Source organism: Planktothricoides sp. SR001 (assembly GCF_001276715.1).
Taxonomy (GTDB): domain Bacteria; phylum Cyanobacteriota; class Cyanobacteriia; order Cyanobacteriales; family Laspinemataceae; genus Planktothricoides; species Planktothricoides raciborskii.
In genome coordinates this window covers 1-57,671 of the sequence record NZ_LIUQ01000011.1, presented here as the reverse complement: position 1 = coordinate 57,671, position 57,671 = coordinate 1, and the positions used below count along the sequence as shown (strand labels likewise).

At 44.1% G+C, this 57,671-nt stretch carries 39 protein-coding genes and 2 pseudogenes (1 of these 41 running past the window's edge); 17 read left to right on the top strand and 24 right to left on the bottom strand.

Annotated features, from left to right (window positions below; translation table 11 throughout):
* A protein-coding gene (locus AM228_RS08840) for a B12-binding domain-containing radical SAM protein (RefSeq protein WP_082348807.1) crosses the window boundary here: on the bottom strand, positions 1–492 show its 5' portion. It extends 1,131 nt beyond the left edge of the window; the window shows 492 of its 1,623 coding nt (coding positions 1–492); the start codon lies at positions 490–492; the stop codon falls past the left edge of the window.
* Between the two features lie 348 nt (positions 493–840).
* Here AM228_RS08840 and AM228_RS08835 point away from each other — a divergent pair, with 348 nt between their 5' ends.
* The 4 genes and pseudogenes from AM228_RS08835 (at position 841) to glgA (ending at position 4,517) form a co-directional block, all read left to right on the top strand.
* Positions 841–1,041 (top strand): hypothetical protein, encoded by a 201-nt coding sequence (locus tag AM228_RS08835; RefSeq protein ID WP_054465759.1) that lies wholly within the window; start codon positions 841–843, stop codon positions 1,039–1,041.
* A 315-nt stretch (positions 1,042–1,356) separates the two neighbouring features.
* Positions 1,357–1,833: pseudogene (locus tag AM228_RS30810) on the top strand (glycoside hydrolase family 108 protein); the annotation flags it as partial.
* 105 nt (positions 1,834–1,938) lie between these two features.
* Entirely contained in the window at positions 1,939–2,967 is a 1,029-nt protein-coding gene (locus tag AM228_RS08830) for a C39 family peptidase (RefSeq protein ID WP_054465822.1), read from the top strand.
* A 128-nt stretch (positions 2,968–3,095) separates the two neighbouring features.
* On the top strand, positions 3,096–4,517 hold the full coding sequence (glgA, locus tag AM228_RS08825) for a glycogen synthase GlgA (protein WP_054465758.1): 1,422 nt from the start codon (positions 3,096–3,098) through the stop codon (positions 4,515–4,517).
* A 218-nt stretch (positions 4,518–4,735) separates the two neighbouring features.
* Here glgA and hpsL read toward each other — a convergent pair whose 3' ends face one another.
* From hpsL to AM228_RS08775, 10 genes are all read right to left on the bottom strand, one after another.
* Complete coding sequence (gene hpsL / locus AM228_RS08820) at positions 4,736–6,439, bottom strand: hormogonium polysaccharide biosynthesis protein HpsL (protein WP_054465757.1); 1,704 nt, start codon at positions 6,437–6,439, stop codon at positions 4,736–4,738.
* 259 nt (positions 6,440–6,698) lie between these two features.
* Positions 6,699–8,219, bottom strand: coding sequence for a phosphoglucosamine mutase (gene glmM / locus AM228_RS08815; protein ID WP_082348806.1), 1,521 nt, complete (start codon positions 8,217–8,219; stop codon positions 6,699–6,701).
* 334 nt (positions 8,220–8,553) lie between these two features.
* On the bottom strand, positions 8,554–9,633 hold the full coding sequence (locus tag AM228_RS08805; RefSeq protein WP_054465755.1) for a glycosyltransferase family 1 protein: 1,080 nt from the start codon (positions 9,631–9,633) through the stop codon (positions 8,554–8,556).
* Between the two features lie 47 nt (positions 9,634–9,680).
* Positions 9,681–11,012 (bottom strand): lipopolysaccharide assembly protein LapB, encoded by a 1,332-nt coding sequence (locus AM228_RS08800; RefSeq protein WP_054465754.1) that lies wholly within the window; start codon positions 11,010–11,012, stop codon positions 9,681–9,683.
* Positions 11,013–11,267: 255 nt separating this feature from the next.
* A complete protein-coding gene (locus AM228_RS08795; RefSeq protein ID WP_054465753.1) occupies positions 11,268–11,561 on the bottom strand; it encodes a hypothetical protein in 294 nt (97 codons plus the stop codon).
* A 245-nt stretch (positions 11,562–11,806) separates the two neighbouring features.
* Positions 11,807–11,938, bottom strand: a complete 132-nt coding sequence (locus AM228_RS36085; protein ID WP_255353169.1) for a hypothetical protein — start codon at positions 11,936–11,938, stop codon at positions 11,807–11,809.
* A gap of 35 nt (positions 11,939–11,973) precedes the next feature.
* The gene (gene rimM / locus AM228_RS08790; protein ID WP_054465752.1) at positions 11,974–12,579 is read right to left on the bottom strand and encodes a ribosome maturation factor RimM; all 606 of its coding nucleotides are present in this window, start codon (positions 12,577–12,579) and stop codon (positions 11,974–11,976) included.
* A 50-nt stretch (positions 12,580–12,629) separates the two neighbouring features.
* The gene (locus AM228_RS08785; RefSeq protein WP_054465751.1) at positions 12,630–13,388 is read right to left on the bottom strand and encodes a DUF4276 family protein; all 759 of its coding nucleotides are present in this window, start codon (positions 13,386–13,388) and stop codon (positions 12,630–12,632) included.
* Complete coding sequence (locus tag AM228_RS08780; protein ID WP_197285251.1) at positions 13,385–14,578, bottom strand: AAA family ATPase; 1,194 nt, start codon at positions 14,576–14,578, stop codon at positions 13,385–13,387. The genes AM228_RS08785 and AM228_RS08780 overlap by 4 nt, the downstream gene beginning before the upstream one ends.
* Before the next feature lie 76 nt (positions 14,579–14,654).
* Complete coding sequence (locus tag AM228_RS08775) at positions 14,655–15,983, bottom strand: valine--pyruvate transaminase (RefSeq protein WP_054465749.1); 1,329 nt, start codon at positions 15,981–15,983, stop codon at positions 14,655–14,657.
* A gap of 682 nt (positions 15,984–16,665) precedes the next feature.
* Between AM228_RS08775 and glgP the strand changes: the two genes are divergently transcribed.
* The 3 genes from glgP (at position 16,666) to AM228_RS08760 (ending at position 22,581) form a co-directional block, all read left to right on the top strand.
* Positions 16,666–18,864 carry an alpha-glucan family phosphorylase gene (gene glgP, locus AM228_RS08770; protein ID WP_054465748.1) on the top strand — a complete coding sequence of 733 codons (2,199 nt, stop codon included), beginning with the start codon at positions 16,666–16,668 and terminating at the stop codon, positions 18,862–18,864.
* Positions 18,865–18,996: 132 nt separating this feature from the next.
* Positions 18,997–20,508, top strand: a complete 1,512-nt coding sequence (locus AM228_RS08765; protein WP_054465747.1) for a hypothetical protein — start codon at positions 18,997–18,999, stop codon at positions 20,506–20,508.
* Between the two features lie 462 nt (positions 20,509–20,970).
* Entirely contained in the window at positions 20,971–22,581 is a 1,611-nt protein-coding gene (locus AM228_RS08760) for a family 10 glycosylhydrolase (protein WP_231636711.1), read from the top strand.
* Between the two features lie 86 nt (positions 22,582–22,667).
* Here AM228_RS08760 and AM228_RS32180 read toward each other — a convergent pair whose 3' ends face one another.
* The 4 genes and pseudogenes from AM228_RS32180 to AM228_RS08750 all read right to left on the bottom strand — a co-directional run bounded on the left by AM228_RS32180 (position 22,668) and on the right by AM228_RS08750 (position 29,738).
* Positions 22,668–26,366 carry an FHA domain-containing protein gene (locus AM228_RS32180; RefSeq protein ID WP_354636428.1) on the bottom strand — a complete coding sequence of 1,233 codons (3,699 nt, stop codon included), beginning with the start codon at positions 26,364–26,366 and terminating at the stop codon, positions 22,668–22,670.
* A gap of 25 nt (positions 26,367–26,391) precedes the next feature.
* Positions 26,392–26,580, bottom strand: a complete 189-nt coding sequence (locus AM228_RS36715) for a PT domain-containing protein (RefSeq protein ID WP_369817698.1) — start codon at positions 26,578–26,580, stop codon at positions 26,392–26,394.
* Positions 26,581–26,585: 5 nt separating this feature from the next.
* Positions 26,586–28,097: pseudogene (locus AM228_RS36710) on the bottom strand (protein kinase); the annotation flags it as partial.
* 276 nt (positions 28,098–28,373) lie between these two features.
* A complete protein-coding gene (locus tag AM228_RS08750; RefSeq protein WP_054465745.1) occupies positions 28,374–29,738 on the bottom strand; it encodes a protein kinase in 1,365 nt (454 codons plus the stop codon).
* A gap of 268 nt (positions 29,739–30,006) precedes the next feature.
* Here AM228_RS08750 and AM228_RS34115 point away from each other — a divergent pair, with 268 nt between their 5' ends.
* From AM228_RS34115 to AM228_RS08730, 5 genes are all read left to right on the top strand, one after another.
* Complete coding sequence (locus AM228_RS34115) at positions 30,007–30,306, top strand: helix-turn-helix domain-containing protein (RefSeq protein WP_054465744.1); 300 nt, start codon at positions 30,007–30,009, stop codon at positions 30,304–30,306.
* 195 nt (positions 30,307–30,501) lie between these two features.
* Positions 30,502–30,789 carry a transposase gene (locus tag AM228_RS36705; RefSeq protein ID WP_354636429.1) on the top strand — a complete coding sequence of 96 codons (288 nt, stop codon included), beginning with the start codon at positions 30,502–30,504 and terminating at the stop codon, positions 30,787–30,789.
* Positions 30,790–31,178: 389 nt separating this feature from the next.
* Positions 31,179–31,625: an SRPBCC family protein gene (locus tag AM228_RS08740; protein ID WP_054465743.1), complete on the top strand. Its 447-nt coding sequence runs from the start codon at positions 31,179–31,181 to the stop codon at positions 31,623–31,625.
* Between the two features lie 1,501 nt (positions 31,626–33,126).
* On the top strand, positions 33,127–38,544 hold the full coding sequence (locus AM228_RS08735) for a hypothetical protein (protein ID WP_054465742.1): 5,418 nt from the start codon (positions 33,127–33,129) through the stop codon (positions 38,542–38,544).
* 649 nt (positions 38,545–39,193) lie between these two features.
* Positions 39,194–39,454 (top strand): hypothetical protein, encoded by a 261-nt coding sequence (locus tag AM228_RS08730; protein WP_054465741.1) that lies wholly within the window; start codon positions 39,194–39,196, stop codon positions 39,452–39,454.
* Positions 39,455–39,600: 146 nt separating this feature from the next.
* Here AM228_RS08730 and nadB read toward each other — a convergent pair whose 3' ends face one another.
* From nadB to AM228_RS32175, 3 genes are all read right to left on the bottom strand, one after another.
* Complete coding sequence (gene nadB, locus AM228_RS08725) at positions 39,601–41,355, bottom strand: L-aspartate oxidase (protein ID WP_082348805.1); 1,755 nt, start codon at positions 41,353–41,355, stop codon at positions 39,601–39,603.
* A 146-nt stretch (positions 41,356–41,501) separates the two neighbouring features.
* On the bottom strand, positions 41,502–41,933 hold the full coding sequence (gene psbU, locus AM228_RS08720) for a photosystem II complex extrinsic protein PsbU (RefSeq protein WP_054465740.1): 432 nt from the start codon (positions 41,931–41,933) through the stop codon (positions 41,502–41,504).
* Positions 41,934–42,130: 197 nt separating this feature from the next.
* The gene (locus AM228_RS32175) at positions 42,131–42,331 is read right to left on the bottom strand and encodes a hypothetical protein (RefSeq protein WP_156331640.1); all 201 of its coding nucleotides are present in this window, start codon (positions 42,329–42,331) and stop codon (positions 42,131–42,133) included.
* Between AM228_RS32175 and AM228_RS08715 the strand changes: the two genes are divergently transcribed.
* Positions 42,330–43,079, top strand: a complete 750-nt coding sequence (locus AM228_RS08715; RefSeq protein WP_054465739.1) for a DUF561 domain-containing protein — start codon at positions 42,330–42,332, stop codon at positions 43,077–43,079. The genes AM228_RS32175 and AM228_RS08715 overlap by 2 nt on opposite strands.
* A gap of 188 nt (positions 43,080–43,267) precedes the next feature.
* Here AM228_RS08715 and AM228_RS08710 read toward each other — a convergent pair whose 3' ends face one another.
* Both AM228_RS08710 and AM228_RS08705 read right to left on the bottom strand, forming a co-directional pair.
* Positions 43,268–43,759 (bottom strand): ureidoglycolate lyase, encoded by a 492-nt coding sequence (locus AM228_RS08710; protein ID WP_054465818.1) that lies wholly within the window; start codon positions 43,757–43,759, stop codon positions 43,268–43,270.
* 54 nt (positions 43,760–43,813) lie between these two features.
* A complete protein-coding gene (locus tag AM228_RS08705; RefSeq protein WP_054465738.1) occupies positions 43,814–44,974 on the bottom strand; it encodes a histidinol-phosphate transaminase in 1,161 nt (386 codons plus the stop codon).
* Between the two features lie 247 nt (positions 44,975–45,221).
* Between AM228_RS08705 and AM228_RS08700 the strand changes: the two genes are divergently transcribed.
* Positions 45,222–46,325, top strand: coding sequence for an inositol-3-phosphate synthase (locus tag AM228_RS08700; protein ID WP_054465737.1), 1,104 nt, complete (start codon positions 45,222–45,224; stop codon positions 46,323–46,325).
* Positions 46,326–46,906: 581 nt separating this feature from the next.
* Here the strand turns inward: AM228_RS08700 and AM228_RS08695 are convergent.
* The 3 genes from AM228_RS08695 to AM228_RS08685 form a co-directional block, all read right to left on the bottom strand.
* Positions 46,907–47,128, bottom strand: coding sequence for a DUF6887 family protein (locus AM228_RS08695; RefSeq protein WP_054465736.1), 222 nt, complete (start codon positions 47,126–47,128; stop codon positions 46,907–46,909).
* A 156-nt stretch (positions 47,129–47,284) separates the two neighbouring features.
* Positions 47,285–48,751, bottom strand: coding sequence for an ABC transporter ATP-binding protein/permease (locus AM228_RS08690; RefSeq protein ID WP_054465735.1), 1,467 nt, complete (start codon positions 48,749–48,751; stop codon positions 47,285–47,287).
* A 36-nt stretch (positions 48,752–48,787) separates the two neighbouring features.
* Positions 48,788–49,111 (bottom strand): hypothetical protein, encoded by a 324-nt coding sequence (locus AM228_RS08685; RefSeq protein WP_054465734.1) that lies wholly within the window; start codon positions 49,109–49,111, stop codon positions 48,788–48,790.
* A gap of 919 nt (positions 49,112–50,030) precedes the next feature.
* On the opposite strand from AM228_RS08685, the gene AM228_RS08675 reads away from it, so the two are divergent.
* The 3 genes from AM228_RS08675 to AM228_RS08665 all read left to right on the top strand — a co-directional run bounded on the left by AM228_RS08675 (position 50,031) and on the right by AM228_RS08665 (position 56,259).
* Positions 50,031–51,404: an NB-ARC domain-containing protein gene (locus AM228_RS08675; protein ID WP_054465732.1), complete on the top strand. Its 1,374-nt coding sequence runs from the start codon at positions 50,031–50,033 to the stop codon at positions 51,402–51,404.
* A 477-nt stretch (positions 51,405–51,881) separates the two neighbouring features.
* Positions 51,882–55,367 (top strand): S8 family serine peptidase, encoded by a 3,486-nt coding sequence (locus AM228_RS08670; protein ID WP_054465731.1) that lies wholly within the window; start codon positions 51,882–51,884, stop codon positions 55,365–55,367.
* 253 nt (positions 55,368–55,620) lie between these two features.
* Positions 55,621–56,259: a MarC family protein gene (locus tag AM228_RS08665; RefSeq protein WP_156331639.1), complete on the top strand. Its 639-nt coding sequence runs from the start codon at positions 55,621–55,623 to the stop codon at positions 56,257–56,259.
* Positions 56,260–57,250: 991 nt separating this feature from the next.
* Here the strand turns inward: AM228_RS08665 and AM228_RS34110 are convergent.
* Positions 57,251–57,671, bottom strand: a 421-nt coding sequence (locus AM228_RS34110) for a hypothetical protein (RefSeq protein ID WP_369817696.1), incomplete at its 5' end; no start/stop codon positions are given.

The window sequence follows — 57,671 nt, the reverse complement described above, 5'->3', positions numbered from 1 at the left end:
TTCTCGTTTCAGCAAATCGAAACGAGGTGGAGGGCTTTGGCTTATATCAGGTTTTTCTGAAGCCCGAAAAATTCCTTGTTCTTGACCGGAATTAATGGCATCAAGGAATTGGGAAATGGTAATCTCTCCTTCATCTAAAATCAAATAATTCGCACCTGCTGCCAGTGCCGGATCGGGAATTGAAGTAGGATAAGGCCCACCCACAGCAACCTTTTTGCCTAGTTGCACTGCTTTTTTTATTTGAGCGAGAAAATCGTCTTTTTGGGCTAACATTGCGGAAAGAATCACTAAATCACACCATTCCCAGTCTTGATCGGTTTCGGATTGAACATTGCGATCGCAAAACCGGATTTCCCAGTCTTGGGGTAATAAAGCGGCAACAGTAATAATACCTAACGGGGGAACTGATGCTTTGAGTCCTACCATTTTCATAAAGGCATGATAAGACCAAAAAGTTTTAGGAAAAAGAGGATAAAGCAATAAAGCTTTCATACAAAATTGATTTTAATAAAAAACTGAATAGTTTATTTTAGCAATCCATTTTATGTTTGCCCACATTTATTATAAAACTTTATATTTATTTTATTTTTATTAAAATAAAACACCATAAAATGCAAAGTTTTTGCCATAAGACTTGTTTATTCTTGATCCCAAACTATATATATAAATCAAAAATGTATTTGTAAATTAATTTTGATAAAAAAAACCAAATAAAAAATTTTTTGTTTTAATTACATTATTTATTGTTATTTAATATATTAAAAACATTAAAAAATTTAATATATTAAATCAATAATGATTTTAGGCTTAAATAATCTCACCTCACCATGAGAATAAACAATGACATTTGGTAGAAAAAATATTTGTTTACCTTGTTTCAAAGAATTAATAGGATACTTATTGTTTGATGATTTTGTGGCGTTTGATGCAGGTAATCTCAGGCTAAATCTAATAAAAATATTTTTTTTCCCCTGGATATATATTTTAAAAACGTTGATTTATGGCGATGACAATAAAAAAATAATTTTACGACGGAATTAATCAATCAAAATCCTCTGAACTTCTTTCATATCCAGGGGAATATCTCTAACTCATTTTAAAATAAGCCAACCGAAAACTTAAACATTCTTTAAGAATGTTTAAGTTTTTATAACGGTCAGATCGGATCGCTAACCCCGAAAAAGTTTTTTGGCAATCCTCAATAGCATCTCTGCTGCTTCCTGTGTGCATATACAGACCACAGGATAAAAAAGAAAAGCATAAAGGATTCTCTGGGAAAATCGGCAGGGGCGATCGTTATCGAGCCACTAAAGCGATATATTTAACAAAGGAGACGATCGGGTTCATCTTCAAACCATGACACAAAAAGATCCGTTTTATTTGGCGCTGGCGTTTACCCTAAAATGGGAAGGCGGTGAAGGACATTCCCAGGATCTAGCTGGGGTGGTGAATCGAGGCATTAGTCAAGATACTTACGATACTTATCGCCAAGGGAAAGGCTTATCTTTAAAATCCGTGAGTGAGATTACTGAGGCGGAAGTTGAACAAGTTTATCGAGAATTATTTTGGCAACTTTGCCACGCAGAGTTAATGTGTCTGCCGTTGGCGATCGCCCACTTCGATACCGCCGTTAATTTTAGTGTTCGGGGTAGCATAGAATTTTTGCAAGAAACCCTCGGTGTGGCAATCAATGGTAATTTTGGGTCAACGACCCAAAAGGCATTGGCTGCCCAAAATAATCTGGCAACGGCCAAGCGCTATTGTGAAAATCGGATAGCTTATCGCTACCAGCGGGTTGAGAAAAGTCCCTCGCAGCAAATATTTCTGGAAGGATGGCTGAAAAGAGATCGCGACCTATTGGAGTATATTAGTCAGCAGGAAAATTCTCAACACGATAGTTCAAATCTGAAAAATTCCCAAGAAAACAAGGAAAAATCTATGAAACTAGAAGATTTTTTAGGCACCCAGAGAAAATATGATGTGAAGGCGATCGCAGCCGATAGTGAACTCAGTAAACAGATTCAAACTCGCCTCATTGACTTAGGCTTACTAGCTCCTCCCGCAGACGGAATGTTTGGCCCAGTTTCCACCGGATCTCTAAAGCGGTTTCAAGAACTGATGAACTGTGGGGAACCGAACTTTTTAGGAGCGAAAACAGCCAAAGCACTGCTCGAAGCCACTCGCGATAGCTTGGCTGCGGATGCCCCAACCCTGTACACCACCAGAGCGACTGTCTTTAAAGCCCGACCGATTCAATCCACGCAATTATCCGATGCGGAAAAAGAAGCAATTTCTGATGGCAGATCCTTTAAACTGAATAACTATGAAGTCGAGCGCGATCACATCAGAATCACCCTGCGAAATGACTCTTTTAAAGGCTCAAAAGTTTGGTACGTTTTTGGCGCCCACGCGGAAATTTTTGAAGGGAATAAACGAGTTTATCCGCCCCTCAAACCCCAAACCGTCAAACTGAATGTTCCTTACAAATCCCAACTAGATAACTATTATAATCCCACCGGGTCTTGTAATGTGACTTCCTTGGCCATGTGTATGGAGTATGTGGGCATTCCTCGGCGAGATAATATCGGCCAATATGAGGATGAACTGTATGAATACGCCTTAAATAAGGGCTACAGCCGTCACGACCCCTACGATTTAGCGCGGATTGTGCGGGATTATGGCGGCAAGGATAATTTTAAAGACAATGCCACCATTGAAGAAGTCAAAGACTGGTTAGCCGCCGGAAATCCAGTGGTGACTCATGGCTACTTTACTTCTTTTGGTCACATTGTTGCCCTGGTTGGCTATACTCCTTCCGGCTTCTATGTTCACGACCCCTACGGAGAATGGTTCCCCACGGGCTATCGCACCGACCTACCGGGCAACTATCTCCTCTACTCCTACAATTTAATTCGCAACGTTTGTATGCCTGATGGCAGCTTCTGGGTTCACTTTATTTCTAAGTAAGCAAACTAAGTCAGCAAACTAAGTCAGCAAAAAGAATTTTGGGCGATCGCACTGAAATCTGATTCATCAGCGATCCCCAACGAGTATGATTACCCTAGCTAACCATTTCAGGGAAAGCAAAAACCCAGATGCGAATATTATTTGTAGCCGCAGAAGCGGCACCCCTGGCCAAAGTTGGTGGGATGGGTGATGTTGTCGGCGCCCTCCCAAAATACCTCCGACGCATGGGCCATGATGTCCGAGTATTCATGCCCTACTACGGATTTATGCCCGATAAAGTGGAAGTCCCCAAAGATCCGATTTGGTGGGGATATGCCATGTTTGAAAACTTCGCGGTTTATGAAACCGTGTTTCCGGGAACCGATGTACCACTCTATTTGTTTGGTCATCCCAGTTTCTGGCCTCGGCGGATTTACTCCGGCGAAGACGAAGACTGGCGGTTCACCCTATTTGCCAATGGTGCCGCTGAATTTGCCTGGAACTATTGGAAACCGGACATCATCCATTGCCACGACTGGCACACCGGCATGATTCCCGTTTGGATGAACCAGTCCCCGGATATCACCACGGTTTTCACTATTCATAACTTGGCCTATCAAGGGCCGTGGCGCTGGTACTTAGAGAAAATTACCTGGTGTCCTTGGTATATGCAAGGCCATAACACTATGGCTGCGGCGGTGCAGTTTGCCGATCGCGTCAACACCGTGTCTCCCACCTACGCCGCACAAATCCGTACCCCTGAATATGGGGAACAAATTGAAGGATTGCTCTCTTTTATCAGTGAGAAAAGCTGGGGCATTCTCAATGGAATTGATACGGAAAGTTACGATCCAGCCACGGATGTGAGTCTGAAACAGACTTTCACTGCCGAAACCATTGAGAAACGTCAAGCCAATAAGGTGGCCTTGCAAGAAGAAGTCGGTCTAGAAGTAAACAAGGGTGCCTTTTTAATTGGCATGGTGACTCGCTTGGTCGAACAGAAAGGGATTGATTTGGCTTTACAAATCCTCGATCGCTTTATGGCCTATACCGACGCCCAATTCGTCTTACTAGGTACGGGCGATCGCTACTATGAAACCGCGATGTGGCAACTCGCCACCCGTTATCCCGGTCGCATGGCCACCTACTTGCTATATAACGACAACCTAGCGCGGCGCATTTATGGCGGGGCCGACGCCTTCTTAATGCCCAGTCGATTTGAACCTTGCGGCATCAGCCAAATGCTGGCCATGCGCTACGGCTGCGTCCCCATCGTGCGTCGGACTGGCGGTTTAGTGGATACGGTTTCGTTCAATATCCCTGGGGATTCCACCAGTGAAGGATCTGGGACGGGTTTCTGCTTCGATCGCTATGAACCCTTAGACCTATTCACCTGTATGGTGCGAGCCTACGAAGGTTTCCGTTACAAAGACGAGTGGCAAAAACTCCAACAACGGGGAATGCGTGAAGACTTTAGTTGGACAAAATCCGCCAAAGAATATGTGCGGATGTACAACTCCATCTATGGCATCACCGAAGAACCACCAGATCCAGAACCCCCGACCACCTAGCAATTAACAATTGACAATTAACAATGAAAAGAGAAAAGAGATGCATAGAAAAGAGAAAAGAGATGCATAGAAAAGAGATGCATAGAAAAGAGATGCATAGAGACTCTATCCTCTATCCTCTATCCTCTATCCTCTCTCCTCTATCCTCTATCCTCTCTCCTATATCCTCTATCCTCTCTCCTCTATCCTCTCTTCTTCTTTGGGGTAATTGTCAATATTTAAATCGGTTCCACATATAAATGTTGCATTTTTCGCTGTCGTTTTTTCACTTCTTCGGGAGTTAATTCGGCAGCGAGTTTTTTCTCTTCTTCCTGGCGTTCAATGTCCGGTAATTTCAAAATCACCCCCGCGAGAAACCAATAATAAACCGCCACTGGATCCACATCCAAAGGGTAGTAATAAGTATTCACCGTAATAAACAAAATAAAGACCCAAAAACTCGCCCCATAACCGCGTAAATGTTTATCTTTCACCGAACGGTAAGCCTTGAAGGTAATAAAAGTCAAATGTAACGCCGTTGCCAGGAAAGCAAACATCCCTGGATAACCCAGTTCATAGAGTAACTTGGGATAAAATGTTTCGATTAATTGGGCATCCCCAAATACCCGCGTAGAATTGGTAGCCTTGCCCACCCCTTTACCCAAAATACTCCCTTTCAGAAACTTATGACTTTCATGGAATTGATTAACAATAAATTCTTGGGGCGGAGAAGCTTGCCAGCGACTGACAAAACTATTCACTCTCTCTTCAACAATTGCGGGATTTGATGCTGCCCCAATCACGAGAACTAATGCCAAACCTACGGCAATGGGAACAAATCGTTTAAAGTTGGCAACTTGTCCGGTTAGCAGTAAGAGAATTACCGTTAAAGCGGGCACCAAAGCTAAGGCAATTCTTTGTCCAGAAATTACCGCATTGACAAAGACTAATGCCATAGAAAATAAACCAACAATTCGCCAAAATCTGGAGGTTTCATTAAAGGCTGGGGCAAAACTAAACACCGCATTGCTAATTAAGAACCAAGCCCATTGCCAGGGAGCAACAAAGGTGCCCGGTAAACGCACCATTCCCACTTCGGGACTAAAAACTAAAGACCCTCCCACCAGACATTTGGCATCTAAAGTGGCTTTAAACAAGTCATCTCCCACTAAGCCCCTGGTGCCCCCACATTTTCCTGAATATAGTAAAAAATATTGCAGCAGACCCAAGCCACAACAAATAATCGCCAGAACTGCGTGTAGCCGACCACAGAATAGTAAATCTTTTTTATGCCGAATTAGGTAATAGGCACAGGGAATTAATGGCACATATCCGATTAATACTTTTAACCCAAGAATTCCTTGTAAAAAGGGTTTATAAGGCCCCGAATAATTCGGTGGAGGTGGGGTCATTTGTAAAGAACCGTTGACAAATAATAAAGTGAGTAAGGTGACTCCGAGTAAAATACTGAAGCTGGGCATCCATTCTTTGGCGATCATCAGGGGTAACTTTTTTTTGTTGCAGATCAGTGCCAGAGCGATCGCTGCTGGAATAAAAAACCCATCTTTCGCCAATTGAAATATCGGACTACCTCCACCGATCCAGTAAGTAATTGTGCCGGAAAAGGGCATATAAATCATAAATGCCCATAACCCTTGTCGGGGATATTTATAGCAAAGACCTAAGACCGCAATGCCACCCCCTCCAGCAATGGCAAGTTTCGCTCCGGCAGCGAAAAATAGCCCAATGCCAACCAGCAACCCTATGGCTCCATAAGTAGCGATCGCGGATATGGCTTCTTTAAGATATTTTTGGGCTTTTTTCTTTTGGATAGTCAGTTCTTTTTTGCTCAGAATTGGAGTACCAACTTGTGCCAATTCTTCGCTTGCCGATTTATTCTTTTTTTTAGATTTTTTTTGAGATTTTTTTGCAGATTTTACCATCAGAGGCAATTCTTTAATTTATTCAGAAATGGCCATCGCTTGGGGGATCTTTAGGGAGCGGGGGAGAAGTGAAAAGTCGTAGGGGCTTTCTGGCCATATAGCCTGACGGCATGGGCTTCGCAAGGACGCCCGTACAAAAGAAATATCACTATTCACTATTCACTATTCACTATTCACTCTCTCCTCTGCCCCTCCGCCCCTCCGCCCCTCCGCCCCTCCGCACCCGCCCCTTCGCCGACGGCGAGCCCCCGCTTCTTCCTTATGCCGCTAAGTAGGTCTGCACTACTTGCACCAGATGTTCTGTCCAATATTCGGCCATTTCCTCGGTGGCGGCTTCTACCATGACGCGGATCAGGGGTTCCGTACCGGAAGCGCGGACTAATACCCGACCCCGATCGCCCATTGCTTTTTCTGCTTCGGCGATCGCTTCTTGGACTGGGGCGCATTCTTGCCAAGTGAGACGGCGATCGCGGTCTTCCACCCGGACATTGCGTAACAATTGGGGATAGGTTTGGAAACTCTCATCCCGTAATTCCGCCAAAGACCGGCCACTTTCTTTCACCAAAATGGCAATCTGTAATGCAGTCATCAAACCATCGCCGGTAATACTGTAGTCAGGGCAAATAATATGGCCGGACTGCTCGCCGCCCAACTTAGCACCCGATCGCTGCATTTCCGCATGGACATATTGATCGCCCACGTTCGTGCGAACCAGCTTACCACCAAGTTTTTCCCAAGCTCGCTCAAACCCTAAGTTCGACATCACTGTGGCGACAATGGTATCACCGGGAAGTTTGCCCATTTCCCGGAGTTTTTTACCCCACAGGTAGAGAATGTAGTCGCCATCGATGGGGCGCCCCTGATTATCCACGGCCAGGGAGCGATCGGCATCCCCATCAAAGGCAAAACCCATATCGGCACCATAGTCTTTCACCGCCGTTTCTAACTGTCGCAAATGGGTAGAACCACAATTCACATTAATGCGATCGCCATCGGGCCGATCATGTAAGGCAATTACCAGGGCTCCCATCGCCTCAAACACAGCCGGGGCCAATTGAGACGCGGCACCCCAAGCTAAATCCAAAACAATCCGCAATCCAAGTAACGGCTGTAACTCGTCACTATGTCCGAGAGAACGCTGCAACGACGCAACATAATCCTCAACCAATTCTGGGCGATAGTAATGATGTCCCCAATCATGGTTTAAGGCAGATAAATGGGACTGACCTCTGATTCCCGCTTCAATTTGGGCTTGAACAGCCCCGGAAAGCTTTGTCCCATCCAAACCAAAAAACTTAATCCCATTATCCCCTGGTGGATTATGGCTGGCAGAAATCATCACCCCGCCGATCGCCTTAGAAATACTGGTCAGATAAGCCACACAAGGAGTCGGACATAAGCCCAAATTCCAAACATCCAGTCCAGCAGAAGTCAAACCGGCAGATAGGGCCATTGCCAACATATCGCTAGAATTTCTCGAATCTTGGCCTAAAATAATCGGCCTAGGGGAGTTTTGGTTGACTGTTGACAAAGACTTCAACACTTGCCCAGCCCAAAATCCCGCGTGCAAGGCTAATTCTGCCGTGAGAAAATCGCCAACTTTACCACGAATGCCATCAGTGCCAAATAGAGGACTGTTCGGTAAATCCAGTGCTTTCCCTCTCTGGAGAACCTCATGGAGTTCCAAGGGGGTAGCGATCGCCTCACTTATTGGCGGCACTAACGATAAATTCGCGGTTGCATCTCTAGAACCTTGATTCCAAATTTTTGATGTCACCATAATTTTTTCCACTCCACACAAACACACACAATGTGGAGAATAACATTTTCATCTCCGCTTCTACATAATCCATCGGTAAATTGCCGATCCGGAAAAGCGAAGTCATAAACCTGAGAACTGGCAACTTCCGAGCAACACCCTGGATCTTTCAGAAAAAATCGGGTTTCTCCAGTCTGATTTAAATTTAAATACCCTAATTTTGACTTATTCAACGCTTCTAGAGTTGCCAATTTGCCAATTTGGACAGAGAAATCGGGTTTCTGGGAAATGCCGATCTAAGTCTAGGGGTCAACAACCGTTAACCCCTACATGAAATAATTCCGGTTTTTTCCATCTATATATATTGCTGCAAAACCTTGGCGGTTGCTGCCCCAGTTTTTGCCCAACTAAATTCAGTCGCCCGATTTAAACTAAGTTCTCGTAACTGACTACGCAATTTTGTATCTGTTGCCACAAGATTCATCGCCTCCGTGATTTCTGCCGTATGGTCAGGATTTATTAACAAACCAGCATTGCCCACCACTTCCGGTAAGGAAGAAAGATTAGACGCGATCGCCGGAGTCCCACAAGCCATTGCTTCCAGAATTGGCAGACCAAAGCCTTCCCAAAGACTGGGAAACACTAGGGCGATCGCCTGATTAATTAATATAGGCAATTGGGCAAAAGGCACATATTCTAAAAATTTCACTTGCTGAGTTAAACCCAACTCTTTTACCTGTGCTTTTAGCTGGGGAGTATAGCGATGATCTGGTGTTCCTGCTAACCATAATTCATAATCATAACGATATGGCAAATTAGCAAAAGCTTGGATTAAACGATGCAGATTTTTATACGGATCGCAACGACCAATATAAAGGAAATAATTTTTAGTTTGTAAATCCAGAAACCGAAAATGTTCCGCATCATACCCCAAAGAAATCGGGGTAATTTTTTCTGGAGAAATCTGGCAATATTTAATAATATCTTTGGCGGTGGCTTGGGAATTACAAACAATATGCACTGCTTGCTGGAGTACCAACGGAATATAATAACGGTGGTAATAGGTGAGGGGCGATCGCCAATTGGGAAACCTCAAGGGAATAAAATCATGCACCATCACCACCCACCGACAATGGGAAAATAACGGCGCTTCTGTGACCGGGGAAAATAATAAACTGGCGTTTAAATTTTGGTAAATTTTTGGTAAATTTAATTGAGTCCAGAGAATCCGGGATAAATGTCCTTTTTTGCCATAATCAGGGGTTAAATTATGCGGCACTTGATAGCAGTCATAGCCCCGAATTGTTTGGGATACTAACAAAGTAGGATTTAACTCCCTTAAATAGGGAATAATATTTTTGGCATAAGTGGTAATTCCCGTGGCTTTGGGAATCATAAAAGATAAATTTATCAATAACTTCTGATTTTTAATCATCACTCATTTTGAACGCATAAGAACATTGATTTTCCCAATTAAAACCATTACCTTGACTGAGTGATATTGCTCCGCAACCCTGTCGCGATCGCACATTTTACTAATGGGAAAAAATAACTCTCAATATCATAATCAATCGCCTCATTTTCCGTACTAGCGGCGATATTTTCAAATAATTCTAGAGATTGACGATATTCTTTTCTCTCGGCTAATGCTTGGGCGATCGCCATCAAAGCACTACTTTTAGTATCTGCGGAAGCAATCCCATTGGCCAAATCCAAAGCTTTGGCAAAATCCCCCATCGCGGCATAGCCACTCACCATAGAAATCAAAGCCCGATTTTGCCAATATTCATTTTCGATAGAATTGGTTAAAGTAGTAATGGGATTAATTTGGCCGGTTTTGGCGTATTCCGCAATAATTCCTGGCAACAACCAATCATTGCCCAACAAAGTCTTAGTTAACTCTGCCGCTTGGTCAAATTGCCCTGCCCGAATATACAGCATCACAACTTCTGCTAAGGCGGCGATTTTATTAGTTTCATCGGTAATCCGATTAATATTCTCGACAATGGGCGGAAGTTGATCTACTGTAACTTTTTTGGCAATATCAGTCAATGCCTGAGCTTTATAATAGTCATCTTGAATACTTTGAGCAACTTGTAAAGCTTTGCTCAATTGCTGGGCTTTTGCCCATGCCGTCGCCATTCCCGCTAAAGCCATTGCTTTGCTATTTTCATCCTGAATTTCGGCCACAAGCTGCATCGCTTCCTGTTCTTTTCCTGCTGCCGCATATTCAATAGCAATTTCGGCCAAAGCCATTGGTTGAATCGATTCTGCATCCAGAGTTTTGGCAAAGGCGATCGCCTCAGAAAACATAAGATTTGCCGCTGAATTATTCCCGGAGATCGCATAATACTGGCCAATTCTGGCTAACCCTTTCGCCCGATAAGTTTCATATTCTTTAATAGTTGCCACAAGCTGTTTAGCTTGTTCATAGTTTCCCCCAGCAGCAAGCTGACCCGCGAGTTCTACCAACGTCTGATTTTTCTGTAAATAATCGCCCATTTTTTCCGTCAGAGTGATCGCCTGGGCAAAATCCCCGACCTTGGCATATTCCAGAGCAATTTCTGCCCATTGTGCCGATTGGAAATTCTCCAATTCTACGGTACTACTGGTAATCGATGGATGAATCCCTTTTGGCCCCACCTGGACATAACAAGACAGGGGAATTCCTCTAATTTGGGTGCTGATTTCCGTAGCGGGTGGCCTAGTTTCGGTTTTGGTTTCTTGGCGATCGCTGCACCCACCGACTTGCCCCGTTGCCAAAAGAATTGACATAGAACCCATCATTAGTTTTGAAGAGAAAAATGCTTTCATTTTTATAGGCTCTCAATTGATTATTTTTTGCCGCTTGGTTAGCTCTGACTCGCTGATTATAACACGGGGGAAAAAATTTATAAATATTTTCTAAATTATTTAGAAATAATATTATTGCCCGATAAATCACGAATCAATTAAGCACCCAGGTCAGGTAGGGAGTTAGGTAAATTCAGAAATAGGCTATTGCCAGCGCGATCGGCACATCCCTTCTATCCCATCCTGAGAAGTTTGGGGTATTGGTCTAATCTTTCTTCACAAAACCATCACCAGATCGCCGGGATGATTTCTGTTAGATTCATAATCAGTTAATTCAGCTTTTTTGCCAAAAGCCGACTCTAAAGGTAAAACTTTTAATCCCTCTAATTTGATGCCATTATAGGTGACACCTTGTAACGGATGCCAGCGATAAAAGGGAGCAGTTCCCTCCTCATATTCAATTTTCGTTATTACTAGATAACTAACCGTTAAAATTTCTGGAACTAACAGCACGGGGATTTCTTCTCCCGCTGGAGCGATGAGTTTGTGGGTAGGCTGAAAACTTTTCATGGTCAAAACCGAGGTAAAAGTGAACCATTCAGAAAAAAGCCTTTTACGCTTATCTTAATCAGTATGAAGTCTTGCTTGCCTTTCTTGTGCGATCGCCCGCACAGAATTCCTGTGATTTAACAATGCTTATTTGGTGATTTCTATCACCGAATATCCGATGATTAAACCAGTTTGTAAATTATTGTAAATTATTAAAATAATCTTAAATTATGTTAGACAAATTAACGGCTTTTGCGTTCAGGATTCTACCGAAAAAAAGATCCGCCCGTAGCCCAGAGAAACGGGGTTTCTTGACTAAAATCATGCAGCAACGCCGCAAATTTTAGCCAGAAACCCGGTTTCTGTATTCCTAAACTAGCCCCCCTACACCACTGCATAAAACATGATTTTTGCCAATAATTTGCCACTAATCTTAATAATTATTTACATCCAGCAAACCGGGGGGTGGGGTAATCTCAATTCGCCCCAATTCGAGGTCTACCACGGGGACAATTTCCATCACAAAAGGAATCAATAACTGAGGTTTTTTGGGCTTTTTTGCCTTTTGCTTTTTGCCCGACCCCAAATCATCCTCGCTCAAATTAGCGGATAGGGATTTTGACTCAGCCGCCACCACCAAAACATCGTGACCGGCAGAAATCATATCCACCACCGTCCCCACGAGTTCGCCTGTTTCCTGAAGGAAAACGGGTAAATTAATCAAATCACGGACATGATATTCACCTTCTTCTAAAAGGGGGCGATCGCTTTCCGGCACCAGCAGCAGACTACCGCGCAATGCCTCCGCCTCTTCCACCGTCTCCACCCCAGCCAACTGCACTATATATAAGCTTTTATTAGACAGATAGCGACCGTCCAACAACTCAACGGGCTGAGGTTCCCTGTCACCAGGAGACAATAGCCACCGTTGCCCCGGTTCCAGAAAGCGATCGGGAAAATCCGTACTCGGATAAACGCGCATTTCCCCCCGCAGTCCTTGGGGGGCGACAATTTTACCAATTTCAATCCATTCAGACATCGATTCAGACATACACAAAAAACCAGGGATTATTGTGGATTTAATATTTTTTAACTGTTTTCTAATTGCGATCGGGTGATTTCGCTCAATTTTCCATTGAGAAACTGATATTCATTGGTCGATGGTTCACCCAAGCACTTCAAACACCAGGCAAATAGCGTCCTCAAAGATGCACAGGTGTCAGGGTTGGACAAAACTTTTTCTACATCAAGCTTCTGTAAAATTTTACCCCCATCTTTTTTTTCGTCAAAACCCCGATCCCGATCTAGTTGTTTTAAATCACCCTTGGGGTGGCGGATAGTTTCCACATCTCCCCGATAATCCTCCAAAGCTGTTCCTAATACCGCATTAATTGCCTGAGCATCAGCAAAATAGTAAGCTTCCAGCATATTCACCAAAAAATGCACCGAAGCACGATATTTTTGGTCTGGTGGCAATATATCCAGGGCATTCCGGTATCGATCGAAAACCGCTTGTGCTTGAGACTTGCGACTATGTTCTAGGTCGTCCACCACGATCGCATAGGTGTTTGATTGATTCAGATATTGCTTCGCAGGCCATGTAATTTCCTTTTCATCTTTGCTGGGGATTTTTTTGTCTTGAACTCCCGTAACTGTTAGCTTTTGCTTCCGATCCGTTCTCGGATCTAGCTGTGGTATTCGCCGGATAACTTCAAAATAACAACTACCTAGATCCATCAACGTTTTGAATAACTTTGGCAAGTAGATTTCTTCCGTTTCTCCAGTAAAGATTAATCCGAACTTAACATAGCGATAAGGTTGAGCGGGGGTGGTTGATTGACTGGTCATTTCCGGGACTCCTGAAACCGAGGCTTACTTTGAGCAGCAACCATTTCAGCCATATACAGTGAACCCGTATCATAATCTGCGAGCAAATCTTGAATATCTTCTATTTCATTGACCCGTTTTATGATTGTCCGACCCAATTCGTCAACCTCCGCAGTTAAGATATTCTCTGCTTCAAATTGACTAATGAGGACGGGGGAATGTGTGGCAATAAAAACCTGCTTATTCCACTGTTCAGTAGCCAACTTTACGGCTTTAGCAAAAACCGCTAATGCCCAGGGATGCAGAGATATTTCTGGCTCATCAAATAAAATTATAGTGCGGTTGTCACCTTCGGAAAATAAAGCAGTAAGATTCAGTAGCATCTGAATATGACCATCAGAAACTCCTGATGCAAATATTGGCTGACGACGTTTTTTTTCTACAAAGTTTCCATAAACAGATCGCGGCCCAGTTTGCTTAATAAACATTCCATTAAATGATGGAAAACTTTCTTTCATAAACTGGAGAATTGTATTGTAGCGCTCGTCAATTTCCCGGAGATCGTGTAAGTTTCTCAACACCGACCACAAGTTATCTCCCCGCTCTTGTAATCTTTCTCCATAATCTGATTCAGAACCGAATCTTTTAATTTTATATAAGGAAGCTGATCGGGAATGATAAAAACGCACTTTGCGAAGCAAGTTATCTACATCAGCGGCAGCCGGATCGCTTTCTTCAAACGCTACATAACTTGTTAAAGCGAGTTTTTCCGGTTTTTTTAAAATTTTTGAAACTAATTTACCACTACTAAATTGATAAAATTCAGCCTGGTTACTGCCGATGTCTCTATTAATTAACCAGAGATTTTTTTCTTTAGAATATAGTTTTTCTCCCACAAAAGGTTCGATTCTACCTGCAGAATACCCAAATAACACTTGATACTTACTGGATTCTGTCTCGATCGCGATTGCAATATTCTCGTAATTTTCGGACCCATCCCAGAGCAAACCAATCCCATGATCTCTATCGGCAGAAGCTAAATCCACCCCTCGGATGGCACAGTCGCGGATAAACCAGATTGTATCCAATAAACTAGATTTTCCTGAGCCATTTGGTCTAAAAAAAAGATTCAGACAATTGGTTTTAATCCGCAGGTTGACCAGGGAGCGAAAATTATTAATTTCAATACAATCTAATTGATTAGACATCATCAATATTTTTTTACTGCCAACAAATGAGAGGTAATTTTGTAGTGATTTATCGGGTGGGCAATGCCCACCCTACCTTTTAACTAACCAATACCTTTTGATGAACTTCTGCCGCAACTTTGGCTAATCGCTGCATCCCGGTGGTGAGTTCTTCATCGGTGGCGGTTAAACTAATCCGAATACATTGTTGAGTATGGGGCCAATCTTCGCGCAAACCAGGGAAGAATGAACTACCAGGCACCACAATCACGCCGACTTTTTTCAGTTCTTGATAGAATTCCCAATCGGTCATGGGTAACTCTGGCAACCATAACCAGGAAAAGATCGCCCCTTCTCCACGGTGGAGACACCAAGGCAAATCTTTAGGCATGGCTTGATCTAGGGTATTTTCGACGACGGTGAATTTTTGCTGGTAATGAGGGCGAATTACGGTTTCGGCAATATCCGCTAGTGTACCAGAGGCGATCGCCCGAGCCGCGATCGCCTGACCGTAGCGGGGGGAGTGAATACACATATTCGTCTGGAAACATTCCAGCACTTGAATCATCTCCGGATCGCCGATCGCAATCCCAATCCGTTCTCCCGGTAATCCCGCCTTAGATAAACTAATACAGTGGATGATATTCTCACCCATAATTGGGGTCATATCGGTAAAATTCAAAGCTGGGTATGGGGGAGCATAAGCAGAATCCACCAACACCGGCACATTATATGGCGCTGCCAGGGCTGCAATTTTTTCCACTTCCTCCTGAGTCAGCACATTTCCCGTGGGATTACAAGGACGGGAAAAAATCACGCAGCCGGTATTTTCATCAATCGCAAGCTGACTAAAATCGGGACGGTACTTAAACCGATTGGCTTTTTCATCAATATCCAAAGTGGGTTTATAGGCGATCAAAGCCTCTGGCACCAACGTCACCCCGCCATATCCCGTATAGTCAGGACTCAAGGGCAGGACAATTTTTTTCAGTTGACTGCCATCAGCGGTATAGCCCCCAAACGCATTCGCCGCATAAAAATAAATCGACTGACTGCCCGGAGTAATTAAAATATTGTTGTTGGACAGGTTCAACCCATAGCGGCGGTTAAAATCATCCCGGACGGCTTCGATAAACGGCTGATATCCTTGGCTGGCGCCGTAGCGACAAACCACCTCCCCATATTCCGAAGCCACTGCGGTCTTGGGGTCTCCCCAAGTAGAGCAAGTGGCGTGACTAGCCAACAAATCGGCAGTACAATCGCGCCATAGTTGCTCAACTTCCGGCAAAATCACCGGGTTGCCAGCGCTGAGATTAATAAATTCCTGCCCCTTCCCAGCACGGAGCGTTTCTACGATATCTTTCATGATTGCCCGCACTCCAGTTAAGTGGGACATTTGGGCGCCAATTTTACTCAGGGCAGGATTCATAGGACTTAAAGATATAAAGGACAAAAGAAGTTTATTTTTGTATTGTAACTACGGGACTCAGAACGGTTCAAGCCTCGACCCGATCGGGGGTTTCAGGGAGCAGCCCATAAAAGTCAACCAGAAAAACATGGTTCTCTTTTCCACCTCCGGGTCTTTATCGAGTGCCTGACTCGGTTAATTTTCTATTATATTTTAAGGAATACAGTAGATTAAGAATTTTTAACTTTTTTATTTAAACTGTATGTTGTGGGGCTGAAGTTTCCGGTTAGCGCCGAGAAAAGCTGCCATTAAAAGGTGCGATTAATGGGATTCGCCCCTAAGCGCGATCGCTTCACCCGCCCCTTGACTGCACCATCAGTTTGACCACAATCCTTGTGTTAAGATATTAGGCCGAACTTAAAGGGTCTTCAGTCTATTTCCACCAATCATATAGATGCCAAAATCTCTATGTCAGGATTTTTAAATATTTAAACCGGGTAATTAACCATTAAATTCACATAATTTCAACAAAAAATCTTTTCTTGATTAAAATGCCCTAAAAATTAGATATAAGGATTCACTTTCACCGCCTCACCTAGCACAAAAGACGATATAATCTGGTCTACAACAGGGCAAAAATCTGCCAAAAAACGCAACAATAAATTTCCTGAAACTCAGGATTGCTAATCAAGGTGATGAATCCATGAAAGCTGTCGAAAAACTCAAAGCAAAGTTACCAATTACCCTCAAACCTTTAGCGGAAATTGCCTATAACTATTGGTGGAGTTGGACTCCAGAGCGCATTTCCCTATTTCGGAACATCGATCCAGAAACATGGCAAAAGTGTAATCATAATCCGGTTGCCTTGTTACGATTTGCTGACCAAGTGCGCTTGAGTCAGCTTGCCAACGATCCGATTTATATCAAACGAGTCACGTCCGTCTTCAAGCAATTTCAGCGTTACATGAGTGAGGCGGATACCTGGGCATCTCGCGTGGCTCCGCAAATTTCACCCACCAGTCCCGTGGCTTACTTTTGCGCGGAATTTGGCATCCATGAATCCCTGCCCATTTATTCTGGAGGCTTGGGCATATTAGCCGGAGACCATCTAAAATCCGCCTCGGATTTAGGGGTGCCCCTGGTAGCGGTGGGTTTGATGTATCGCCAGGGCTATTTCCGGCAACGCATCAACCGTCATGGCTGGCAAGAAGATTATTATGTGGATAACAATTTTGAACTTATGCCTCTGGAGTTGATGGTCAACTCACAAGGACACCCCATAACCGTTGAAGTGGAAATTCGTCAACGTCTTGTGAAAATTCAAATTTGGCGAGCCCAGGTGGGACGAGTCAATCTCTATTTATTAGATACTGACCGCGAAGATAATGATTTGGTTGACCGTTGGCTGACCGGCCATTTGTATGGTGGGAATGCAGAAACCCGCATTGCTCAAGAATTTATCCTGGGAATTGGGGGTTTCCAAGCTTTAAAAGCTGTGGGAATTGAGCCTGCTATTTGTCATTTGAATGAAGGCCATGCGGCGTTTTGCACTTTGGAAGCAGCGCGGCAAGAAATGCTGAAAACGGGTAAGTCTTTCTATGAAGTGGAAGCGACGGTGCGCGATCGCTGTGTGTTTACCACCCATACCCCAGTTCCTGCTGGCCATGATGTGTTTTCTCGTGACCTAATTGAGTCCTATTTTTCCCGTTATTGGACAAAATTAGGTTTATCGGAAGATCAGTTTATGGCCTTGGGCGCCCGTCGCCTGGACGATCCCTGGGAACCTTTCGGCATGACGGTGCTGGCATTGCGGATGTGTCGTACTGCCAATGGCGTCTCAGCCCTGCATGGGGAGGTTTCTCGGAAAATGTGGCATATTCTCTATCCCCAGGGTTCCGTGGATCAGGTGCCTATTGGCCATATTACCAATGGGGTTCATGCTCGCACTTGGACGGCGCCTCTGCTAGATGACCTTTATACAGAATACCTGGGTCAAGACTGGTCAAGTAAAATTGCCGATCCGCAAATGTGGGCGAATGTGGAGCAAATTCCCGATCAAGAACTCTGGTGGCGGCACCTGATGCTGAAAGATTACTTGATTGCCCATACGCGGGCTAAACTCAAGCAAGCCCGCAAAGAACGGGGTGAAGATCAGTTTTGGATTGAAGCCATAGACCGAATGCTCGATCCAAATGTGTTGACCATTGGTTTTGCCCGTCGATTTAGTACCTATAAGCGCGGTTATCTGTTGCTACGAGATATCGAGCGATCGCTGGCAATTTTGGGCAACCCCGATCGCCCAGTGCAGCTAATCTTTGCCGGGAAAGCCCATCCCGCTGATGAAGAAGGCAAGCGGATTTTGCAACGGTTGTTTGATTGGTCTCGCAACCACGAACAATTGCGCGATCGCGTGGTGATTATCCCCGATTACGATATGTACACCGCCCGGAAATTGGTGCAAGGGGTGGATGTGTGGCTGAATACGCCCCGTCGTCCCCTGGAAGCATCGGGCACCAGCGGCCAAAAAGTCTGCTTCAACGGGGGGATTAACTGTAGCGTCCTCGATGGTTGGTGGTGTGAAGGCTACCAAGCAGGCCCCGATGGCAAGGGAATTAATGGGTGGGCGATCGGGGAAGATGCCCATACCACCGACCAAGAACTCCAGGATAAAATCGACTCCGAAGCCCTCTACAAGTTATTAGAAGAGGAAATTGTCCCGTTGTACTATGACCGAGATGCCAACGGCATTCCTCATGGCTGGATTCAGATGATGAAAGCCTCCATCAAAACCAACGGCCCATTATTTAACACCGATCGCATGATTGCCGATTATGTGGCTAAAGTCTATGCACCGGGTATCGCAACTAATGTAGAGTCAATTCGAGCCAGCGTTTTGGCATAGTCTATCTGTAAGGGCGGCGATCAAGAAGAGAGAATAGAGGAGAGAGAATAGAGAATAGAGAATAGAGAATTCTCTTTCCTCTCTCCTCTTTCCTGGTTTTATGTAAGAGTGTTGAGGTGGGATATAGTTGATATGATTATGAGTGGCGATCGCATATATGCTCCTAGTTTATATTTTTATGGGTTTGAGTTAAAAAATGAGGGCAAGCCCGTAGAAACACAGCAGATTTATCAACATGGTGAAAAATTGTTAAACCAAAGCCACTGCGGTGCGCCGTCGGGTTCCGTAGGCGCCAGAGCAAGTGGCGTATTAAAATCACCGCCAGAAACGCCCCAGAATACGTCAGAAACAACACAGGAAAACCCAAATATGCTGAGGTTTTTCTATGAGATGACTCCCCAAAAGAGTCAGTCTCGCTTTGCTCACAAGATTAAAATCCGGGAAAAAGACTATCCGGTCTGGGGATATGCTAACTATCAAGAAATCGATCAAAGTTATGGGTTGTGGTTTAATCTGCATATTCCTGAACGGGAAGCAGGTTCGGGAAAGTTACTAGAAGTGCCCATAGAAATTTTCCGGGAATTCAGCCAAAACTATCCGTTAATTATTGACCGGAAACATGAGAATAATACTGAGGATAATACTGAGGGTAATTTAGAGAATTTTATCGGCCAAACTTTGTTGGTTACGAGTTTATTGACTCCCGAACAAAAGTTGCAAGCCAAAACTGACCAGAAATATTTAAAATCCTTGAGCGATCTCGTTTTAAGTGAGCTTTTGACTGCCATTGAAATCAAACCGTCATTTAAAGGGGAAGGTAGACTGCTAGGTTCTCCAGTTTTTGAATATGGTCTCACTGCTAATGTCACCACGATTCCCCATATCTTAATTTGGTTTTTAGTCGAGAGGCAAATCGAACAAGTTTATCAAAAATGTCAAAGAGAATTTTTTCAGTTATTTTTTTATAGCCATCAGATCGTAGCAGTGGCTGTCGAAAGCGAAAAAAAGCATGATTTAATTGCTGAAGCTTATCATAATATTCATAATCAGATTTCACAAATGGAAAGGATTGGCTTTGACAAAAATGGATGCTCAAATCAGGTTTTAGAGTGTTTGTGGAATCAATTCGGCAACTTTCCCCAATTGGCTTTAGGCTATGCCGAATTATTAAGAGATTTAGAAACTTTACAGGAAGCGATCGCCTTCAGCCGCGATCGATATCAACAAACGTTGCAGCGGATCGAGTCATTAGGAATTAAAGATGAATCATCGGTGAAATTTTTGTCCCGATTTATCCAAAAAGATGCTGAAATTTGTCAAAAAAAGCTCCAAAGTCATGTCAACAAGTTTAAACCCGGACAATTCTTGTTAGAGCAAACTATTTCCTCTATGCGGGGCTTAATAGAATTAGCTCAATTGCAACGACGAAGGCGTTTAGAAACTCAACTGCAAGCCTTAGCCGCTGGGTTAGGAATGGCAGGAATCATCGCTGCCAGTCTTCTCTATATCATCGTCCCGGATCGAGCTTTAATTATACCATTAATCAATCTATCCGTCCATCCATTTTTCGCCAGCGTTATCTTGAGTCTGGCAATGGGTTTTGGGACTTTTTCGAGCGTTTATAAATATTTAAGTAAACCTTAAAAACCCTTAGAAACAGAATAGTTTCACTAACTCGCGCAAACCTCTGGGGATATGGAGATTTACTAAGTAAATCTGATGCAGTAAATTAGAGTAAGTTCTAGAAACTTATAGAAACTTATAGTAAGTTATAGAAACGGTTATAGAAGATATCGATATCTGCGGATTTTTTGGTGCTGAAAAAATTTAGCAACCAAGGAAACGCCCCAAAACTGACCTAAAATAAATTCAGAACTAAAAAATAAAAAAAACTTATTGCTGTTCTGATAATTTAAAAAGCTGTTCATATGATTTAAAAATTTGAATCCCGGATCGTAAACATATCGCTTGAATCGCGGTATGCTAAAAATGCCCTTTAAGGTGTTTTGCTTTTGGTGAACCTAAAGCAGAAAAAATAGTCAAGTTAAACGCTTATTTTTTTCCTGCTAAGTTTTCCAGAGCAGGGAAGAAGTAAATTATCTCTCTATGTCCTCCTCTAACACCACTCACTATATGTCTGATTGTTTCATGTTGTTCCCACGATCGCTAACGGGAAAATCAACCAAAAAACCCCCCGCGAGTTCACGGCCTTTTCCCGGGCTGAAAATAGCTTCCTCCCTGGGCCTGGCGTTCTTAACTGCCATCATCACCACCGCCCTACCCTCGCAGCAAGCCCAAGGGGTAATGCGTCCCACCTGCCAACTGTCCGCAGACGAAGTGGCAAAGAAAAATGACCTGCGGCAGGCAGCAGTTGCCGGGGACAGCCAAGCCCAGCAGGAATATGATGCCCTCTTACAAACACAAGCAGAACGGCTGAACACTTGTCGTAATCAGAACTGGCCGAAAAATCAAGCAATTTGGTTGCGGTTATATCCCTGTGATGCCAGACCCGGAAACCTCGACGCTCTTTTGGATCGAATCGTCAATAAAGGATATAACCAGGTATATGTAGAAACCTTCTATGATGGTCAAGTCTTGCTGCCCGTATCTGACAATCCTACTCCTTGGCCTTCGGCGATTAGAACTCCTGGATTAGAAAACCTAGACCTCCTGGCAGAAGTGATTAAAAAAGGCCGCCAGCGGGGACTGAAAGTTTACGCTTGGCACTTCACTATGAATTTTGGCCACACTTATGCCCAAGACCCTATGCGACAGTCTGCCCTAGCTATGAATGGTCAGGGTCAACACACCATGAATATCAGCCAGGAATTAGGACTTCATAGTCAGGCAGAGTCTCAGGAGAGTCATGTCTTTATCGATCCTTATAGCCCCCAAGCTAGGCAGGATTACGCCTTAATGATTTCAGAAGTTCTCGATCGCCAGCCCGATGGAATGTTGTTTGACTATGTGCGTTACTTGCGAGGTGTCGGATCCGCGTCCGTGGTCAGCAATGTACAGCAACTTTGGATTTATTCTCAAGCTTCCCGAGAAACTCTTTATCAAAGGGCATTGAATCAGAAAGGCAGGGAGTTGATTCGCCGGTTTGTTGCTAATGGTACGGTGACAACCCAGGATATTGCTGATGTTAACCAGTTGTATTCCGGTGAAGGCGAACCCTTGTGGCAAGGGCGTTCGGTCGTTGCCACCAAAACCGTGGCTACCCCAGAACAGCTTCAATCCCAGTTGCAATGGGAATTGTGGTATCTGAGTGTAGCCCATGCGGTGCAGGGAATTTTGGATTTTGTAGCTTTAGCGATCGAGCCGATAGAGGCGCAAGGTTTACCTGCCGGGGCGGTGTTTTTCCCAGGAGGAAATCGCCCTGTGGGAGAGCGGGGTTATGATTCTCGGTTGCAGCCGTGGGATAGATTTCCTGCCAGTATGGAGTTCCATCCGATGGCTTATGCTAATTGTGGGAAAACTCAATGTATTGTGGATGAAATCCAGCGCGTGGTGTCGATGGCGTCCCCGCAAACGAGAATTATTCCCGCTTTAGCGGGAGACTGGGGTAAGTCGATTAAGGATCGTCCCAGTTTAGAGGCGCAAATGGATGATATCTATCGTCGATTGGGTAATCGAATTGATTCGGTCAGCCATTTTGCTTATGCGTGGCAGGAGCCTGAGTCCGAGCGCGATCGCAAGTTTTGTAATTCTAATTAACTGGTTACAGCTTAATGTAGGGGCGAAGCATTCCCGCCGATAATTTATGGTTAGAAGCGTAAATTTTTTACGGGAATGCTTCGCCCCTACGGATATACTGATTCTAAAGCCTGTTTAAATGCCGCCGCCTTTTTAAAATAAATATGCCCTCGATCGCCTAAAGCCAAATCCACCAACTCTGCCAAAGCCTTGGGGATACCTGGGTGGCGATCGCCAATTGGCACTGGTTCTGTTTGTAGCACCGTCAACCAAGGATTTTCGCCAACAAAATTGCGAACAAAACGACCAGTCAGCATAAAATATAAGCAAGCTGCTGCTGTCCACACATCCAACTCAGCCTGTACGCATCTAAAATCAATAGCTTGTTGACGGCAAATAAAAATCGGTTGACGAGGTTTAATTCCCGTCATAGTTAAACCCCCCAAACCTGCCAAATCAAACGCCTTATCTAAAGCATAATCACTCAGCTTAACTCGGATTTTTACTTCTTGGGGCGTATTAGGCTTTACACCAGATAATACACCAGATAATACACCAGATAATACACCAGATAAAAAGATGTTTGCTGGTTTCAAAGTTCCATGAAACAAACCCTTACCATCACTCAAAACGTTCGCTTGTTTTCCAAATGGCACATCCAGATGATGAGCATAATCCAGACCGTCCAGCACTTGAAAAATAATTTCTAGGGATTTTTCTACTGATAAACATTTTCCTTGTTGCTGCATCAGTTTAATTACATTTTCCCCAGGGCAATGTTCAAGGATTAGGAAAAACTGTCCGCCCCAATAGCCGTAGTCAATGAGTTGGATTATGTTGGGGTGACGCAACTTTTTCAGGTTTTCTAAGTCCCGCAGGAAGGAGGCGATTTTTTCCCATTGATTCCCGGACTGCTTCCCGGACTGAGGTTGCAGCACTTTCAAAGCCATAATTTGCCCGGTTTCATTGTGACGAATTGAGTGTACTTGACTGGTGCGTCCCCGACCCAAAACATCCAAAATAGTATAGCCTTCAATTGTCGGTAATATTGGTAATCCCGATGAATTATTGGCCGAATCGTTGGGCAAATTAAAGAATAAATTGCCTTTTATTGATGAATTTAAATTCAAAAAATTTTGATCAATATTCTCTTTTGACGGTTTACTATTAATCAAAACTGCGAAAGATGTGTAACCAAGTTTAAAGCGATCGCCATCATTCAGTTTCATTTCATACTTGATATTTCCTGCGACAGTATCTTTGATATCTTTACCCAGAATTTGGCCATTCACAAAAGTGCCATTTTTGCTATTTAAATCGCGAATTCTAATAGAAAAAGGTGGGTTAACATCTAACAAACAGTGATAGCGAGAGACTGTTTGATGACTGGAGTCGTTGGGAAGAAGCGGAATACAGCCTTGACCCCGACCAATTACGCAAGTAGTGCGACTATTAAAATGAAACTTTTGTCCTTTCAATGGACCTGATTCGATTACTAAAGTAATCGCGTCAGGGTAGGTGGGGTGCGGGGAAGCGGGGGTGCCGGGGATCCGGGGATCCGGGGATCCGGGGAGCAAAAGCCCCTCATCCGACGGCGGGCCGATCATCCGACCGCGGGTCCCTCTGCCGACGGCGGGTTCCTCTGCTCCTCTGCCGATGGCGGGCTCCTCTTTTGACACACTTTCTGGGGCGTAATAAGTTAGCTGAGTTCCTTCATATTCTAACTCCGAGTAGGAAATTTCAGCGATAAAGGGAGATAACCACTGCCAATTAGCGGCCATTGCTTCTAATTGAGTTTTCAACCCTTCTGGTTCTAACCAACCGTAACCACTCCACGAGAGAATGCGGAGTAGTTGTTGAAAATCTGCCTCTGTCCAGGTGGGTATTTCCTCTGAGGAATTTTCCTCACTATTTTCCCCTACCTCGGTTCCTGGGATATGGGTTCCTGGGATATGGGTTCCTGGGGTGTGTAAAGTTAGAAACACTTCTAGGTAGGGGCGGGCGGCTTCATCCCAAGGTGCTGGGTCGCGGTTTTCTAGTTCCCAGTCCAGCGACCAAAGTTTTAGGGTCATAGCGCTGCTACAGAGAGCATAACGGCCGTCTGCACTTAAAGAAACACTTAGGGGGGAAACACTTAGGGAAACGTCGCCCCCAGAACTGGGTATTCTCATAAAGGTATGCAGACATTGACGATTAGCTACTTGCCAAACTTTTACGGTTTGGTCTTGACTGGCAGAGAGGGCGTAGCGACCTTCTTGGGTTAGGCAAACAGAAGTTACTTCAGCGGTGTGTCCTATGAGGGTTTGCAGGCACTTTGACTGATGGAGGTGCCACAGTCTGAGGGTTTTATCGGTGCTGCCGGTGAGAGCGATCGCACCGTCGGCGCTGATTTGCAGGGAAGTAATGCTGCCTTGATGACCTTTAAAAGTCCGCAGACATTTTTGCTGACGTAAATCCCAAACCTTGAGGGTTGTATCGGCGCTGCCAGAGAGGAGGTAGCGACCGTCAGGACTGGGATATATGCAGTTAACTGCTCCGTAGTGACCTTTGAGGGTATAGAGACATTTGCCCGTGGCGATATCCCAAAGTTTGATAGTGCGATCGCTACTTCCAGAGATAACATAGAGTCCATCGGCACTAAAGCTTACGGAATTAACTGCATCCTGGTGGCCGGTTAGGGTACAAAGACATTTGCCCGTGGCCACTTCCCAGAGTTTCACGGTTTTATCCGCACTACCAGAGAGGGCGGTGGAGTTATCTGAACTTAAGCTTAAGCTTCGCACTTGGTCTTTGTGACCGACGAATTCCCGATCGCCTCCGACCGCCCTACTCGGTGCTTCGTCGGTAGATTCGCCGCTACAGCAACGCTCATCAACGCTGAACATTCCCACAAAAGACTTATCTAAACTTCCAGCAAAAAGGGCGATGCGACCGTCAGCACTCAGAACAGCGGGGCCAATAGTACTACTGTGTTCTGCCAGGGTAATTTCTTCAGCAGCGGCAACAAATGATTTTTTCGGCAAGTGGAAAATCCTGTATTTTTTAGACTGTCTAGGGATGCTCTTGTGCTCTTGTGTTCTTGTGTTCTTGTGCTCTTGTGCTCTTGTGCTCTTGTGTGGGGGAGCGGGGGAGCCGCCATCGAGCGGAGGAGCCGCCAATCGAGCCGGGGAGCCGCCATCGAGCAAAAGCCCCTCATCCCCTCTGCCTCTTATCCCCTCATCCCCTCTACCCCGGTGTGGGGTGCAGAGGAGCTTTGTCGCGATCGCGGGAGTTTGGGGGGGGCGAATATACCAGAGTTTCAGGGTATGATCCATGCTGCCTGAGAGGGCTATTTGCCCGTCAGGACTCAAGCACAGGGAAGTAATAGCGCCATTGTCACCTTCAAAGGTGCGTAAACAACGTCCGTTTTCCAGATGCCAGAGTTTCAAGGTATGGTCGGAACTGGCGGACAAAGCGTAGTTGCCATCAGGGGTTAGGCAGACCGAAGTAACTTCATCCCCGTGACCGAACATGGTTTGTAGGCAATCCCCGGTAGAAAGTTGCCAGAGTTTTAGGGTGCGATCGCGGCTGCCGGACAGAGCATAGTCACCATTATTGCTGAAGCATACGGAGGTGACTTCTCGCTGATGACCGTGGAGAGTTTGCCGACAAATTCCCGTATCAACCTCCCAGAGTTTAATGGTTTTATCCAGACTGCCAGAGAGGGCATAAGAGGGGGCATGGGAGGGGGCATTGCTATTTAAGGCTAAAGCAAGGACATCTCCTTTGTGACCAACAAAACTACGCAGACATTCGCCGGTTGACATATGCCATAAACTAAAGCGATCGCCACTACTGGAGAGGGCGAAAACCCCGTTGGCACTGAGAGCTATGGTAAAGATTTCCTGTTGGCCTTCCTGTTGGCCTTCCTGTTGGCCTTCCTGTTGGCCTTCCTGTTGGCCTTCCTGTTGGCCTTCCTGTTCGCCAAAGTGCGGGTTGTGAGGAAAAATCCTCAGTGAGTTGCCGGAAATAACATCCCAAAGTCTCATGGTGCGATCCCAACTGGCAGAGAGAGCATACTTGCCATCAGCGCTAACGCAGACGCATTTAACTTCCTGGGTGTGACCGACGAAAGTGTGCAGACATTCGCCGGTGGCTACGGACCAAAGCTTAAAAGTGTGGCGATCGCTAGTGGACAGAAAGAAGCGACCATCGCCGGTAAAACAGACGGACGAAATCAAATTGGTGTGGTTAGGAATCTGGCGAATTAGTCCCATCAGCCCTTCGCCCCCGTAGCCCCGCGAGGAAGATGGGGGGGATGGGGAGGGTGGGGAGGATGGGGGGGATGGGGAGGATGGGGAGGAAAAAGGCTGCGGTAGAGGTTCACCTGAAGTAGTCGCTCCTACGCCTGCCCCTACGCCGCGTTCTAAATTAACCAGATTCAACAAATCATCTACCTGTTGACTATCATAGAAATCCCGGAGAGCTTCCAGCTTACTTATCAAAGTCACGTCATCAATTCGAGCGGTGCGCCAGAGAAACAAGCCCTGATTGTAGACCGACTCTAAATGAGCGGGGTTAATTTCCAGAGCCTTATCCCACAGTTGGAGAGCGCGAGGGAAAAAGCCCAAGTCTAGGGAACACAATGCTTTATTGTTGAGAGATGCCAGATAGTAGGTGGGATTTCGTTCCTTAGCCCAACTGACAAAATTATATGTACAGGTATGTTTACAGGGATAGGCAACCCCAGTAGAGAGCAGATAGATTTTTTCTAACTCTGAGGAAATTTCCTCAGAGGTGGGGCGATCGGTGGGGTTCTTGCGGAAACAGCGGCGCAACAACCAGCATAGTTCACTGGGCATTTGCGGACTGGGCATCTCACCGGGCGTTTGCGAACTGGGCATTTGGTCGGTGTTCCTACCAGACGAACCTGGGGAAAATGGGGAAAATTCCCCAGACTCCTGATAAGACTTCAAAGCTTGGGCAGCGGCGGATCCCGCAGACCAGGTGCGTTTTCCTTGGAACATTTCCAGAACCAACAGCCCCCAACTCCAACAATCCACAGTTGGGGTTAAAGACAAAGACTTGACTTGTTCTGGGGAAAAATAGGGATCGAAACAGAAATTATTGGATGGATCGCTTTGGGCAGAGGCACCGAGTCCCCAGAAAGTAACAAAGTCATTTAGTTTAACCAAACCATCAGGGCACAGGAGGAGATTTGCTGGACGAACCCCTTGATGAATTACGCCACTCCGGTGGATATAAGCCAGCGCCCAAGCGGATTTTATTGCTATGTCTAAAATTCTGGCCAAAACCGCGTTACTGGTTCCTTGGTACAACCTACCAGACCGAATTTCATCATCTAGGGTATTGCCAGTGACAAACTCGGTGAAGATGGCGAAACGGCTTTCACCGGCGAGTTCAAGATTTTTTGGGGGCAAGGAGCGCCCATAGAAGCAATTGACTAATAGCGGATGCCATGCCAAATCTGCCCAAGCTTTAACCCGGTCGGCGATGGAGCGATCGCCAAGGAAGACTTTCGGTTTAGGAACGCTCATTATCAGTTGGACATCCCAGCCCAGGTGCCTCACGTGATAACGCGTTCCCATACCAGGAGACTCAGGAGACTCAGGAGACTCAGAAGATTGGGTCTGCACTGCCAGAACTTCATATAGTCCCAGGAGAACATCGCCTACTTGCCAAGAATTAGAAAACTGTATTTCCATAGACCTATCAGACCTATCACTATAGCGGACGTAAGCATTACCAACCCACTACAACTTTTTACAAACAATCAACCTACCAATCAACCAGCCAATCAACCAGCCACCAGACTAACGATGAGCTTTTAGCAAAGCGTTTTTCAAATCAACCGCAGACTTAAGCTGAATTTCTGGGTTATCTACCAATGCCCAGTCAATAACTTTTGCCAGAGGTCTGGGGATATCGGGGCAACGTTTGGCGATCGCCACTGCCTCCGTAGTTAATACGGTCAAAAATGGATCTCTATTATGAGTAAAATCCCTAGGATAAGTGCCTGTAATCATGTAATAAAGACAAGCGGCGGCGGCCCAAACATCCACTGATCGTTCAGCATACTTAAAATTGAGAACTTGCTGCCGAGGCATAAAAAATGGCATTGACCCTTTAGTTCCCGTAAGACTTTGGCCGCTAAACCCAGCCAAGTCAAAAGACCGATCTAATCCAAAAACTCCCAGTTTGGCAAAACATATACCTCCTATATCAGTCAAGAAAAACTCACTTGGTTTTAAATTCCCGTGGACTAAACCAGCACTATGCCCATAGCTCAATCCCTCCAAAACCTGTAAAACAATGGCCACCGCTTCGTTCGGGGGTAATTTACCGCCTCGTTGAGCCATCAGTTCCTCAACATTGCCGCCGTTACAGAACTCTTCAACTAGGAAAAATAGCCCGTTGGCAAAACAGAAGTTTTTCAGTCGGACGAGGTTGGGATGCCTCAATAATTTGCTTTTTTCCATTTCTGCCAAAAACCAGTTTTGGGCTGATTCCTTGACTGCCACTTGTGGCACCATGATTTTCAGCGCTGATTTTTCTCCGGTGTTGGTGCGACGAATTAAGTGTACTTCCCCATATTTGTTACTGCTTGCTTTGCCCAAAGTTGTTTGAATTGCGTAACCTTGGCAGCACGAAGGGCGATCGCTCCCGGTTTGGCTGAGTAGTTGCTCCACAGTATCTCTGAGATTTATTGCTCGAAGAGGGGCACAGGAGCGGTTGTGTTCTGGTGCGGGGAAATTTCCCCCAGACAAGAGAGGAGATAGGCCGCCATCGGGAAGAGGAGCAGATGGGCCGCCATCGGCTTCTACGCTGACTCGGAAAACTGTGTTGCCTATTTTGATTTTATCCCCGTCGGTTAAGTCGTATTCGGGGAAGTTGAGCTTTGCTCCTTGTTGAGCAGTTTGATGGGGTTGCCGTTGGCCAATTTTTGCCCCGTTGACGAAGGTGCCGTTTTTGCTGCCAAAATCTCTGATTCGGATGGCGGGTGGGTTGATGTCCAGCAGGCAGTGATACCGAGAAATTGCCCGGTTGCTTCTGCGATCGGGGATTCTTGGGTGGCACTCCTGGGCTCGGCCAATAATACAAGTGGCGCGAGAATCAAACTCAAATATCTCTCCTTGGAGTTGACCTTGACTAATGGTCAGAATGACTTTTGCGTGCATGGGATTGTCGATTATGAGTAATAGAAGCCTCAGATGCTTCCCGATTAACGACGCAAGTCTATGCTAATTTTTTCTTAGCCGTGACAAAAAATAGGGGTTAACTACAGAAGCCGAAAACTTACCCAATCTTACCCAATCTTACCCAAAATTCCTCAAATCGTCATAAATTTCCAGAGGAAAGACCTGCGATTGTTAGATTCAAATTGTCAATCTGGTCATTAGTGGTGGTAAGATTGGATCTGGTTAGGCGCGTGGGAATTATGACTCCATGTTATTAGGGTTTAAAACACAACTTAAAATCAATCAAACCCAACGGCAACAACTTGCTCGCCATGCGGGAGTGGCACGTCATGCCTACAATTGGGGTCACGGTTTATGTTTAGGTATTTTATCACATAATACTCATTGTAGCCCAGAAGAAAAAATTAAATTTTCTACAGCCATTGACTTACATAAATGGTTAAATAAATTAGTCAAGCCAGAAAGTCCCTGGTACTATGAAGTTTCCAAATGTGCGCCTCAGTACGCTTATTTGTCATCTCACCCAACGGTGGCAAGATTGCTTTAAAAAAAAGAAAGCACGACCAAAATTTAAGAAAAAAGGTAGACAGGACAGCTTTACATTGGATGGGACAATTAAAATCTTATCATCAAATAAACTGAAAGTACCAGTTATCGGCTGTCTAAAAACTTATGAAAGACTCCCGGTCGTTCCCGACCCCAAAAATGAAGGAGAGAGAAGAGAGGAGAGAGGAGAGAGAATATTTTTCATGGTTCACCTCTTTACTCTTTACTCTTTCATGGTTCACCTCTTTCATGGTTCACCTCTTTCCTCTTTTCTCTAGATGTTCCCGTTGCCCCCACAGATAAAATAGTAGATGTAGTTGGGATAGATTTGGGGATAAAAGCCCTGGCTAACCTATCAACCGGAGCCTGTAGAAAGCAATCGAAGAAACTGGCAAAACTCCAAAGAAAAGTTAGTCGAAAAGTATCGGGGTCAGCCAATCGCCATGTAGGGGTTCACAGAAAAAGCCAAAGAGAAAGCCAATAGACAAGAAGGCAAAATTCTCAAAAGCCGAGTGGCGCTTTTAAGGGGAATTGGGGGATCGATCCCTTATTTTGCACTCTTGTCTAATGTGATTTGTATTTATTCGGTTTAAACCCGAAAAAATGATCCAGGATCAAAATCAAGTCAAAATCAAGTCAAAATCAAGTCAAAATCAAGTCAAAATCAAATTATCAAGGTATTGAGCCGATTCCCTAGATGAATTTCCCCCATTCCTTTACCCCATTCTCTTCAGATATCTGGAGAGCCAACGATTTCGCTATTCAGAAAAGGGAAATCAAGCCGATCGCCTCAAATATTTTCCATTAACCCCAATACCTGAATTAATGATATAATTGCTAAAATTCAGAAATTTTCTATATTGTTTGATTGTCATGAAAAATTGGCTAGAACACAGCGTTTTTGTGGAAGTAGACATCCCCATAGACTTTGTTTGGAGTCTTTGGTCTGATTTAGAACAAATGCCTCGGTGGATGAAGTGGATTGAATCCGTGGAGATTCTAGAAGACGACCCTGATTTATCTAAATGGAAACTCGCATCTGGGGGATTTGAATTTAGTTGGCTTTCTCGGATTTTAAAATTAGTCCCAAATCAGATTATTCAATGGGAATCCATTGATGGACTGCCTAACCAAGGGGCTGTTCGTTTTTATGACCGCCACAATAAAAGCATTGTGAAACTGACCATCTCCTATAAAATTCCCGGATTTTTGGGCGAAATTATGGATAACCTGTTTTTAGGCCGAGTGGTGGAATCAACCATTCAAGCGGATCTCGACCGATTTCGTGATTATGCACTCAAAGCTTACGCCGAAAATTAAGCCCTGTGATAATGGAATCAAGATTAGATGACTGATTGGGCAAAAAAGCCTTCCAAACATTCCCGGATTTAGATATCCCCCATAGAGACGGAATCTTTCAACCACCAACGTTGCAGATTCCGTCTCTTTATTCTTGTTTCTATCACCAAGCGTTCCAGAGAGTCCCTTGCCCAGGGCGAAAATATTGCTGATTAAGAGTTAGATATTAAATAATTAGATATTAAGGCAGTAAGCTGTCGGGGATTGCTTCTGTCGATCGCCATTAATCGCGATCGCGCGTTGCTCAGACGAGGGAATCGAGCCTGGGATCCAGGATGTATTGATTGGGGTAAATTTTTCTCAGAGATCGTCAAAGGCGATCGCCATCAGAAGCGATCGCATATCCGTAGAATCACTGACATACATAAAAATTGGCTAAGGATTTCTCAATTCTGAAGTGAAGATTTAACAGGTCAGCCTAGGTCTGATAATCCAATACTGCTAAGACATCAGAGCCTAGTTTACAAAACTACACAATTGAAATGCTCTGAAAAAAAACTCCACCAGAATATTTTAGGGAACCTATCAATGACCTTTCCCGTCTTGGAGGGAGTAGGTTCACTAGAGTGGTGCCGATCAAATTAGTGAGCCTCCCATCAGAATAGATCGAGGCAAAGCAGATAAAAGGTAGAAAAATGAAGATGGATACTGGTAGCTTTGAAAAAATTAATCACCCTGGCATCCTTCACTCATTAATTCTGGATCAAATCTCCGGTTTAATTGAGATTTTCAGGGGAGTTAATCTGGTGGGTAAAAATTCATTGATTATTTCTATTTAATTAATAAAATACATAATGATTAATGATTCACGAGCCATGTCTTTGGTGCAAAATCTGTGGCTTTAGGTTTTTTTGTTGATTTTTTATGCAAAAAATATAAAGTTACTAAAATTAATTTATAAAATATATGATTAAGAATTAAATTTCTAGCTTAATTATATCAATTTTTTTAGTGCTTTTTTTATAAAAAATATTGAATTTTCTGCTGAATGTTTCTTAATTACAAAAAAATACATCTATGTTCACGGCTCTGAATAAAAGCTATTAAAATTTAATAGCTTTTAATTTAATATTTTTGAAGTTTTTATAAAGCTTAAGCTTTATAAAAACTTCAAAAAAACATCTAGACAGTTAGAAAAAAATAAGCTACAGTAGAAAAAATAAGCTACATAAATTATAGGATAGAAATAAAATTTATGCGTTGTCTTGGGCAGAAACAATAGGAAAATCACCGAACACCCAAAAAACGACTGCATTAGATAGACCATATATCAAGAATATTCAGGGTAGCACTTATACAATCCGCAAAAAAACATGAAATTGCGATCGCCTAATCAGTCGATGCCTAAGACAAGGAAGGATGGCAAATGTATATTTTCTGAACAATCCCCAAGAAAATTTTCCTCAGAAAATTACCACAAACATAAGACCAGAGTTTAATTCAGGAAAACCGGAGAATTATTATGGACGACCAAAATCAAAACAATCAATTTGTCACCATCGATCTCATTGACGTGACCAATGGAAATGGCACAACCGCTCAAGTGAAACTTGAACAAGTCGAAGCTGGGGTTCAAGTCAGCCTTGATAAGATAAATCCCATCGGCGATATCCGGGGAGTTTTCTTTAATGTTGCTGACAATGCTGCATTAGAAGGAATGACCGTCACGGGAGACAATGTAACCAGTTCTTCTTTTGCCGCTGATAGTGTTAATGATTTGGGTGGTGGTGTGAATGTTAATCCCGATCTATTTGATGGTGGGGTAGAAATTGGTACAGAAGGAATCGTTACTGATGACATCCAATCCACGACTTTTACTCTATCTAATGCAGCGGGTGATTTAACAGTCGATCAGTTTTTGAGTCAGGACTTCGGATTACGTCTAACCAGTGTTGGGGAAAATCGCTCCGCCAGCAGTAAATTAGCAGGAACCGCCCCAGCAACAACGGAAGCGACTGAAGAAGTAACCGAAGAAACAACGGCGGAAACCACTGCGGAAACCACTGATGATGTAACCGCAGAAGCGACGGCGGAAGTAACGGAAGACGCGACAGAAGCGGAAATTATTTCTGCCGAAATCGCTGAGGTAGAAGATTCCGGTATTTTTGATGAGGATGTTTATCTTGAAGAAAATCCAGATGTAGCTCAAGCGGTGGCAGCCGGTGAAACTACTGCGATTGAACATTTTGTCAAATATGGCAAGTATGAATTCCGTCAATTCAGCCGCATTTTTAGTGTTGAGGCTTACTTAGAACAAAATGCTGATGTGAAGGCAGCGGTAGAAGCGGGTGAAACTAATGCGATCGCGCACTACCTCCAATATGGTCAATTTGAAAAGCGTGAATTTAGCTATATTTTCAAGAGCAGCTACTACCTAGAACAAAATGCAGATGTAGCCGAGGCGGTTGAAAGCGGTGTCACCAGCGCCCTGGAACACTTTAAAAAATACGGCATGAAAGAGGGTCGGAAGTTTAATCCCTTGATTAATACTGAAGAATATCTGAGCTTGAATGCTGATGTGAAGGCAGCAGTAGAAGCCGGTGAAACCAGCGCGATCGAGCATTTGTTTAAGTATGGTTGCAAGGAAAAACGCAAGTTTAGTCGTGCTTTTGATGTCCAAGAATATCTCAGCCTGAACCCTGATGTGGCTGAAGCTGTAGAAGCTGGTCTGACCACAGCATTTGAGCATATGTTTAATTATGGGTTCACAGAGCTACGCAAGATCAGCAAGTTTTTGGATCTGGGCTTCTTTGCTCAAGCGAATAGCAGTTTACTGCAAAGTGTTTTCAATGTGACTGAAGTTGCTCAAATTGATGCGACTGCACTGGTTTCTTATGCGATCGACCAGTCCTTTGCCCAAGGGTTACAAACTTCGGAATCTTTCAACCTCAGCAGTGCGATCGCCAGTCTTTCTGGTTTCAGCAGCCAACAAATTAGCAGCTTGTTTGATGTCAGCAGTGCCACTGAAGTTAGCTTTGGTTCCCTGGTTGAATTCTTTAGCAATCTGTTTACCTCTCTGGAAACTAGCTTCACCAGCCAACAGATTAGCAGCTTCTTTGGTGTAGCTACAGTCAGCGAAATCAGCTTTGAATCTCTGTTAGAATTTGTCAGCACCAGTTTTAGCACTCTAATCAGCAGTTCTTCTAGCACATCCATCTCATTGGAGTCATTGTTAGAGTTCATATCCTCGAGCGAAGGTCAAGAAGCGATCGGCGGTGCAATGGACGATGATGCCGATAATGCCAATAATGCTGATAATGCTGATAATGCCAATGGTGATGCGGAGCTAGTGCTAAATATTCCCCTGCCTTCTGACAGTCAGCCGATCACCCCAGTATCTCCGGAAGAACCGGGCGATCAACCGGACGATCAACCGGACGATCAACCGGACGATCAACCGGGCGATCAACCGAGCGAAGAACCGGGCGATGATGCTTCCCCAATCCCAGCACCCACGGCGTTTCTTGATGTTCAATACATTATCAAGAACAACCAAGACAAGTTGGCAGAACAGTTCCCAGAGTTTGACTTCGCGAACCTGACCCAAGAGCAAGTAGACGCTATCTTGAAATTTGCCCAAGACACACGGTTGAACACTTCCGCTTTTGTGAATGTGTCTTACTTCTCAACGGTGATTCAGACCAAAGTCACCAGCAAACTGATTGCCCAAGGCTTGACTGAAACAGAAATTGCCGGACTCAGCCAGGAAGAGTTGATCAAGAAAGGTATTGAACTCGGTTTCAGTCCGACCCCATTGATTAAATTAGGATGGCTGAAGTCAGCGAACGGCAAGAAGCTGGAAGCATTGGGCATTAAGATCGAGAATAACCTCGAACTGTTCGAGTTTATTACCTCTAAGGAAGGTTTAGAACTAGGTCTGAATTTGTCGCCATTCTTTAACCCTGGTTTTGCCAAGAAAATTCACAAGGATAAGATTCGGGAAAAATTCGATATTGCCGACGGGGAAGAAGGCGTTGCTCAACTCGAAGAGGCACAAGTTCTCGACAAAATCTTTAGCAATGGTGGCATCGTTATCGACATCCGCTTCTATAAGGAAGTTCACATAGAAGCACTGAAAGCATTTGCGGCAGATTTAGGGGTTGCAGTTGATGACCTGACCGATGAGCAAATTACTGATTTTGCTCTGAATGAAGGGAAGGAACAAGGACTCGCACTGTGTCCGTTTAAGTTCGATGTTCTAAGTGAGACTTACAGCGATAAACTCAAGGAATTCTTTGGGGTCGAAGATGTCGAAACCCTGACTGAGTATGAACTAAAACAGTTTATCTTTCGGCCTGCTGTAGAAATGGGAATCGATCTTACCCAAGTGGTCGATGTCCAATTCTATAAGACTAAATTTACGGCGGCGCTGACTCAATATGTTGGGGCAAGTTTTACCGATCAAGATGTGATCAATTTTGTGTTCGGTAATGGCGCTCCTTATGTTGATGAGGAGTATTACAAGGCTCAATATGGCGAAGAAGTCACCGCTGATGGTTTGCTGGTGAAAGACCTGGAAGGTGAAGAATTGAAAGCCTATATCTTCACGGAAGGTTTGGAGGCTGGTTTGACGAAACTTTCAGCATTTGATATTGCTAAGTACAGCACAGATCATCAGGACAAATTACTCGCTTTCTTTGGTGTCACCGATGTGGCAGAACTCAGCCAAGGTCAAGTCCGTGAGTTCATGGTCAAGGAAGGCTGGAAGTTTGGCATTAATCTGTCTGATTATGTTTCTGCGGAAGATATCGAACTCTATCGCACAGAAAATGCAGCCCTGCTGAAAGAGTTGTATGGGGTGGAAGATGTCAGTACCCTCAGCGCTGAGTTGGTTCTGGATGCCGAGTTTGGCGGGTTGACTGATGGACTAGATGCTGACTTCTGCTTGAGTGGCTTGGTGACTAAGCTGGGTGAAGCGGCTGTACTGTCAGCCTTTGGGGTAGATTCGATCGCCAAAGTCTCCTATAAGCAATTGGTTGAGTATCTGTACTCCCAACCAACTTTGGAAGGCGTTGAAATCTCACCATTCAAGGTGAGTGAATATGTCAAGGCTAATGGTCAAGCGATCGCCGATGCTTTAGGTATTGATCTCAAGGAAGTGGCAGAACTCAAGCCTGATGAGATTGTTGAGTTTATGCTCGGTGAAGGGGCCGCACTTGGTATCAGTCTTGAAGGGTTCGTGGCAAGTGCTTACTTTGAAACCACCTACGCGGCGGCGATCGCGGCTTCCGGTAAGGATGTTCAGACCTGGTTAGCGGAAGATTACAAGACCATTGATGCTGGCTTCGTCGGCTATCAGTTTGAAAACTTGACCGCTGAGGAGCAAACCACCATCTTAGATGCTTTAGGTATCACTTTGGCTGAAGGCGCTACTTTAAGCACTAAACAACTGATTGATATTGCCTACAGTGCTGAATTCAAGGAAGTCTTAGGGGCTGAAGAAGTCAAACTGTCTGCGATCGACATTGCTGGCTATGTTGAAGCCAACAAGCAAGCACTGATTGACTACTTTGCGGCACCGGGTATCAAGATTAAGAGTGGTTCTCAGAAGTTTAAGAGCGGTTCTCTCAAGTTCGGTAAGAGCGGTTCCCTCAAACCCAAGAGTGGCGACCTGAAGTTTGGCGGCGACCCTGGTGACTTTGGCGATCGCTCGATGAAGCTCAAAGCCAAGTCTCTGAAAGTTCAGAAGAGTGGCAACCTTAAACCCGATCAAATCGCTCCGGTTGATACTTTCGATGTCACCAAGCTGACCGATAAGCAAGTGATCGAGTTCATGTTCGATAAGGGTGTGGAACTCGGAATCAACCCCATAGAATTCGTGGAAGTTGATTACCTGAAGGCAGAATTCGCAGTTAAAATCGCCGAACGTTATGGCATTGATGTGACTGCGGTGGCTGAACTCCCTGATGCCATAGTGGTTGATGCGATCTATGGCGGTCTGTCTAATGACATTGACTATGAGTTTGTCCGGGCTGAGTACGGCGCTGATTTAACCAGTAAGTTTGGGGTGGCGATCGAGCAAGTCACCGACTTACAAGTTCTGCAATATGTCTATGAAGTCGGCGTTGCCAGCGAAGTCAATCCTAGCGGCATCAAGATTACTCCGGTTGATGTGGAAGGCTTTGTTAAGGCTAATGGTGAGGCGATCGCCCAAGAACTCGGCTTGAAACTGGAAGAGTTACCCACCTTCAGTTATGAGGATGTCTTTGGCTTCATCTTCAAGCAAGGTGCTGACCTCGGTCTGAACCTCAAAGGTTTCGTCAACTTCGATTACTTCAAGGCCGAATTCACTCAAAATATTGTCTTCAACTATCGCGAAGAGAATGTCTTCAACATCGGTGCAGACAAAGTTTATGAATTCATAAACTCTCCCGAAGGGCAAGGTTTGTCCGCATCACCCCTGTACGATCCAGCATGGTATCGTGAAACCTACCTAGTCGATCTGAATGTCGATCTCAATGGTGATGGTGCTATTGATGAGGCAGAAGCTGAAATAGTCCTGGATCTCAATGGCGATGGTCAAATCGATGATGTAGAACTCAAAGACTTTGCCACGGGTCAAGGTTTAGACAAAGGTCTGGAAACTTCTAAGCACTATGACTTTGACAAGGACTTCGCCGAAGGTGCGGTTGCTCAAGATAAGCTCTTGGCTTATGCAGGCGTCCAGTCGATGGAGGATGTCACCTTCAGTCAGAAGTTAGAATATCTCACCAGCCAAGGTCTGATCGATGGTTATGTGTTCAGTGGCTTGCAAGCGATCAAGGATAAGCCAGAAAACCAAGATCCGCTGTTGAACAAGACTGGTGCTGCTTCTCTGGATGAAATTACTCCGGTAGATTTGTACCAAGCGGCTACTGAGTTGCAACTGTTCTCGGTCTAACGAGATTGTCTAACTGACTTTCTAGCTGTGTAACGATTTGTTGATGACACCAAAGGGCTGCAATCTTTTCCTAGGGGCAGCCCTTTGGTAAGCAAAACAGTTAAATTTTGATCTCTCCAATTGTGATTTCTCCAACCCCCCGAAACATCCGGGGAGTTTTTTTATGTCAATGGCCGCAAATTTGTAGCACTTACGCAAGTGGCGATCGATCTCAAGTTCAGCCTTAGTAGAGATAAATTAGGTTGGGTTTCCCCACAACCGGGTTAATTATAATAACTACGCTGATTTTTGCGGGCGCACCCGGAGTAAGGAAACATGGGTGACTGCACCGATCTTTCTAGTAACTTGGCTAGAATCGATCCGTATTTCACTTGCCGCTGACTTGGCTATAATTTGACTTGGCGATCGCTTACCATAAGCAATTATTACCAGGATTGATTGATCTGACGATGCAAAGTTAGCCAAAATATAGTCAAGCGATCGCCACCAGAGTAATCATACTCCGTAAATCTACGGACATTATTGCGTAATATTACGCATATTCGTTAGTTATACTGGACAACTCGGTGGATTTACTGATATACTAGAGGTAGATCGAGTCACCAAGTATAGCTAATTTTCTTGGAAAACGATCAAAGGGGGTTATAAAATGGGTGCTATTTTAAAGCTTACAGCTACAGCATATTTGCTAATTGGGCTAGGAATTGATGCCTCACTTATTTCATTACGTTCATCAGAGACTCAAGACAGAGCATCTGGCAAATCTTATGATCGGCCAACTTTTGTGCAAATAATTATGCCTCAAATTGTGGCACAGGATCCACCTCCACCAGATAAACCTCACCCGGATGGGGGAAGTGAAGGAGCAGGTGGACGCTGTGTAGTAGAAATATTTGATTTAGCTGTTTAATCAGACTGCCGTCGATCCCGTGAAGCGAAGCTATCGCACTTAGGGGCGAATCGCCACCATTAACCACCAACATTAGCCGTTAACCCTAGTAACCCCTGAGTCTATGGGACAAATTGTCGTGGGCTGATAAATCAGCCATTGGTGATTTATGCGCTACCGGAGTCTGAGTTAGAAACCAGGGCAGACTTCCACCAAGTGTTTCTTTTTACCATTGTGTGAACTTGCCAATTAGGATCCGTGTGCGGAAAATCGCTCCGATAATGCCCCCCTCTACTTTCGGTTCTAAAAGCAGCACTGGTAAGTATTAAATAGGCGACATCTAAGAGATTGCGGGTTTCCGCCCATTGACGTAATTGCCCATCGGCATCCGCGAGAGATAGGCTAATGGGCAGGCTGGGTTCAAGGTCGATCAGATATTGGGTAATGGGTAAAGCGGCAAATTCAGTTTGCCACGCGGTGACTTGGGCGATCGCCTCAGCTAAACCCGCTTGTCCCCGACATATCCCGGCACTTTGCCACACCACGCGAGGTAAATCCTGCCGGATCTGTTGGATTTTGGCTTGTTGACTCGGCCAAGTTTCCCAAACCGAGATGTTCGGGGAACTGTTCGGGGCAGTATTGGTTAACGATTCATTGGGCGGGGAACTGGGTTGAAGATGACCGAGTTGTGCGCCAAATACAATACATTCGAGCAGAGAATTACTGGCTAAACGATTCGCCCCTTGAACTCCGGTGCTGCTGGTTTCCCCCACGGCATATAAACCGGGGATAGAAGTGGCACACATTAAATCGGTGACAATTCCCCCCATCCAATAATGGGCTGCTGGTGCGACGGGGATCGGTTCATTAAATAGGTCAATGCCCCACTTTTGACAAACTCGAATAATGTTGGGAAAACGATAACGAATTTTCTCTACGGGAATTGGGCGTAGATCCAACCAAACATGGCCGGTGACTGGATCTGACCCCCGATGTTGCAAGTGGCTAAATATGGCTCGACTGACGATATCTCTGGGAGCTAGTTCTCCCGATGGGTGGTAGTCAAACACAAATCGACGCCCTTGATCGTCTACCAAGTGCGCCCCTTCTCCCCGGACGGCTTCACTGATCAGGAAGCGGGGGGCACCGGGTTTGGTTAAAGCGGTAGGGTGAAATTGAAAAAATTCTAAGTCTCTTAAAATTGCCCCGGATCGCCAAGCGATCGCTACTCCATCTCCCGTACTCACCGAGGGATTGGTGGTTTGAGCGAAAACTTGACCTCCTCCTCCAGTAGCCAAGACTACGGCACCGGATCTCACCCAGTAAATTTTCCCTTGATAAACTAAGCAGACTCCCTGACATTGAGGCGTCGTGGCCGAATTCTGCGGACTGTCGGGGGGCGAATTTTCTTTGAGCCAAAGACTAATCGCCAGGGCGGGAGAAAAGATTTTAATATTCGGTCGTTTGAGTACCTGCTCGGTTAAGGTACTGACCACGGCTCGCCCAGTGGTGTCGGAGGCATGGAGCACCCGGCGGCGCGAATGGGCTGCTTCTAAGGTCAACGCCAAGTCGTTTTCTTTCCGGTCAAAGCCAACCCCAAGTTTGATTAAAGATTCGACACATTCTTTGCCATGTTCGGCGAGAAATTTGACCGCTGGAAGCTCACAGAGTCCGGCGCCCGCTTTGAGGGTGTCCAGAATATGCAGTTGAGGTGAGTCGTCAGAGGCGATCGCCGCAGCCATTCCCCCCTGAGCCCAATCACTGGCAGAAATTGTTAGCTGATCTTTGGTAATTAAGCCCACTTGTAACGATTCTGGTAGGCACAATGCCGCATAAAGACCGGCGGCTCCAGCACCCACCACCAGGACATCAAAATAGTCCAGAGAGTCTTTAGCAGAAGAGAGTAAGTCTGATGGATTCACCAATGAAAAATCGCCCCTTGTCGGTTGCTTGGTTTGATCTAGAATTATGGATCTATTTAACCTTACTCGGCAAAGGGCGATTTTATTCAAAGTCTAACTTTTTAGTGATGTGGCGACAGGAAATTCTGGCCAATCAAAGCGCAATTTTACTTATAGTAGCCTTTGTTAATGCGATCGTCGCCTTCGATCAACTCTGGCAGTGGTTCGGTGGCGGTGAATTTGTCTAGATTCTCTTGTAAACGAGCTTTTTGCGTTTCGGAGAGTCCAGGAATGTTTAACACATCCTCAACCTTTTCATACGGGGCATTTTTGATAATTTTACTGGCCAGATTCGGATAGAACCCTTGTAACTCGCGAAATGAACGAATATTGGTGTTATTTAAATCGATTTTGTTGCCGATTTCGTAAAATTTGTCTTCCAGGGGATTGCGAAGCTTGACTTCGGCGAATAGGAAGGGCGCATTTTGGGCGAACTGGGTTAAATTAGCCGCTAATGCACTCTGGGCAGAACCCATCCATCCCAACAGACTTAGGCTAAATACACATACAACCGCCAATGAGCGCAGCAATCGTCTCATAAATTACTCCCAATCTGACTCATAAACATTATTGGAAATTATTGCAGAATTCTGGCAATTTAATATCTCTGACTAGCAGATCAATGCCCTTACACCAAGAAAACCCCCTAGGTTTGGTGACGAGAAAGTACCAAACCGGGGGGCAATGATATTTAACAATAATCAGGCATCGAACACAATAGCTTGGCGGTGAGTCGCTACTTTGAAGGCGGCAGGAGCGATCGCTCCCTAGGATGAGTGCCTTGCGGAGAATCCGTGGTAAGGGCGGTGGATGGTTGGTGTCCGCCCTTTTGGGTGAATTGTAAAGATTGATGAATGATTTTGATTCCCAGGCTGACTGGCTTCGATCGCCGGTCAATGTCAAAATGAGGATGATCATTTTCGCAGGGTAGAACCATGACGATTCAACCAAAACTACAGAGAGCATTCCAAGAAGGCCGCGCTCTTAAAATTATTGCCGGACTGACCAACTTCGATCCGACCAGCGTCGCCAAAGTGGTTCGGGCTGCCGATCGCGGTGGGGCTACTTTTCTGGATATTGCCGCTGACCCAGAATTGGTCAAATTAGCCAAAAGCTTAACCAACCTGCCTATCTGCGTTTCTGCGGTAGAAGCCGCCAAGTTTGTCCCGGCAGTCGCTGCCGGTGCGGATTTAATTGAAATCGGTAATTTTGATGCGTTTTATGCCCAAGGCATCCGGTTTGAAGCGGCAGAAGTGCTGCAACTGACCCGCGAAACTCGCGCCCTGTTGCCGGAAATTACCTTATCTGTCACCGTTCCGCACATTCTGGAACTGGATCGACAAGTAGAATTGGCCGAAGCATTGGTCAAAGCTGGGGCGGATATTATCCAAACCGAAGGCGGCACCAGCAGCCAGCCCGCTCACCCCGGCACTCTGGGCTTGATTGAAAAAGCTGCCCCCACTTTGGCAGCAGCGGCGGAAATTTCTCGCGCCGTATCCGTGCCCGTGTTATGTGCCTCCGGCATTTCTAGCGTCACGGCCCCAATGGCGATCGCTGCGGGCGCCGCTGGTGTCGGTGTTGGTTCTGCTGTCAACCGTCTGGAAAGCGAAATCGAAATGATCGCTGTGGTGCGTAGTTTGGTTGAAGCCTTGGCTACGGTCAGCCGTTCTCAAGTTGCGGTGTAGGATCAAATTCGCTGAAAAATGTGGATTCCCGCATTCGCGGGAATGACTTAAAAATGTAGGGTGGGCAAGATTTGCCCACCCTACGAAACCGTAAATTAATGTACTGAAAAATGTGGATTCCCGCATTCGCGGGAATGACATATGGCGAGTAAAATGGGCAAAAATTTGCTCACCCGAGGAAACAATTTCTAAACAATTTCAAACTCTAAACCGTCGGATTTACGGAAATTATATGTGAAGTGATCCACCACATTAGTATCACTCAATTCTAGATTATAAAAATCCACAAATTCATGCTCAAAATAGGGGCCAGCGTGCCAAGTTCCTACTTCTAATTTAATAAAACAATTACCGGGAATCCGAAACGCTTTCATCTGTTCCCGGTTGGGGACTGCACTCTGACTGGGTGGGGCAACAACCATAAACCAGTCTTTTCCTTCCAGAGAACCTAAACATTGAGTGCATTGCCCGTGACGGGTAATCTGATGAAATTTTCGCCCTATTTGATTCAGGCGCATAATATAAAATCGGGGAATGCCATTTTTCAGGTTTAATTGAGCATCTTCCGCATCAAACATTTTGCCATGACCCTGGGGAAAAATTACTTGACCGTAAGGGTTAAAGTTTTCCTTTGTAATCAATTGCGCGGGTATTTTTTGTAACAAAATTGATGGATTCATAGCCAGTAAAATTAAGGTTCGGGTGGGATAAAAGCCCACCCAAAAAAGCGATGTTTACAGGTTTAAGCCTTGCAACCGTTCTAAGGTGCGCTGATTTTCCTCTGGGGTGCCGATGGTAATTCTTAAACCACCTCCGGTATGGCGAATCAAAGTCCCCTGGGCTTTGAGTTGTTGGGCAATTTGACTCAAAGCTGGATCCATTTGAGCGGGGCTGGTGTTTTTTAGGCGCACATAAATAAAGTTCGCGCCACTGGGCCAAACTTGCAGTTGGGGAATTTTGACCAAGGCATTATATAGGCGATCGCGTTCCTGAATAATTTCGGGAATAGCTTGAAGTAAAGTTTGGCGGTGAAGTAGGGCGGTTTGGGCCGCTGCTTGGGTGAACCCAGGCAAGTTATAAGGCAAACGGACTTTTTCCAGGATGGCAATTAGTTCGGGATGGGCGATCGCATATCCCACCCGATGACTCGCTAAACGAAACGCTTTGGAAAACGTCCGCAAAATCACCCAGTTGGGATGTTGGGGCAATTTTCCCACCAAAGTGGTTTGGCTAAATTCAAAATAAGCCTCGTCAATCACCACCATAATTTCTGGGGGCAACGTTCCGATCCAGTTTAATTCTGCTTCGCTGAGGGGGTTCGCGGTTGGGGAGTTGGGATGCACCAGAAACACCGCCCGGATTGGGGGATTTTCCGTGGAGGCGATCGCGGAGCGTTGCGGATGCAATATCGCTTCCTGGGCAGCAGTGAGGTCAATTTCAAAAGTTGTTTCAGACCGTCCCACCTCTACCACGGGAATTCCCAGGGTTTTGGCGATAATGGCATACATGGAAAAAGTGGGATTCGCCACCAAAATTGCCCCCGACCCCCCCAAACAAGTGGCAATCAGCAGGGAACGAATCAGTTCATCAGACCCATTGCCCACGGAAATATTCAACCCTTGGACTGGGGACTCTGGAGAAGCTTCATTCACATAAGCGGCGATCGCCTCTTTTAGGGCAATATGTCCCCCGTCGGGATAGCGATTATTCTCAATTTCTTTTTGGTAAACCCAAGCCAACTTTTCTTTTAAATCCCCTGGCAAGTCGTAGGGACATTCATTCGTATCCAGGCGATCGATCGCCATCACCGGGCGATCTGTCTCCGGTTCGCATCCCCCAGGATGAGGAGTATAGGCAGTAAACTGGGCCAGGTCTGACCGAATAAAACTTAGCATGAATCATTCTCTCTGCTTCAAAGCAGCACACTAATATATATCAGTATCCGTTTCTTTAACAACTTCTCGCAACCGGGCGAATAATTTCTGATTATTAATTAGAAATCAACCAAGCCATTGTACGATGCAATCACCCATCACCCTAGGAATATTTACTACGTTTATCTTTATAATGATTGCTGTGGTTATGCTAGGATGAACCCTGACCATTTCGACCCCAAAATTGCATCTAAAATAGGAAGTTGCTGTGGAAAAAATTAAATTAGCAGTGGTAGGCGTTGGTAACTGTGCCAGTTCTCTAATTCAAGGAATTGAATATTACAAAGGAAAAAATCCTGAAGAAGCCATTGGATTAATGAACTGGGAAATCGGCGGCTACAAACCATCAGATATTGAAGTCGTAGCAGCCTTTGATATTGATAAACGCAAAGTTGGCCTAGAAGTTTCTGAAGCCATCTTTGCCCCACCCAATTGTACCATAGTTTTTTGCGATTCACTACCTAAAACTGGTGTAAAAGTCAGTATGGGTAAAGTCCTGGATGGTTTCTCAGATCACATGAAAAACTATGATGAACCATACACCTTTGTTCTCAGTGATGTTCCCGAACCATCTAAAGAAGATGTAGTCAAAATCTTAAAAGAATCTGGCACAACAATTCTGATAAATTATCTTCCCGTGGGTTCGGAAGAAGCCACTTGTTTCTATGCGGAATGTGCCGTAGATGCGGGCGTAGCTTTCATTAACTGTATTCCGGTATTTATTGCCAGTAATCCTTTATGGGCGGAAAAATTTAAACAGAAAAATATCCCGATTATTGGAGATGATATTAAAGCACAAGTTGGCGCCACCATCACCCATAGAACTCTCACTGATTTATTTAAAAAGAGAGGGGTGAAAATTGAACGAACTTATCAAATAAATACTGGCGGCAACACCGATTTTATGAATATGCTAAATCGCAGTCGTCTTTCTTCCAAAAAAGAATCGAAAACCGAAGCGGTGCAATCGGTTATGGGGGAAAGACTCGAAGATGAAAATATTCATATTGGCCCTAGTGATTATGTGCCTTGGCAGAAAGATAATAAAGTGGCCTTTATTCGGATGGAAGGCAAACTTTTCGGAGATGTGCCGATGAATTTAGAACTGCGGTTATCTGTCGAAGATTCTCCTAATTCTGCCGGGGTTTCCATTGATGCCATTCGCTGCTGTCAATTAGCCCTGAATAACCAAAAAGGGGGAGTTTTATATTCTCCCTCAGCCTATTTTATGAAGCATCCCCCGCAACAGTTCACTGATGATGAAGCCTATCGCATGACGAACGAATTCATTGCCGGTCAGCGTCAAGAATAGAGACTTTTGTTTGACTTTTTTGTTATTTGTTGTTTGTTATTTGTTATTTGATGGATTATTTCGGGGCTGCCCCTAAACCACGAATAACGAATAACAAATTTTTTTATACTTCCTGGGAGTAAATATACGCCGTAGGGTGCGTTAATGCAATTTTCTCCGCGAGTAAACCACATATAGCAGTCCTATAGAAATCGTAATATTTTTGTAGGGGCAATCCGATGGCGGTGGTTGCCCCGGCGCGTTTAGGGGTAAGCTCACGCTTGCCAAACCTGTTACCCCGACAATTCCACAACTGATATAGGACTGCTATATATCTGTAGGGGCGAAGCATTCCGGCAGATAAATTATTACTTAAAATATTAACCTACCTGCCGGAATGCTTCGCCCGCTCGTGGTTTAGTAATCTGAAAACCCCTGTAAAATATTGTAGGGGCGAAGCATTTCGGCAGTGTAGGGGCGAATGGCCATTCGCCCCTACAATATTTTAAGTAATAAGCTATCTACCGGAATGCTTCGCCCCTACGGAATGCTTCGCCCCTACGGAATGCTTCGCCCTACTTAGGAATGTAAACCACCGAATTTTAAGCTTGTTTCTTTTTATTTTCGATTTCTTGAATGCGTTGTTTAATTGCTTCCTCAGAAATTTTAATGGTTTCTTCGGTTAAAGGTGCGGGATACCAAGTAGCTTCTGAGTCAGGACTGCGACGATCATATAATACTCGCAAAGGTTCCATATCTTCTCGATGGGCCAAGGCATAAGCTCTTAACTCAGCATTAGTCATTGCTTCAAAGTTCGGTCTCATTTAAAAACCTCCATTGCCCGTTAGCATATACAACAATTTGCAGTTCTTCACTAGAAAAAAAGGTTAAGGGCGATCGAGATAATCTTTGTCGATGATTTTCTCATTCGCCTAACCCAATTAACTCAAGGAAAAATTAGGAAACTTTAACGGAAACTCCTATTCAGTCACACTATCACGTTGATACGCCCAAACAGCAAGAGTAATAAAAATACCGCTCGCCCACAATAGCCAACTCAAATGCAATAAAAGATACGTCTTACCGTCTATGGGAAAATCCGCTGACAAAAATATAAGTTTTTGAGCGTGATAAACAGGTGATAAAACCGTAGCTTTTTCCAAAAATAAATTAGGAATTTCAATTGTTCTTGAGAGTAATAAAATAACAAAAAATGCCAAACCATTAACATTATTAACCGATTTTGGATTAACCAAATAGCCAACTGTTAGACTAAATCCAAGCAGGGGAATAGCCACTATGATAAAAGCAACAAATAAAGCTATCCAATGAAGGGGATCAAAGCTAAAGCCAAGTGTTAAAGATCCAACAATTAAGGTAAGTAATACGACTCCGACGGAAATCAACAAAGAAACAACTATTTTGGCAGCAATATAAATCTCTGAAGAAAGTGGAGTAGATCGGAGCAACTTTAGCCAGCCTTCTGCTCGTTCTGTTGAAATTTGACCTGGCAGTGCTTGTAATGCGAATGCAATCATATATACGAAGGATAATCCAAGAAGAATATTCTTAGCCTCATCGCCTTCTTTTTTTAACGCAATGCTAACAATAATAGCCAAAATAGGCACAACAATTCCTAGCAAATAAAGTGGGGTGCGATAAATTTGCAATATCTCAGACCAAAGCTGTGCAAAAAAAGCATTGTTTGAAGATGTTGGCTGGTCAGCATCTAGATTTAAGTTGGACACAGGACTTACTGGCACGTTGGACTCTTCAATTTCAATTTGAGAGCCTTCTAAATCTTCAGAGAATTTTTTCAGTGTTATATAGCGGGTGGCTAGGCTATTTAGTTGCTCCCAGTCTGATTGGTTATTTGTCACCATTAAAATAGTGATACTTTGCTCTTTGCACCGATAAATTTGCTGCCAAAATTCCTTATATCCATCTTCATCTAGATTTCGAGTTGGTTCATCTAAAATCAGAAGTTGAGGATTGCCAATTAAGGCTAAAGCAAATAATAGCCTTTGCTTCTGCCCCCCAGAAAGAGATATGGCTTTACTGTTCTGTTTATCGGTCAGAGAAACGCGATCGAGCGCTTCTTTGGTAGAAATTGGATTAGAATAGTAACCGCGAAATAGATCGAGCAGTTCTAGAACGCTGAGATGCTTAGGAAACTGGGTTTCCTGTAAAACTACACCTACGCGGTTTTTTGATTCAGGATTTTTGGATTCGATACCCATTAATTCAACTTGGCCACTGGTGGGTTTAATTAAACCCAGAATCAGATTGAGAATTGTGGTTTTACCGGATCCATTATCGCCTCGTAAAACCACAAAATCTCCGGGCTTCACCGTGAAGTTAATATTTTTCAGAATCGTTTTTCCTGTAGAGAAAAAGGATTTCTCAAAGGTCTTAGATACATTTTTGAGTTCAATTAAATTTTCCATGAAGAAGATAGTGCTAATAAAGGGCGAAATCTATGGTCAATGAATGAATTGAAAAATCAAAAAACTGATCGCGCCTAATCCCAGTGCAGGGAGAATAGACATTCCAAATACACCGGCCATCAGGAGAACAGTTAACCCAGCGGCTGTAACAGGAACTAATTCAGCAAAAGGAGTAGTGGCGTGAGGGTTGCTAGAACAAATACTTAGGAGGCACAAAAAGTTATCTCCCTTGACAGCTATGGTAATCGCTAATATCCACAGAGCAATAACTCCTCCTATGGCCAAAATAAATTTAGGAGTCAAAAACCCATATTTTTCTGGGGAGGTTTCTTTTTGAGGTTCAGATTGAGGTTCAGACATAATACTTAAGAATTCCGGAGAAACAACAGGGGATAGAATAGATGATTTAGCCAGATAAAAAATATATTTCTGGCAGCCAATCAAAAAATCAAATGGCAATGGCAATGGATAGTCTAGCTAAGACAACGACTATGATAAATCGTTGCAATTCATGTCACCCCAGTTTATATCTATTTTAAACCAGGAAAATGCCTAGCTTGGTCGCCAAGGAAATGCCAAACTTGGTTGAAGCTTTTTTTCCCTTTGGATATCAAGGAATCATCGGTTTTAGGGTCTTTGTTTGGTTGACTCAATTGAATCATGGGTTCAGGTGAGGGTTGGACTTTCAAGGTTTGGTAAATTAATAGACCAGAACCGAACCAGAATAAAATTATCAACAAAATAGACCAAAAGCTGTTTAATTTTTTGTTGACGGTTGGATTTTGAGAGATTTTTTCGGATTCCATCGGTAATAAGTCAGTAAAAGTTAGTGAGGAAGAGAAAATATAGCGTTTACCTTGGTAGTGCTATAGAGTATTATTTATGGATTGCCGCCTGCGCGGGAATGACAGATGTTGTTTTGTCCCTCATGTGGGTGAGATTGTCTAATAACAATTGCGAATTGATGCGAGGTGATCGGCGCACTGCTGTGATATCGCTGGGATTGGTGCGTTACGGCGGATTTGAAAGCTTATCGGATGTACATAAAATCGATCGCCCGCCTAACACACCCTACCGATCGCGATTGCCCCTTTAGACTCAATCGGTAAAAATTGTATATTTCGATGATAAATCCCTTGGTTTCGAGACTGATAGCCGAAAAATAACTGATTTTCTGGCAATTTTTGTAAAGAAATATTAAGCAAAAACCAGAAAAAACCAGATTTTATTGCCGCAAAGTAAGCTATAATGCTTAAAACCCTTACCCTGCCTCAAGTCTATGACTATTACGGAAGTGTTACAATTTGTCGATCGCCTGGTCGAGAAAGAAACAGGAACACACCTAGACGATCTGCAAAAAGAGGTTATTCAAGGGATTTGGCAGGGAAAAACTTATAAAGAAATTTCTGAAAATATTGCTAATGGTTATAATGAAAACTATATTGGAGATACTAGCCGCAAGTTATTTAAAATATTGTCTAAACAGGTGGGTGAAGATGTTAATAAATCTAATTTTTGTTGGACGATAGAAAGAGTTATCAATTCTCCTCAGTTTGTTGTACTATTTAATGGAAATATTAACTATTGTCCCTATCGCGATCGCGCAGATCCGGAGGATGCGATCGCCTCTCCAGAAACAACCAATCCAACTAATAAATATCAGAACGTAAAATATCAGGATTTAACCTTAGCCCCAAAAATTAGACAATTCTGCGATCGCACCTCGGAACTAAGCACCCCATCCCAGGAGTTGTGCGATCGCCCCACGGCGTTAATTTCAGTATTAGGTATTGCGGGAATTGGCAAAACCACCCTAGTTAAACGGTTTGTTGACCTTAACTTAGAAAAATTCGATCTAATTGTCTGGAAAAGCCTAAAACTTTGCCCATCTTTCAACACCATCATCGCGGAAATTTTAACCGGGATTAATCCTGACAGCGATCGCCATGAAAACCAATTAACTCAACTGTTCAATCTTTTGCGTCAGCAAAGATGTTTAATCATCCTGGATGACCTGCAAGAAATCTTTATCCCTGGACAATTTGCCGGACAATATCAACCAAAACATAACGACTATAAAACCTTTTTCACCATGCTGACCCAAATGGAACATCAAAGCAGCGTGATTTTGCTTTCTCAAGAACAATGTCCCGAAATGATCTGCTTAGATGAAGAATTCTACCCGGTAAAATGCTTAGAATTACAGGGTTTAGCAACTCCAGATATTTTGCAAAATTTGGGCTTAAGCGATCGCCAAAGCTGGGGGCAACTCATAGAATTATATGAAGGTCATCCGGTTTACCTCAAAGAAATTGCCCGGACAATCAAAAAAGTTTTCTTGGGCAAAGTCTCTGATTTCTTAACAGAAGATACCCCGATTATTACAGAAGGAATGAAATCTCAATTTCGGGAATTATTCCACCGCTTATCCCCAGTAGAACAACAAATTGCTTTAGAATTGAGCAAAGCGGAAATATCCATGTCCAGAGAACAGTTAAAAACCGCTTTATCATTGTCCTCAACGGAATTAATTAATGGATTAGACTCTTTACAGCGGCGCTATCTTGTCTCCCCCAAAGCAACCCCAACCATCTCGTTTAATTTATCGCCAATATTTCGAGCTTATTTGCAAATTTATGATAATAATCGATAAATTAATGGGTGGTGGGGAATATCCAAAAAAATATCGTGGCTGGTGTTGGGTTTCGTTCCTCAACCCAACCTACGACTTAACAGCTTCTCTTTGTGTCCTCTGTGTCTCTGTGGTTTTTTTCCCTCTTATTCCCCTCTTTTTATAAGGGTGGTTAGGGGGGCAAACTTATGTTGGGTTTCGTTCCCTATCCCCCACCGCCAATATATATAAGAAATGTTACGTTTTGTATATTTTAATTTAATTTTTGATGAAATAGGGAACAGGACAATCCGACTCAACGACAAAATAACGACAAAATATTTTGTCCCAACTTTCCCAAGTCGTCAAAATCCTCCTTTGCTCATTTTCCGTCAGGTCAATTTGGTGGCGATCGCCTCTACAAAATCAACCTTGTCTTAATTCACGGATATTACTCTCTTCAAAACAACCAGATTCTACCATAAAATCCATCTCACTTTTTACCCCAGGGTATATTTTATGTCCATTGACATTAACCAACTATTTGATGCCAGATACTATGCATTAATGAACCCAGATTTAGCGGCAGCGGGAATTAACACTGACGATAAATTATATCGGCATTTTAGAAATAATGGGTTAGCAGAAGGTCGCCCTTTTTCTCCATTTATCGATATCCAGGTTTATCGGGCGGAAAATCCCGACTTAGAAAAGAATGGTCTATACTCTAATGAACAACTTTATCGCCATTTAGAAACCTATGGGATCAAAGAAGGTCGCAAATTTTCTCGACTGATCGATCTGAATTTATATCTGAGCGAAAATCCCGATGTTAACCAAGCTTTTGGGGGCGATCGCGAATTAGCCTTTGAGCATTTACGCAACCTAGGCATCCGCGAAGGTCGTAAATTTTCGCAATTAATGGATTTAGATTATTACTTAGCCCTAAACCCCGATGTAGCGGCGGCATATAATAACGATAAACTCGGTGCTTTTAATCATTGGATTTTTGCCGGACGGGGGGAAGGAAGGCAATATTTTCCTAATAATTTGGGCATATTAACCGGGGCGGATAATATTAACCCGGTTAATTTAGTCAAAACCGATGTAGTTGGCCCCAGCGATCGCGACGATTATTATCAATTTTCTCTCAATGATTTGAGCGATATTAGTATCAAAGTAGCCGGTTTGTCCCAAAAAGCCAATTTAACCCTCATTAAAGATGACAATCAGAATAATTTTCCCGATGATAAGCAGCAGTTATTGCCGATAGTTGCGAAAGATGAAGCAATTGAGGCGATCGACTTATTTGGAGTTTCTCCCGGTAACTATTTTATTCAAGTTTCCGGCAGTGAAGGAGACACTAATTATGATTTAAACATCTATGCAGAAACATCAGAACTATTGCGGAAACCCAGTGGCGCGGGGAACAGTCCGGGGACGGCATTAAATTTGGGATTATTAATAGAATCTCAAGTAGTTCGGGATGTGGTTAATCCAGGGCGATCGCAGAACTTTTATCAATTTCAAACTAATCGCCAGAGTGATGTATATATTACCCTAGAAGGGGTGAATACAGACATCCGCTTACAATTAGTCAGAGATACCAATGGCAATGGACTGCTTGACCCCGATGAAGTCGTAGAAACTATTGCCAACTATAAAGAACCTGTAGATATAGATCGCAATGGAGAAATTGATTTATCGGAATTTTTTGCCTGGTTAGATGGCACCAATCAAGAGGTGCCTTATCCTGATGCAATTATTGCCCAAAATTTACTCCCAGGCAACTACTTTGTCCAAGTGGGTCAAGTCGGTGAACCCACAGGTTACACCCTCAAAATCGATGGGATTCCTGCCCCCGTCCCCGCAGAAGGTGCGACTAATGAAAATCCCGTTTCTTGGGGCAATTTAGGTACTCTCAACAAAAAAGCTAAACCCGTAGTAACTGACTTTGTAGGCTATGGCAACCCTTATGATTTCTATGCTTTTTTCCTAGAAAAAAGTAGTGAAGTAAGTTTACGTTTACAAGGTATTAATAACAAAGCAGATTTAATTTTAATTCACGATATCAATGAAGATGGAGGATTTTCGGGTCGAGAAATCATTAAGTTTCCCTCCGCAGAAGATGGGGCAGACTATACTTTAAATCGCCTCTTGGGACGGGGGACTTATTATGTCGGAGTTGCCAAGGCAAAAGGCGAAACTGCCTATACTTTGAGTGCGGAAGTTATTTCTGAGAATTTGCCCCCAGATGGGGCGGGAAATTTTATCGGTCAAGCGGCTGATTTAGGGGTAGTCAATGGGGTACAAACCCGCCGAGATTTTGTTAGTGCTGAAGACCCGGATGATTTCTATCGTTTCCAAGTCAATGATTTTAGTCAATTGACTCTATTTTTGGATGAACAAACCGCTAATAGCCAAGTTTATTTAATCCAAGATGTGAATGGCAATGGCTTGGTTGATGGGGATGAAGTGATTGTCGGTTCTGAATCCCAAGGGGCTTATCGTGAATATATTAATCGTACCCTAACTCCCGGCACTTATTTTATCCGCGTAGCTCACGCAATGGGGCCAGGTTCCTATTATTTATGGATGGAAAATAACCCAATTACTCCTCCTGCCCAAACCGCCGGAAATAGTTTAGCTACCGCCAAAGATTTGGGAGTATTGAATGGCTGGCAACAGGAAGCAGGATTGGTGACTGGCAATAATGAAGGGGGCGATCGCAATCATCTGTACCGATTTAACCTGGAATCAGCCAGTGATGTGACTATTTTGCTTGATGAAATGTCAGCAAATGCGGATATCCGGTTGGTTCAAGACCGCAACAATAATGGCCAAATTGAACCAGAGGAAATTATCGCGATCGCTGCTGCAACTGGAGCAAGTCCAGAACAAATTAGCCAAAGTAATTTAGCCCCAGGAACTTATTATGTTTGGGTATCTCAAACCCAGGGAAATACGGCCTATCAACTCAACTTAATTCCTAACAATTATAACCGGGATACGGGTCATGGATTAGTCGATGCAGCGGCAGCAGTTGCTCAAGCCATTGGTTCAGAATCGTTTCCCGAAGTTGCGCCCTTGGGTGGGACGGACTGGGGCTTAGATGCGATCGGTGCCCCCAAAGTTTGGCAGCAAGGATATACCGGGAAAGGAGTAGTTGTCGCGGTGATTGATAGTGGTGTTGACTACACTCATCCTGATATCGATGATAATCTTTGGTTTAACGAATCTGAAATTCCCGGAAATGGCATTGATGATGATAATAATGGCTTTATTGATGATTGGCGCGGCTGGGATTTTCTGGATAATGATAACGATCCCAAAGATACAGATCCCGTCGGCGGTCATGGCACTCATGTAGCGGGAATTATTGCCGGGGAAAATAACTCTTTTGGCGTGACTGGAGTTGCCCCCGATGCCAAAATTATGGCCATCCGATCGCTGGGTATTTTCCGAGGCGAAGAAGACCCGATTACTGGTGGGATTCGTTATGCTGTTGATAATGGCGCTGACGTAATTAATCTTAGCTTGGGTTCTCAGGGAGAAAATCCCGAAATTTCCGCAGCGGTGCGCTATGCCAATGAAAACGGTGTAGTAGTAGTCATGGCATCAGGAAATGATGGCCTCAGTGCAATTTCTGGCGGTCAACGTTTTAGCCAAAAAGTTTATCCGGCACAATTAGCATCAGAAATCGGCTTGGCAGTCGGGGCAGTGGAAAAAAACAAGGCGATCGCAGATTTCACTAATCGTGCAGGCAGCACTCCCCAAAATTATGTAGTTGCACCGGGCAAAGAAGTCTATTCTTCCCTATTAAGCGATCGCTATGATTTTTGGGAAGGCACATCAATGGCTGCCCCCCATATTGCTGGAGTAGCGGCCTTAATTATCAGCGCCAATCCTAATTTAAATCTGGCACAAGTGGAAAATTTAATCACCAGTACAGCAAACCCATTTGGGCTGACAGAAAATGGCATTTTTGATCCCTTAGAATTGTAAAATTTCTGGTGAATTTTTGGTAAACTTATAGTAATTAGGGACAGATTAAAGACACCGCAATGCGGTGTCTTTAATATCTTAATACACTTTAATCCATTTTAATACCAAATCCGGTTTATTATAATAGAGTTATTGCAAAATTCTAAAAAGCCTCCCTTAGATCGGGGGGTTGGGGGGGTTGGGGGGGTTGGGGGTATCGATCCGGTATTTTGCAATCTTGTCTAATCCCAACTATCCCAATCTTTCAGATTTTATGTCATCAATTATTGTCAACGCTGACCCACAATTTATCTTTACCATTTTCTTTCTCAGTCTAGGGCCTGTCAAAATCATCTTTCCTTTTGTCAAACTCACTCATAATGCCACTCCAGAATATCGGCGAAATGTGGCAATTTGGGCGGCCATCTTCGCCACAATCGTTGTTTTATTGGTAGCATTGTTTGGACATCATTTAATAGCCAAATATCAGCTTTCTCTCGACGCCCAGCGGCTGGCTGGGGGTTTAATACTGCTCATTTCTGCCCTGTTTAACACTTTTCCTCATCTTCAACCACCTTTAGACATTCCCAAAACTGAACTAACAGCCATACAACTGGCGATTCGTCCCATCGTATCTCCGATTATTATTCCCCCTATTGGCATCGCCGCGATTCTGATTTTTACCACCTTGTTTCAAGGTAATTGGGATATGCAATGGATTATTGTAAAAAGTTTGTTAACCATCATGATTTTTGATTTAATCGCGATGCTATTTGCCGATAAAATTATCAAAATACCGGGACTGATTCAATTTCTCACTTTAGCTACTTTAGTCTTAAATTTTATTCAGGTATCTTTGGCTATCGAGGTTATATTAATTTCTTTAAAAAGTTTGGCAATTATTATCAAGTAAATTGGCATAGTCTTCTCACTTTGACCCGTTGGACGATGCCGCCTTGATGGTTCGGTTCGGGCCGTTCGATGTATTGCATTTACAGGCATCGTGGGGGCAATTACTCACTCAGCTTTCGCTCACTGTACGCACAATGAATGTTTTAATTTATTCCTAACTTTGCGGGTGGCTGATAACGTATTCAAGTAAACCATGTTAGGACTAACTTTACCGCCGTATCCCGTCTGCATATACCGGGCATTACCCCAGTCTTTTGCTTCTAGATACATCTGACCTCCACAAAGGTTTGCGCTTACACTTATCACTAATAAAATTGCTTTGAGAGCCAAGAGGGGGATACTTCGTTCCGTGGTTTCGGGTATAATTAGCTAATAGTCCACCCTATCCCCCTGGGTACTTTTAGGACTTCAATATCAAAGCCTTGTCTACTGCTTACTTTGACTTTTGTGGGTTAATCAAATAATTACCCACTTATTCCCCATGTTCATTTTGAACGCAGCAGATCAACCAGTTTCGCTACTTATTATTAGAGAGGATTCAGGACGGGCGTTTGCTTGCGCTAACCCACGCCTAACCCTAATTGGCTCTTCGGGGATTCCCCATCTGGTTAAGAGTTACCACCAATAAGCCCGCTTCACACTGTAGATAGTAAGTCTCCGGGTGGGGTTGTTGCCTTCTACCCCTGGTTTGTAAATTTTTATTACCATTCCAGGAAATCCGGGCAAATTTTCTACCTTGTTTTAGGATTGCTATATATCTCAAAAAACCCGGTTTTTTATATATATTTATTCCCTTGAAAATCACGAGCAAATTTTTTCAATAAACTTCTTGCAAAATTCTAAAAAGCGCCCCTGCCCCCTTTTTTAAGGGGGGATCAAGGGGCGATCAAGGAGCGATCAAGGAGCGATCGATCCTTTACTTTGTACTCTTGTCTAATAACGACTCTATAAATTACCGACAAACGACTGGCAGTTAGACGGGCAGTTAATCGCTATTTAGAAAAATTCCGCAACTGCCATTTATTCAGCATATTTTCGCCGATGATGGCCATTGAACGGAAATTAGAGACTTCCGCTTGCAACACAGAAATCGAACGAGCTTGTTGTTCAACTTGACGTTGCAACGCTTGATAAATTTCCGAGGACACTGTTTGTGATACCCGGTTTTGGGACTCTTGAAGTTGTTTTTCTAAAGTGGCGATCGCCTGATGTTGCCATTCCGACTTTTGCCGCACCGCATCATACTCAGCCGCTGCCACCTTAGAGTTAGCTTCAGCTTGTAAATGGGCCACTTGTTGCTCAAGTTCACCAATCCGTTGGGCTTGCCATTCCGACTTTTGCTGCACCGCATCATACTCAGCCGCTGCCACCTTAGAGTTAGCTTCAGCTTGTAAATGGGCCACTTGTTGCTCA

Excerpts from the sequence above, each read along its gene's own strand:
- AM228_RS08750 (WP_054465745.1), bottom strand. The coding sequence starts at position 29,738 with ATGCACGCAAAAGTCATTCTGACCATTAGTCAAGGTCAACTCCAAGGA.
- AM228_RS36085 (WP_255353169.1), bottom strand. The coding sequence starts at position 11,938 with ATGCAGTGGTGTAGGGGGGCTAGTTTAGGAATACAGAAACCGGGTTTC.
- AM228_RS08795 (WP_054465753.1), bottom strand. The coding sequence starts at position 11,561 with ATGAAAAGTTTTCAGCCTACCCACAAACTCATCGCTCCAGCGGGAGAA.
- AM228_RS08665 (WP_156331639.1), top strand. The coding sequence starts at position 55,621 with ATGTCATCAATTATTGTCAACGCTGACCCACAATTTATCTTTACCATT.
- AM228_RS34115 (WP_054465744.1), top strand. The coding sequence starts at position 30,007 with ATGTTATTAGGGTTTAAAACACAACTTAAAATCAATCAAACCCAACGG.
- rimM (WP_054465752.1), bottom strand. The coding sequence starts at position 12,579 with ATGTCTGAATGGATTGAAATTGGTAAAATTGTCGCCCCCCAAGGACTG.
- AM228_RS08780 (WP_197285251.1), bottom strand. The coding sequence starts at position 14,578 with ATGATGTCTAATCAATTAGATTGTATTGAAATTAATAATTTTCGCTCC.
- AM228_RS08765 (WP_054465747.1), top strand. The coding sequence starts at position 18,997 with ATGATTATGAGTGGCGATCGCATATATGCTCCTAGTTTATATTTTTAT.
- AM228_RS08675 (WP_054465732.1), top strand. The coding sequence starts at position 50,031 with ATGACTATTACGGAAGTGTTACAATTTGTCGATCGCCTGGTCGAGAAA.
- glmM (WP_082348806.1), bottom strand. The coding sequence starts at position 8,219 with ATGGTGACATCAAAAATTTGGAATCAAGGTTCTAGAGATGCAACCGCG.
- AM228_RS08760 (WP_231636711.1), top strand. The coding sequence starts at position 20,971 with ATGTCCTCCTCTAACACCACTCACTATATGTCTGATTGTTTCATGTTG.
- AM228_RS08695 (WP_054465736.1), bottom strand. The coding sequence starts at position 47,128 with ATGAGACCGAACTTTGAAGCAATGACTAATGCTGAGTTAAGAGCTTAT.
- AM228_RS08715 (WP_054465739.1), top strand. The coding sequence starts at position 42,330 with ATGACGATTCAACCAAAACTACAGAGAGCATTCCAAGAAGGCCGCGCT.
- AM228_RS08785 (WP_054465751.1), bottom strand. The coding sequence starts at position 13,388 with ATGACCAGTCAATCAACCACCCCCGCTCAACCTTATCGCTATGTTAAG.
- AM228_RS08685 (WP_054465734.1), bottom strand. The coding sequence starts at position 49,111 with ATGTCTGAACCTCAATCTGAACCTCAAAAAGAAACCTCCCCAGAAAAA.
- AM228_RS08670 (WP_054465731.1), top strand. The coding sequence starts at position 51,882 with ATGTCCATTGACATTAACCAACTATTTGATGCCAGATACTATGCATTA.
- AM228_RS08740 (WP_054465743.1), top strand. The coding sequence starts at position 31,179 with ATGAAAAATTGGCTAGAACACAGCGTTTTTGTGGAAGTAGACATCCCC.
- hpsL (WP_054465757.1), bottom strand. The coding sequence starts at position 6,439 with ATGGTAAAATCTGCAAAAAAATCTCAAAAAAAATCTAAAAAAAAGAAT.
- AM228_RS08705 (WP_054465738.1), bottom strand. The coding sequence starts at position 44,974 with ATGCTAAGTTTTATTCGGTCAGACCTGGCCCAGTTTACTGCCTATACT.
- AM228_RS08775 (WP_054465749.1), bottom strand. The coding sequence starts at position 15,983 with ATGAATCCTGCCCTGAGTAAAATTGGCGCCCAAATGTCCCACTTAACT.
- AM228_RS08835 (WP_054465759.1), top strand. The coding sequence starts at position 841 with ATGACATTTGGTAGAAAAAATATTTGTTTACCTTGTTTCAAAGAATTA.
- AM228_RS08730 (WP_054465741.1), top strand. The coding sequence starts at position 39,194 with ATGGGTGCTATTTTAAAGCTTACAGCTACAGCATATTTGCTAATTGGG.
- AM228_RS08690 (WP_054465735.1), bottom strand. The coding sequence starts at position 48,751 with ATGGAAAATTTAATTGAACTCAAAAATGTATCTAAGACCTTTGAGAAA.
- psbU (WP_054465740.1), bottom strand. The coding sequence starts at position 41,933 with ATGAGACGATTGCTGCGCTCATTGGCGGTTGTATGTGTATTTAGCCTA.
- AM228_RS08710 (WP_054465818.1), bottom strand. The coding sequence starts at position 43,759 with ATGAATCCATCAATTTTGTTACAAAAAATACCCGCGCAATTGATTACA.
- AM228_RS08800 (WP_054465754.1), bottom strand. The coding sequence starts at position 11,012 with ATGAAAGCATTTTTCTCTTCAAAACTAATGATGGGTTCTATGTCAATT.
- glgA (WP_054465758.1), top strand. The coding sequence starts at position 3,096 with ATGCGAATATTATTTGTAGCCGCAGAAGCGGCACCCCTGGCCAAAGTT.
- glgP (WP_054465748.1), top strand. The coding sequence starts at position 16,666 with ATGAAAGCTGTCGAAAAACTCAAAGCAAAGTTACCAATTACCCTCAAA.
- AM228_RS08735 (WP_054465742.1), top strand. The coding sequence starts at position 33,127 with ATGGACGACCAAAATCAAAACAATCAATTTGTCACCATCGATCTCATT.
- AM228_RS08830 (WP_054465822.1), top strand. The coding sequence starts at position 1,939 with ATGAAACTAGAAGATTTTTTAGGCACCCAGAGAAAATATGATGTGAAG.
- AM228_RS32175 (WP_156331640.1), bottom strand. The coding sequence starts at position 42,331 with ATGGTTCTACCCTGCGAAAATGATCATCCTCATTTTGACATTGACCGG.
- AM228_RS32180 (WP_354636428.1), bottom strand. The coding sequence starts at position 26,366 with ATGTCAACCGGCGAATGTCTGCGTAGTTTTGTTGGTCACAAAGGAGAT.
- AM228_RS08805 (WP_054465755.1), bottom strand. The coding sequence starts at position 9,633 with ATGATTAAAAATCAGAAGTTATTGATAAATTTATCTTTTATGATTCCC.